Genomic DNA, 56,808 nt, shown 5'->3' with positions numbered 1-56,808 from the left:
TTGTACAAGAAACCATCGCCCCGAAAAGTGAATGTTAATTCATCCCCCGTTTCATTGACATGAACACTGGCTTCATGAATGGTTCGGACTTTATCTTCTACCGAACTTCCTGAGGCACAGAAAGAGGTAAAATCATGGGTGCCTAATAAATCAGGCAAAGCTTGTTGGATTTTTTCGAGATCAATGGGATACGGAAAATAACTAGCATAAAAACGTCGAAATGGACTTCGCGGTTTGCCAATATCCACTTTAAATTGATAGGTTTTTTCGATCACGTGATAACGTGCATGAAAGTCTTCTGAAACACGTTCCACGCTGCGCACAGCAATGTCTTCTGGTGTTTGTGTGTCTAACGCAAAGCGCATTTTTTCCAACGGACGTTCCTGCGGATAATCAAAGTGAATCACTTGGCCCATTGCATGAACCCCTGCATCTGTTCGTCCTGAACCAAAAACCGTCACGGAGCGTCCATTATTCATGCGTGCTAACGTTTTTTCTATTTCTTCTTGAACGGTACGCTCATTAGGCTGCTTTTGAAAGCCATGAAAATGAGTGCCATCATAGGCAATGATTGCTTTATAGCGGGGCATAATTTTTCTTCACCTTTTCTAAGTTCTTAATACAAATAAGCCAATGGTTAACAAGACAAAGCCAAACATTACTATTGTATCTCGTAGGTGCCAATGAAGAATGCGGTATTTTGTCCGTCCTTCGCCACCTTGATAACCTCTTGCTTCCATGGCAGTCGCCAAATCTTCCGCACGATTAAAACTACTTACGAAAAGCGGAATTAACAGTGGAACAATAGCTTTCATTTTTTGAAGTAAGTTTCCTTCACCAAAATCAACACCACGGGCACGTTGAGCATTCATAATCTTTTCCGTTTCATCCATTAATGTTGGGACAAAACGTAAGGCAATTGATAACATCAATGAAACTTCATGAACTGGAAATTTCACTACACGAAGTGGGCGTAGCAAATATTCAATCGCATCTGATAACTCTAATGGTGCCGTCGTTAAAGTTAATAACGTTGACATGAAAATAATTAAAACAAAACGACAGAAAATAAATAGCCCATTCGTCACACCAAACTGGGTAATGGAAATAATTCCCCACTGAAAGTACACTTCTCCCCCTTGTGTAAACAAGGTTTGAAGAGCCACAGTAAACAGAATTAGCCATAATAATGGCCGAACACCGCGGATAAAGAAGCGGGCACTGATTTTTGATAATGAAATAGCAAAAGCAGTAAAAGCTGCTATTAAAACATAACTCTGCCAATTATTTGCTAAAAAGATAATCCCAATAAAATAAAAACTAGCTAATAATTTTGCGCGCGGATCTAAACGATGGATAAAAGAATCACCTGGAATATAGCGCCCAAAAATCAATTTATTCATCATTTTGCCTCACCTGCTTCCTGCATTTTTTTCAGAAGCTGATCGGCTAATTGATCGGCCGTTAATGGTAATTGCTCAAAAGAAAAGCCTTTTGCCACTAATTTTTCAGCAAATTCGGCTGCAGTTGGCACGCCTAATTGTTTTTCTTTCAGCCATTGTGTCTCTTGAAACACTTCTTGTGGTGCTCCCGCTCGGACGATTTGTCCTTTTTCTAAAACAATCACATGATCTGCGTAATTAGCCACGTCATCCATCAAATGTGTCACTAAAACGATGGTCATATTATGTTCCTTATGCAGACGACTAAACATCTCCATCATTTCTTTACGACCCTTAGGATCCAAACCAGCAGTCGGTTCGTCTAATACTAAGACTTCTGGTTCCATCGCTAGCACACCAGCAATTGCGACACGGCGCATTTGACCACCTGATAACTCAAACGGAGAATGTTGTAAGTATTTTTCATCTAAGCCGACTAAATCAAGCATTTTCTTAGCTAATTTTTTCGCTTCTTCGTCTGAAACACCAAAGTTTTTCGGTCCGAAAGCGATGTCTCGCTCCACTGTTTCTTCAAACAATTGTGCTTCTGGAAATTGAAAAACGATCCCAACTTTTTTACGAATTGGTTTTAAATTCTTATTATCAGTTTCTGGCGTAATTACACGCTCTCCAATTGTCACTTGGCCTTTAGTTGGTTTCACCAAAGCATTCAAATGTTGTAATAACGTTGATTTGCCACTGCCAGTATGACCGACAATCGCTGTATAAGAGCCGTCTTGAATCGTTAAATTAATATCGAATAATGCCCGTTGCTCAAAAGGAGTATTGGGTTGGTAAGTAAAATCTACTTGTTTAAAACGGATGTCCATAACCAATCCACCATCCCTTCTTCTGTTAAATAATTCGTTGGCACAACAACGCCGCGCTCTTTCAAAGCTACTTTTAATTTTTCAGGAAACGGTAAATCCAAGCCCATTTCAACAAGCGCTTCTCCTGCAGAAAAAATCTTTTCTGGTGTTCCTTCGTTTGTCAATTGTCCTTGGCGCATCACTAAAATACGATTCGCATTAGCCGCTTCATCAATATCGTGGGTAATAGAAATAACTGTTAAATTGCTTTCCTCTTTAATCTTTTGAATGGTAGCAATTACTTCTGCACGACCTTCTGGATCTAACATACTTGTCGCTTCGTCTAAAATAATAATATCTGGTCGCAAAGCAACCACACCAGCGATAGCTACTCGTTGTTTTTGGCCGCCAGATAGCCGAGCAGGTTCTCGCTTGGCAAAATCTAACATACGAACCCGTTCTAATGCATCGTGAACACGTTCGACCATTTCATCACGCGGAATACCTTGATTTTCTAAACCAAAAGCCACATCGTCTTCGACTGTTGAACCGACAAATTGGTTATCTGGATTCTGAAAAACCATTCCTACCATACGCCGGATATCCCAGACGTTTGCTTCATTTAATTCTTTGCCGCCAACTTTGATAGTCCCAGCAGCTGGCAGTAACAGACCATTGATCGTTTTGGCTAACGTTGATTTACCAGAACCATTATGGCCAATAATAGCGACCCATTCGCCTTGTTGAATGGAAAAAGACACATCTTTTAAAGCGGGAGAAGCATCTTCTGGTTGATAATTAAATTGGATATTATTTAGTTCAATGATTGGTTGCATCGCGTACTCCCTCAATCTATTTATTCTTTCTAACACTACCAAAAAAGTAGCGTTTTTTCAATCATCTGTTCTGATTCTTTACACTATTTTTTATTATACCAAAAGAACGGTCATTATGGGAGCTCTTATCTGTCTTGACAGGTCTATTTTTCATAAAAATAACTTCTTGTTCTCATAAAACAAGAAGTTACTGATTTTCTTTTAAAAATGTGTCTTCAAATATTCAAACGCATATTGGGCATATAACTCAGCACCCATTGCCATCGCATCTTCATCAATATTAAAACGACCATGGTGATGTGCCCATTCCGTATCTTTCTCTGGATTACCACTTCCCACTAAGGCAAAACAACCAGAAGCATGTTCAGTATAATAACTGAAGTCTTCACCACCGGTTGTCGGCTCTTCTTGTCTTAAGGCCGCTTCACCAAAATTTTCCTTAATTAGTGTTTGGGCAAACAAGGCATCCTGCTCATCATTAATCACCGGCAACGTTCCATATTGATAATCTAACGAAGCCGTCCCACCGTAAATAGCGGCTGTTTGTTCCGCATAGCGTTGCAGCGCCTGTTCTACTCGATTACGCGTTGCTACACTAAAGCAACGAACCGTTCCTTCTAAACGTGCATTCTCAGCAATCACATTAAAACGGGTCCCCACATCCATCCGTCCAATCGTGACAACTACTGGATCTAAAGGATCTGTCTCCCGAGAAACAATCGTTTGCAGATTCATCACGAAAGAAGAAGCTATGACTGCCGCATCAATACAAGCGTTTGGCATGGCACCATGGCCACCACGGCCTTTAAAATCAACAGAAAAAATATCTGCGGATGCGAAACTTGAGCCCACTCGACACGAAGCGGTTCCTACAGGCATTTGTGACCAGATATGTAAGCCAAATACTTCATCAACACCGATCATTGCGCCTTGCGCAACCATTGCTTTAGCACCTTGCGCATTTTCTTCAGATGGTTGAAAAATTAACCTTACTGTTCCCTGAAGTTCTTCTTGGATTTCTTTTAATACTTTAGCTGCTGTTACCAACATCGCGGTATGGGAATCATGCCCACATGCATGCATCTTGCCAGCTTCTAAAGATTTATAAGCTAAATCTTCATTTAATTCCTGTACAGGTAAGGCATCCATATCCGCCCGCAGCGCAACCACTCGGCCTGGTTTGCCGCCCACAATTTCAGCAATTAAACCCGTCGGTTCTGTTTTGCGATAAGTAATTCCTAATTGATCAAGAACTGCCGCGACTTTTTCTGTCGTTCGAAATTCTTCAAATTGTAATTCTGGATGTTGGTGTAAATCCCGTCGAAAAGCAATCATTTCTTGTGCATGCTGCTTGACTAGTGCTTTGATTTTTTTCATACTTACGCCCCGTTTCTACAAACTTAATAAAATACTTGAAAAAATACCCGCTAAAATAACCGAAACAATGGTGACTGTTACGAAACCTGCCACTAACATCGGTGGCATTAAATGGCTCGTTAAAGCCGCCTGTTCTTGTTCATCTTCTGTCAATGATTGAATCACTTCATTAGTAATAATATAATCGGCTGGAAAGCCATATAAAGCTGTCAACGAAACAGCGAATGCCATCTCTTTACTCACACCTAATACACGACCAACAATTGCTGAAAAGATGTACATCCCGATAACACCAATCACAATAATCCCAATCATTGGTAAAAATAAATCCATCAACATTTCAGGTGTGGCTTGTTTTAAGCCATCAAAGACAAAAAGCATTAACCCTAAAATCGCAAAACCAAAGCTATTTGCTTTCTGCAATGGTTGCTTTTCTAAAAAGCCTAAAGACGTTGCAATCACGCCAAAACATAAACACAGCACAAAAGGACTAATCGTCACAAACGGTGCCGTCCACACAGAAACATAATAAGCGAGTGTGGCAACTAAGGCTAAACGTAAAATTCGTGAATAATCTGTATGATATCGTTTGGGTACTTTTTCAAATAGTTTAGGCACATCTGGTTCTGCTCCTGTTTCTTGCCCCTCTTGTTCATGAACCGGCTGCCATGTCCCTGCTCGATATTCTTGAAGCTTCCGCTTTCCTTCTTTTTTTAGAACAATTGAAGTTAAGGGATAACCTGCAAACCCTTGAATGACATAAATTAAAATTGCCAAAACTGAAAGTGAGGCTAAACCAGCTGATTGAGCCGCTTCTGACATTACTAATGAAGAAACTAAACCTCCTACTAACGGCGGGATTGCAACTAAAACTGTTTTTAAATCAAAAACAAAAGTCCCTACAGCTAACAACAAGGCAATAATGCCCAGAATGCCTGACAAAGCAATCACAATCGTTTTCCATTGATTAACCAATTCTTTAACAGAGAGCAGAGTGCCCATATTAGTAATCAACAGATACATTAATAAAGTGGCAACCACTGTAGGAATCCCTGCCACTTCCACAATATTTTGTGGAAAAATAGTCCAATAACCAAGAATAAATAAAACACCACAAACAAAAACAGATGGAATCCAAGCTTTTGTTTTGATAGAAACTACATCACCAATGTATAAAATAACCATCAGCAACGAAAAAGCAAACATTTGCGACATATAATTCCCCCTTCTACTAACTCAGATGTTTAATTATCTGAAAATTCCAATTAATAATCAGTATAACAAACCGGAAAAGCTTCTGCAATGCTTTTAAGAAACAAAAAAGCTTTGAGAAAACAGCGTTTTCCCAAAGCAAAAAAAAATCACCTTTATATGATGAGTGCTCCCCTGCTAAAGCCATCTTTAGCAGGGAAAGCAGAGCTAGACTCGGAGTCGCCTCCAACATCATAACACTCTAAAAGAAACATCTATAAAGTGATCGGTTTATTAATTATTTAACAAATTCGATAACTACCATTGGTGCTGCATCGCCGCGTCTTGGTTCTGTCTTCAAGATACGAGTGTAACCACCTTGGCGTTCCGCGAAACGAGGTCCTAAATCGTTAAATAGCTTTTGTAAAGCTGATTCAACAACGATAGACTCATCTTCTTCACGAACACTAGCAACTTCATTACGAACGAAAGTAGCTGCTTGACGACGTGCATGAAGATCTCCACGTTTACCTAAAGTAATCATTTTTTCTACAGTTGAACGTACTTCTTTCGCACGAGCTTCAGTAGTTACGATGCGTTCGTTGATGATTAAATCAGTTGTAATATCACGTAGCATAGCTTTACGTTGGCTTGATGTGCGTCCTAATTTACGGTAACTCACGTTGGGTTCCCTCCTTCGTTTCTGTTCTCACGAGCCACTGCTGTTAAGCAGGACTGGAAACTTCGTAAAAGTCTTAATCGTCCTTACGTAATCCTAATCCTAGATCATGCAATTTAAGTTTTACTTCTTCAAGAGATTTACGACCTAAATTACGTACTTTGATCATTTCTGGTTCAGATTTGTTTGTAAGTTCTTGTACAGTATTAATGCCTGCACGTTTTAAACAGTTATATGAACGAACTGATAAATCAAGTTCTTCAATCGTCATTTCTAGCATTTTCTCTTTTTGAGTTTCTTCTTTTTCCACCATGATTTCAGCGTTTTTCGCTTCGTCAGTAAGGTTTACAAAGATATCTAAATGCTCAGTCATGATTTTCGCAGCTAAACTTAGTGCTTCTTGAGGAATGATTGAACCATCTGTCCATATTTCCATTGTTAATTTGTCGAAATCATCACGACGACCAACACGTGTATTTTCTACTTGGTAGTTAACACGACGAATGGGTGTGTAGATGGAATCAACTGGAAGTACACCGATTGGCATATCTTCTTTTTTGTTTTCGTCTGCTTGAACATAGCCACGACCAGGTTTCACTGTTAAGCGAGCATGGAAAGTAGCTCCTTCAGCAACACTACAGATAACTAAATCTTTATTTAGGATCTCAACATCACTGTCCACGATAATATCGCCGGCAGTCACGGTAGCGGGTCCTGTAATATCGATCTCAAGGGTTTTCTCTTCTTCAGCATATAATTTCAATGCTAAGCCTTTAATATTCAAAATAATTTGTGTTACGTCTTCTCGTACACCTGGAATGGTTGAGAATTCGTGTAAAACACCATCGATTTGAATATTCGTAATTGCAGCTCCTGGTAAAGAAGACAATAAAATACGACGTAGAGAGTTACCTAAAGTAGTTCCGTAACCGCGTTCTAATGGTTCAACGACGAACTTACCATAATCTCTATTTTCATCAATTTTTTCGATTCTTGGTTTTTCAAATTCAATCATTCTTATCTATACCCCTTTCAAAACGAAAAGTGTCTTGTTCAATGACGTTCCTAATTCAAACTCAGAATGAGTGGCGCTCATTAAACACGACGGCGTTTTGGAGGGCGGCATCCATTATGAGGAACTGGAGTCACGTCACGAATTGCAGTCACTTCTAAACCTGTTGCTTGTAATGAACGAATTGCTGCTTCACGTCCAGAACCAGGTCCTTTAACTGTTACGTCTACAGTTTTAAGTCCATGTTCCATTGCCACTTTAGTTGCGGCTTCTGCAGCCATTTGAGCGGCAAAAGGAGTTGATTTTTTGCTTCCTTTAAAGCCTAATGATCCTGCTGATGACCATGCTAATGCATTACCATGTGTATCAGTAATCATTACGATTGTATTGTTGAATGTAGAATGGATATGTGCTACACCTGATTCTATATTCTTTTTGACACGGCGTTTACGACTAACTTTTTTTGCTGCCATGAAGTTCTAACCTCCTTCACTTAGGAATTATTTTTTCTTGCCTGCTACTGTTTTAGTAGGGCCTTTACGAGTACGTGCATTATTTTTCGTGTTTTGTCCACGAGTTGGTAATCCACGACGGTGACGGATTCCACGGTATGAACCGATTTCCATCAAGCGTTTGATGTTTAAGTTCACTTCACGACGAAGATCCCCTTCAACTTTTAACTTATCAATTTCCGCACGAATCGCATCTGTTTGTTCGTTTGTTAAATCACGTACACGAACATCTTCAGATACGCCAACGTTTGCTAAAACTTTTTTAGCTGTAGTGTTACCAATACCATAAATGTAAGTAAGAGAAACTACTACACGTTTGTCACGAGGGATGTCTACTCCTGCAATACGAGCCATTATTCGTTACACCTCCTAATTATCCTTGACGTTGTTTATGTTTTGGATTTGCTGGGCAAATAACCATAACACGTCCTTTACGGCGAATTACTTTACAATGTTCACACATTGGTTTTACTGATGGTCTTACTTTCATGATAATACCTCCTGTGGTTTTACGGAGTACAATTATTTAAAGCGATAAGTAATACGGCCACGCGTTAAATCATACGGTGATAATTCAACTGTTACTTTGTCACCAGGTAAGATACGGATGTAGTGCATACGGATTTTACCTGAAACAGTAGCAAGAACTTGGTGTCCATTTTCTAGTTCGACTTTAAACATTGCATTCGGCAAAGTTTCGACGACTGTACCTTCGACTTCAATCATATCTTCTTTTGCCACGCACAGTACCTCCTTGTACTTGTTTCGCGTTTTCACACGATAAAACGGCGGAAACTCCAGCTCCCACCTAGAAATTCTCAACTAACTTCGTTATTCATTTTGATGTCACAAAACTGTAGAAGTCGGACTGATATATTCTACCATATTTAGTTATGTTTTGGCAAGAGAAACTGAATACAACAACAGGGTTAAACTGCGGGCAATTGGAAATTAGTTTTCGTCAATGATTTTTTTCACATCAGAAAAAACAGTATCGATTTCGCGATTGCCATCGATTGTATGCATCAAGCCTTGTTCTTTATAGAAAGCTAAGATTGGTGCGCTACTTTCAATGTTGACTGCCAAACGATTTTTAACCGTTTCGGGCTTATCATCTTCTCTTTGGTAGAATTCATGTCCGCCACAGCGATCACAAGTGCCTTCAACTTTTGGCGGGTTGAATAATTTATGATACGTTGCGCCACATGTGCGACAGATGAATCGTCCAGCTAAACGCTCGATTAATACATCTTCTTCTACATGGATGTCAATGACAGCATCAATTTTTTTGTTTAATTCTTTAAGCATTGTATCTAATGCTTTTGCTTGATCCAGTGTACGTGGGAAACCATCTAATAGGAATCCTTTGTCTGTATCTGGTTCAGCAAGGCGTTCTTTAACAATTCCGTTTGTTACTTCGTCAGGAACCAGTTCACCTTTATCGATATAAGATTTCGCTTCTAGGCCCAAGGCAGTTTCATTTTTCATTGCTGCACGGAACATATCTCCAGTAGAAATATGTGGAATGCCATACGTATCAATGATTTTTTCTGCTTGGGTGCCTTTACCTGCTCCAGGTAATCCCATTAAAATGAGGTTCATATATTCTCCTCCTAATTTTAAAGACCGGCTTATGAAGCTAGCCATATGTGAGAATGGTGCTGAGGTAAAACCTCAACACTCGATTCTTACTTATTGATAAAGCCGACATATTGACGTTTCATCATTAATCCTTCTAATTGTTTCGTTGTTTCTAATGCAACCCCGATAACGATTAGTAAACTTGTTCCACCTAAACCGATTGATTGAGGTAAGTTCCAAACCATTTGCGCAATGATTGGAAGTAAAGCAACAAGTCCTAGGAAAATTGAGCCGACAACACTTAATCTCATTAACACGCCAGATACATATTCTTCTGTACCTTTACCTGGCCGCACGCTTGGAATGTAGCTTCCTTGTTTTTGTAAGTTTTCCGCTAATTTCTCAGGGTTTACTTGAACAAATGCATAGAAGAACGTAAACGCAACGATTAGGACAGTATAGATGATTGCCCCTGGAACTGTGTTATAACTGAAGATTTTTGTCATAATGTCATACCAATTTTCACCAGCGAATTTTGATGAGAAAGCTTGTAAAATGGCATTTGGTGTTGCAATTAACGAGCTGGCAAAGATAACTGGAATAACCCCAGCAGCATTTACTTTTAACGGTAAATAACTACTTGTTGGTGCACCAGAAACACGTTTTGTATATTGGATTGGAATCTTACGTTCTGCTTGTTGGAAGAACGTTACGACTGTAACAATCACCAAAATAGCAATAACTAAGATTGCAATGAAAATAACAGATTGCCAAATACGAGAAGACTCGATATTGACGAAGTAATCTTCATAGATTTCTTTGACTGCTCCTGGCAAACGAGAAATAATCCCGGCAAAGATAATCATTGAAACACCATTTCCGATTCCTTTTTCTGTAATTTGTTCACCCATCCAAGTCACAAACATCGTCCCAGCAGTTAAAATAACTGCAATCATCACAAAGGTACCTAAGGTTGGATTGTTGACAATCCCAGTTTGACTTAAGCTATTAAAACCAGCAGTGATCCCCATTGACTGAGCCACACCCAAGACAATCGTTAGATATCTTGTTGCTTGATTTAATTTCTTACGCCCAACTTCCCCTTGTTTTGACCATTCTACAAATCTAGGTACAATATCCATTTGCAATAGTTGAATAATAATAGAGGCTGTAATGTATGGCGAAACCCCCATCGAGAAGATAGAGAAGTTTTGCATGGCACTACCACTCACCATATTCAACATATTCAAAAAGGGTAAGCTACTTAAATCAGACAATCCCTTTGCATTCACCCCGGGCACAGTAATGTGCGCACCTAGGCGAAATACAAACAAGATTAAAACTGTAAATAAGATTTTTGATCTAATGTCTTTGACTTTAAAGGCGTTCTTTAATAGCTTGAACAATTAGATCACCTCGATTGAACCACCAGCAGCTTCGATAGCTTCTTGTGCTGATTTCGAGAATTTAGCTGCTTTCACAGTTAATTTTTTCGTTAACTCACCATCTGCAAGAACTTTGATTCCCGCTTTTTCGTTTTTAACGATTCCTGCTTCTTTTAGGACAACAGGAGTTACTTCTGTTCCATCTTCAAAACGGTTTAAAGTATCTAAGTTCACAACAGCGTAATCTTTACGATTAATGTTTGTAAACCCACGTTTTGGTAAACGACGGAATAATGGAGTTTGACCCCCTTCAAATCCTAAACGAACACCACCGCCTGAACGGGCTTTTTGCCCTTTTTGTCCACGGCCAGCTGTTTTACCATTACCAGATGAAGTACCACGTCCAACACGGTTACGTACTTGGCGTGAGCCCTCAGCAGGTTTTAATTCATGAAGTTTCATAGGTTTGGCACCTCCTTAAGCAATCTTCTATTACAAATCTATAAATCTTAAACTTCTTCTACGTCCACTAAATGTGAAATAGTGTTAACCATACCTTTGATTGCTTCATTGGCAGGTTTTGTAACAGTACTATTCACTTTACCTAAACCTAACGCTTTAACTGTAGCACGTTGGTTTTGAGGACGTCCGATAACACTGCGTTTTAAAGTAATTTTTAATTCAGCCATTATTTTTGTCCTCCTTAACCGATAATTTCTTCTACAGATTTACCGCGAAGTGCTGCCACTTCTTCGGCACGTTTTAATTGTTTTAGACCTTCAACAGTTGCGCGAACAACGTTAATAGGTGTGTTTGAACCTAGTGATTTAGATGTAATATCTGCTACACCAGCTAATTCCAATACGGCACGAACTGGTCCACCAGCAGCTACCCCAGAACCTTCTACTGCAGGTTTCATAAGGATACGGCCGCCACCGAATACGCCAATTACTTCGTGCGGGATAGTAGAACCAACCATAGGCACTTCAACTAAGTTTTTCTTCGCGTCTTCGATTGCTTTACGGATAGCTTCAGGTACTTCTTGTGCTTTACCAGTACCGAAACCAACGTGTCCGTTTTTGTCACCGACAACAACTAAAGCTGCGAAACGTAAACGACGTCCACCTTTAACAACTTTTGTTACACGGTTGATCGCTACAACGCGGTCTTCTAATTCCAAATGTTTTGGATCAATATAAACCATGAATGGTGTTCCTCCTTCTCCTAAAATTCTAGTCCATTTTCACGAGCAGCTTCAGCTAAAGCTTGCACGCGGCCATGGTAAAGGTATCCACCACGGTCGAAGACTACTTTTTTGATGCCTTTTTCAGCGGCACGTTCAGCAACTAGTTTACCAACAGCTGCAGCTGTTTCTGTTTTTGTTCCACCTGAAATTTCTTTATCCAAGGCAGAGGCACTTGCTAGCGTCACACCCGCTACGTCATCAATGACTTGCGCGTAGATGTTTTTGTTAGAACGGAAAATGTTCAAGCGTGGGCACTCAGCAGTACCAGAGATTTTGTTACGTACACGACGATGTCTCTTTTGACGTGTTTTGTTTTTATCTGGTTTTGTAATCACAATTTTCACCTCTTTGATTTAATGTTTACTACTAATATTTCAAGCAGTCAGCAGATTACGGAAAAGAGAAGCTGGCAGACAAGACAAAAGCATTTTATTGGAAAAATCCCATAAAATGACAGTTGCTTGTTGTTGACTTCTGTTTTCTACACAGCTGTTATTATTTACCAGTTTTACCTTCTTTACGGCGTACAAATTCACCAACATAGCGAATCCCTTTGCCTTTATAAGGTTCTGGAGGACGAACGCCACGGATGTTAGCAGCTAATTCACCAACAACTTCTTTGTTGATGCCTTTAACGATAACTTGTGTGTTCGCAGGTACTTCAAATGTTACGCCTTCTGGTGCTGTCATTTCGACAGGATGAGAATAACCAACGTTTAAAGTTAATTTGTTGCCTTGTACTTGGGCACGGTATCCGACCCCGATAAGTTCAAGTGCTTTTTGGAAACCTTCAGAAACACCAACAACCATGTTGTTGAAGTTTGCACGAGTTGTTCCGTGGATTGTTTTCATTTCTTTTGAATCGTTTGGACGAGTGAATGTCACTTCGTTTCCTTCGATGTTCATTTTGATATCAGAAGAAAATTCGCGTGTTAATTCACCTTTAGGTCCTTTAACTGTAATGTTGTTTCCGTCTTGCTTGATTTCAACACCAGCAGGAAGAACAACAACTTTATTACCAATACGGCTCACTTAGAGACACCTCCTTGTGTATTTTTTAGAATTACCATACGTAGGCGATTACTTCGCCGCCGATATTTTTCGCTCTAGCTTCTTTGTCAGTAATTACACCCTCTGATGTAGAGATGATTGCAATTCCTAGACCGTTTAATACTTTTGGTACTTCGTCAGCTTTTACGTATGCACGTAAACCTGGTTTAGAAATACGTTTTAAGTTTGTGATAACACGTTCTTCGTTTTTACCATATTTTAGGAAAACACGGATTACGCCTTGTTTGTCATCTTCGATGTATTCTACGTCGCGGATAAATCCTTCACGTTTCAGGATTTCTGCGATATCACGTTTGATTTTTGAAGCAGGTACTTCTAAAGTTTCATGTTTAACCATGTTCGCATTACGAATGCGAGTTAGAAAATCTGCAATTGGATCTGTCATGACCATTGAACTATTTACCTCCTTTATGCGAGTTTACTTGTTTACCAGCTAGCTTTCTTCACGCCGGGAATTTGACCTTTATAGGCAAGTTCGCGGAAGCAAATACGGCAAAGATGAAATTTACGATAAACTGAATGTGGACGTCCACAACGTTCACAACGAGTATAAGCTTGTGTTGAATGTTTAGCAGGACGTTTGTTTTTAGCAATCATTGATTTTTTAGCCACGTAGTTCGCCTCCTTATATTATTTTTGGAATGGCATACCTAATTGTGCCAACAATTCGCGAGACTCTTCGTCAGTGTTCGCTGTTGTAACAATTACGATGTCCATACCGCGTACTTTATCTACTAAATCATAATCAACTTCTGGGAAGATTAATTGTTCTTTAATACCTAAAGTATAGTTACCACGACCATCGAAAGCTTTTTTGCTGACACCGTGGAAGTCACGTACACGAGGTAAAGAAACTGTTACTAATTTATCTAAAAATTCGTACATTCTTTCGCCGCGTAGCGTTACTTTCGCACCGATTGGCATTCCTTCACGTAAACGGAATCCAGCGATAGATTTTTTAGCTTTTGTGATAAGTGGTTTTTGACCAGTGATTAATGCTAATTCTTCAACAGCTTTGTCTAAGTTTTTAGCATTTGATACTGCATCACCCACACCCATGTTGATAACGATTTTATCAACTTTAGGTGTTTGCATAACTGAGCTGTAATTAAATTTTTCCACCAATGATGGTGTTACTTCTTTAATATATTTTTCTTTCAGGCGGTTCATTCAGTAAGCCCTCCTTCCGCAATTTTTATTTATCTAAAACTTCACCTGTTTTTTTAGAAACGCGGACTTTTTTGCCGTCGACTTCTTTAAACGCAACTTTAGTAGCTTCTCCGTTTGAAGGATCAATCACCATTACATTAGAAACATGAATTGGCGCTTCCACTTCAAGGATTCCACCTTGTGGGGCTGCTTGGTTTGGTTTTTGGTGTTTTTTAACGACGTTGACACCTTCAACGATAACTTTATCTTGTTTAGGAAACGCTGCTAAGACAACGCCTTCTTTGTTTTTATCTTTACCAGTGATAACTTTTACTTTATCGCCTTTTTTAACAAACATTACTGTTTCGCACCTCCTTTAACGTGGGCTCGAGATTATAATACTTCTGGTGCTAGAGAAACGATCTTCATGAAGTTGTTTTCACGTAATTCACGTGCAACTGGTCCGAAGATACGTGTTCCGCGTGGGCTTTTATCGTCACGGATAATTACCGCAGCATTTTCATCAAATTTGATGTAAGAACCGTCAGCACGACGAGCGCCAGATTTTGTACGAACGATAACGGCTTTAACTACTTCACCTTTTTTAACAACCCCACCTGGCGTTGCTTGTTTGACAGTAGCAACAATAACGTCACCGATGTTAGCAGTTTTACGACCAGATCCGCCTAGGACTTTGATCGTTAAAATTTCACGTGCGCCAGAATTGTCAGCGACTCTTAAACGACTTTCTTGTTGGATCACGATGTGTATCCCCCTTTCAGATTTTGTGCTTCAATCTATTAGGAAATTCTCGTTTTATTAGATAATAACTGCTTCTTCGACTACCTCTAGTAAACGGAAACGTTTTGTAGCTGATAATGGACGAGTTTCCATGATTTTTACGATGTCTCCAACTTTCGCTGTGTTGTTTTCATCATGCGCTTTATATTTTTTAGAATATTTCATACGTTTGCCATAGATAGGGTGGTTTTTCTTTGTTTCAACGACAACTGTGATTGTTTTATCCATTTTGTCTGATACCACGCGACCTTGGTAAACTTTACGTTGATTTCTTTCTTCAGTCATACGCGTTTGGCCTCCTTCCACTATTAGTTAGCTTGTTCACGCAATACTGTTTTGATGCGTGCAATCGATTGACGTACTTCTTTAATACGTGCAGTGTTTTCTAATTGACCTGTTGCTAATTGGAATCTTAAGTTGAACAATTCTTCTTTTAATTGTTTTTCTTTATCTAGCATTTCGGCAGTGGTTAATTCTCTGATTTCTTTAACCTTCATTCGATTCACCACCCATTTCCTCACGTTTTACGATCTTAGTTTTTACCGGCAATTTGTGAGATGCAAGACGAAGAGCTTCACGAGCTACTTCTTCAGGAACGCCTGCGATTTCAAACATGATTTTACCACGTTTAACTGGTGATACCCAGCCTTCTGGTGCCCCTTTACCTTTACCCATACGTACGCCGATAGCTTTACTTGTGTAAGACTTGTGAGGGAAAATTTTAATCCATACTTTCCCGCCACGTTTCATGTAACGAGTCATTGCAATACGGGCTGCTTCGATTTGACGGTTAGTAATCCAGTGAGATTCAGTTGCTTGTAAACCCCATTCACCAAATGCTACTTCTTTTCCGCCTTTAGCTTCACCGCGCATTTTTCCGCGGAATTCACGACGGTGTTTTACACGTTTAGGTACTAACATGATTATTTCCCTCCTTTCTCAGTGTTTTTTTTCGTTGGAAGAATTTCTCCACGATAGATCCACACTTTAACTCCTAGTTTTCCGTAAGTAGTGTCCGCTTCTTCCCATGCGTAATCAATGTCCGCACGTAATGTGTGAAGTGGTACAGTTCCTTCAGAGTATCCTTCTGAACGAGCGATATCCGCACCGTTTAGACGACCTGATACTTGAGTTTTGATTCCTTTAGCGCCAGCACGCATTGCGCGTTGGATAGCTTGTTTTTGAGCACGACGGAAAGCAACACGGTTTTCTAATTGACGTGCAATTCCTTCGCCTACTAATTTTGCATCTAAATCTGGTTTTTTGATTTCAACGATGTTGATGTGAACTCGTTTGCCAGTTAATTTATTTAATTCTTTTCTTAGGTTTTCGACTTCAGATCCGCCTTTACCGATAACCATACCTGGTTTAGCTGTGTGAATTGAAATGTTAACACGGTTTGCAGCGCGTTCGATTTCAATTGTAGATACAGCAGCATCAGCAAGTTTTGTTGCGATAAATTTACGGATTCTTAAATCTTCGTGTAAGAATTCAGCATACTCTTTTTCAGCATACCATTTCGCATCCCAGTCGCGGATGATGCCTACACGCATTCCAATTGGATGTACTTTTTGACCCACTGATTGTCCCTCCTCTTAAATGTTTAAGCTCTGTTTTCATAAAGAAAACAGCCTATTTCATGAGACTTATTTCTCTGTTACAACTACTGTGATGTGACTAGTACGTTTGTTGATTGGTGAAGCTGAACCTTTTGCACGAGGACGGAAACGTTTCATTGTTGGTCCTTCGTTAACAAATGCTTCAGATACGACTAAGCTTTCAACGTCTAAGTCAAAGTTGTTTTCTGCGTTAGCAACTGCTGACATTAAAACTTTTTCAATGATTCCAGCAGACTTGTTCGGTGTGAATTTCAAGATTGAAATTGCATCCGCAACGCTTTTCCCTCTGATAAGATCGATTACTAAACGTGCTTTACGAGGTGAAGTGCGAACTGTTTTTGCAGTTGCTTTAGCTGATGTAATTTGTTCTGACATTTGCATATCCTCCCCTCAAAATTAGCGTTTAGTTTTTTTATCGTCAGCAACGTGGCCACGATAAGTTCTAGTTGGTGCAAATTCACCTAATTTATGTCCTACCATGTCTTCTTGAATGTAAACAGGGACATGTTTCCGTCCATCATATACAGCGATTGTGAAACCTACGAATGATGGAAAAATTGTAGAGCGGCGAGACCAAGTTTTAATTACTTTTTTCTTTTCGGCACCTTGTTGTGCTTCGACCTTTTTCATCAAATGATCATCGACGAAAGGTCCTTTTTTTAAACTACGACCCATGGTGAACCTCCTCTCAAAATGTACGACACATGGTCAAAAAAATTATTTAGTACGACGACGAACGATAAGTTTGTCTGATTTAGCTTTTTTATTACGTGTTTTGTATCCAATTGCTGGTTGACCCCATGGAGATACTGGCGCTTTACGTCCAATTGGTGTTTTACCTTCACCACCACCGTGTGGGTGATCGTTAGGGTTCATTACGCTACCACGAACAGTTGGGCGTTTACGCATCCAACGAGAGCGGCCAGCTTTACCAATGTTGATTAATTCGTGTTGTTCGTTACCAACTGAACCGATTGTTGCACGGCAAGTTGCTAAGATCATACGAACTTCGCCAGAGTTTAAGCGGATTAATACGTATTTGCCTTCTTTACCAAGTACTTGCGCGCTTGTTCCAGCTGAACGGATTAATTGTCCACCTTTACCAGGTTTCATTTCAATGTTGTGGATAACTGTACCAACTGGAATGTTTTCCAATGGTAATGCGTTACCTACTTTAATATCTGCTTCTGGACCAGATACTAGGCGCATGCCTACTTCTAATCCTTTTGGTGCTAAGATGTATGCCTTAACCCCGTCTTCGTAATGAACTAACGCGATGTTAGCAGAACGGTTTGGATCGTACTCGATCGTTTTAACAACCGCTGCGACGTTATCTTTATTACGTTTGAAGTCAATCACACGGTATTGACGTTTGTGACCGCCACCTTGGTGACGAACCGTAATGCGACCGTTGTTGTTACGACCGGCATTGTTTTTTAATGGCTGTAACAATGATTTTTCTGGTGTTGAAGTTGTGATTTCAGCGAAATCAGAACTTGTCATGTTACGACGGCCATTTGTGGTAGGTTTGTACTTTTTAATCGCCACGTCTTATTTCCCTCCTACGTTGATATTGTTCAGGACTGCTTATTCAGCAGCTTCGAATAATTGAATTTCTTTTGAATCTTCAGTTAATGTAACGATCGCTTTGCGACGTTTTTTTGTATAACCTGCATATTTACCCATGCGTTTGAATTTTGGACGCACGTTTAAGATGTTTACGTTTGCTACTTTAACATCGAATGCTGATTCAACAGCTTGTTTTACTAAAGTTTTGTTTGCGCGAGTGTCCACTTCGAAAGTATATTTCTTTTCGTCCATAGCTAACATGGATTTTTCAGTGATCACTGGGCGTTTGATTACGTCTAGTAATTCCATTATGCAAGCACCTCCTCAATTTGAGTAAGAGCTGTTTGTGTTGCCAAGACTTTGTTAGCTGACACAACATCTAACACACTAACGTTATCAGAAGTTACTACAGAAACGTTTGGTAAGTTACGAGCTGATAAAGCTGCAAAGTCGTTACCATTTTCTAAAACAACTAATACTTTAGTATCGATAGACAAGTTAGCAAGAACTTGTTTGAATTCTTTTGTTTTTGGTGCATCGAAGCTTAAACCTTCTACTGCTACCAAGTTATTTTCAGCAACTTTGTCTGATAATACAGATTTCATTGCTAAGCGACGAACTTTTTTAGGAAGTTTGTAGCTGTATGAACGCGGTGTTGGTCCAAAGACTACGCCACCTCCACGCCATTGTGGTGAACGGATTGAACCTTGACGAGCACGACCAGTTCCTTTTTGACGCCATGGTTTGCGGCCACCGCCACGAACAGCGCTACGGTTTTTAACTGCGTGTGTTCCTTGTCTTAATGAAGCACGTTGCATGATGATTGCATCATAGACAACACTTTCATTAGGTTCGATTCCGAAGATTTCTTCATTTAAAGTGATTTCACCGTTTTGAGTTCCATCTTGTTTGAATAATGCTACATTCGGCATTCCTTAGTTCCTCCTTTCCCTACACTTATTTAGCTTTCACAGCTGATTTGATTGTGATTAAAGATTTTTTCGCTCCAGGAATGTTTCCTTTGATTAAGATAACATTTCTTTCTACGTCCACTTTAACAACTTCAAGGTTTTGAATTGTTACGCGGTCGCCACCCATACGGCCGGCTAGTCGTTTATTTTTAAATACACGGTTAGGCGCTACTGGACCCATTGACCCAGGACGACGGTGATAACGAGAACCATGAGACATAGGTCCGCGGCTTTGGCCGTGACGTTTGATTGCCCCTTGGAATCCTTTACCTTTCGTAGTACCTGTAACATCAACAACGTCTCCTGCTTGGAAAACATCTACTTTGATTTCTTTACCTACTTCATATTCTCCTAGCTCAACATTCTTGAATTCTTTAATGAAGCGCTTAGGAGCCGTGTTTGCTTTTGCAACATGACCTTTCGCAGGTTTGTTTGATAAAACTTCACGTTTGTCTTGGTAACCAACTTGGATAGCTTCGTATCCGTCAGTTTCAACAGTTTTTACTTGTAAAACTACGTTTGGCGTAGCTTCAACTACTGTTACTGGAATTAATTCACCAGACTCAGTAAAGATTTGTGTCATTCCCACTTTTTTCCCTAAGATTCCTTTGGTCATGAGTACACCTCCATCTTAATTTTATAGTTTGATTTCAATATTAACACCAGACGGTAAGTCAAGCTTCATTAGAGCGTCAACTGTTTTTGGTGTTGGGTTCACAATGTCAATTAGACGTTTGTGAGTACGCATTTCGAATTGTTCGCGAGAATCTTTGTATTTATGAGTCGCACGAATAACTGTGTAAAGTGAGCGTTCTGTTGGTAATGGAATCGGACCTGATACGTCAGCTCCAGTTCTTTTTGCTGTTTCCACAATTTTATCCGCTGATTGATCTAAAATACGGTGTTCATACGCTTTTAAACGGATACGAATTTTTTGTTTTGCCATCTTGTTCCCTCCTTCGCCTATTTTAAAAGTAGACATAGCTCCACGAAAATTTATCCGGCATGCTCGTTCATGGCAAAGCGTCCGAGCGTGTCGCAACCTCTCGCTTCACAGCCGGCAAATCAAATCGTTGATCTACCAATGCTTTTTACACTCCTGTAAACAGCACCTTTTTGATTATACTATGAAAGGATAGTGTTAGCAAGGATTTTCTGCGTTTTTTTGAAAGAATTTTTTCTTGTTTTGAAAAGCATTTGTTTTGTTTTTCAATTCTTTTCATTCTATTTTTATAAAAAAAGAATTTGAGATTCCTTTTTTACCAGAATCTCAAATTCTCTCTTTTTTATTCTATTAACCAATCCGGCGCATTGGAATATCATTGTTATCTGGATGAACCAATAAATATTGAATAACATCAATATTGCTTGCTTGGAATGAGGCTGCACATGCTTGCAAATATAAGTCCCACATTCGATAGAAGCGCTCGCCTTTTTCGTCAACAATTTCTGTTTCTATATTATGGAAGTTTTTTGTCCAATGTTCCAACGTCAATTGATAATCTCTGCGCAAACTTTCCAAGTCAATCACTTGCAAGTCGTTTTCTGTCATATGGCCGACTAGCTCAGTGACACCAGGAATATAGCCACCTGGGAAAATATAACGATTAATCCAAGCATTTTTAGCCCCACCTTGTTGGCGACTGATCCCATGAATCAACGCCGTACCTTTAGGCGCTAAATTCCGCTGAACGACATCAAAATATTCATGTAGATTTTCCGCACCGACATGTTCAAACATCCCAACACTCGTAATATGGTCAAAAGACTCTCCTTTTAAATCACGATAATCCATCAATTTGACAGTCATTCGATCTTGTAGACCTTCTTTTTCTATAATATGGCGAATATGATGAAATTGCTCTTCACTTAATGTAATCCCAGTTGCTTTGGCTCCATATTCTTTCACCGCAGTTAAAATTAACGTGCCCCAGCCGCAGCCAATATCCAGTAAAGTGTCGCCCTCTTTGATAAACAATTTATCTAAAATATGATGAACTTTATTCACTTGCGCTTGTTCTAATGTATCTTCAGGCGTTTTAAAATAAGCACATGAATACGTCATTGTTTGGTCAAGCCATTTTTTGTAAAAATCATTTCCTAGATCGTAATGGCTGTGAATATCCTCTTGCGAACGTTTTTTTGAATGACTTTCTTTAGGAAGCCATTTAATAAATTTAGCATTGTGTAAAAAGCTATCCTTTTGGTTATACACATCATAAATCAGCGCTTGGATATCGCCTTCGATTTCAATTTTGCGATCCATGTAGGCTTCCCCTAAAGTTAACGAAGCGTTATTCAGTAAATCCTTCACAGGAATTTTTTCATTGAATACAATTTTAAAAACCGGATCCCCCGACCCTTGCCCATACTCTTTGACGGTACCATCCCAGTATGTGACTTGTGTCTTTTTTGAAAAAGACCATTTAAACAGTTGACTGTACGTTTCTTTTTCTAACATTGCATTCCCTCCATTAAATACCATTTGAAGCCAAAACAAAAAGAAGTCGCTTTCCGGTAGTTCGTCAAAACAAACACCACAGTCCGTTCTAAACTGAAGCACAGAAAAGTTATCACCCCTTCTATGTTCCGCTTCTTTTTTGCAATTACAGTTCTATTCTACTCCTCTTTTAAAAATTTGAACATTCTTTTAACGTAATACCTACTATTGTTATTCTTTATCACAAAAAAACTAGAGCCAGTCCTTGACAGACTCCTCTAGTTCTAAATATTATTCTTTCTTACGCATCCGTTGTTCCGCATGAGTGTATGCGCCATGCCATACGTGCCCCACATAAGGATTAACTTGAATACCGTGTTTAATCGCCGCCGCTACAAATTTTTTCGCTAAAGTTACTGCTTCTAACACCGAATAACCTTTCGCCAAGCCAGCTGTGATTGCCGCTGAAAAAGTACAACCTGCACCATGATTATAATCAGTAGGATATAATTCATTTTCCAAAAGATGCGCGGTGTGACCATCGTAAAATAAGTCCAGTGCTTTTTCCCCAGCTAAGCGATGTCCCCCTTTAACCACGACATGTTTGGCTCCCATTTGTACAATTCGTTTTGCCGCTTCTTCCATCTCCGCCACGGAAGAAATTTCGCCTAAACCAGATAAGATGCCCGCTTCAATTAAATTAGGCGTGGCAACTAATGCTAATGGCAGTAAATCGTTTTTTAGGCCTTCCACACTTTTGGGTTGCAGAATTTGTGCCGTTCCCTTACAAGCAATGACTGGGTCAATCACGACTTTTTGAATTTTCTCTTGTTTAATGTACTTACTAGCCATTTTAATATTTTGTTCATTGCCCATCATCCCTGTTTTCAAGGCCGCTACTGGGCCGCCTGCAAAAACCGAAATCAATTGTTTTTCTAAGAGCGTTTCTGGCAATTCAGTTACTTCATGTGACCAACCTGTTGTAGGATCCATCGTCACAATCGAGGTTAAACTTGAAAATCCAAAAACTCCATACTCTTCAAATGTTTTTAAATCTGCTTGAATTCCTGCCCCTCCAGTTGAATCGGAGCCTGCAATCGTCAATACTTTTTCCATTAAATCACCTAATCTTTTTCTCCAAGTATACGGAAGAAACAAGTCTGCTAAAACAGCCAATTGGCTTATTTTTTAGCCAGCCAATTTCTAAACAAAAAAAGACCAGAGAATAAATTCTCTGGTCTTACGTCCGAATACCCCAGTTTTTTACGCTGGTTAAAGCTATAGTTAAAAAGTTAATTATTTAACGATTTCAGTAACAACGCCTGAACCTACAGTACGTCCGCCTTCACGAATAGAGAAACGAGTTCCGTCTTCGATAGCGATTGGGTGAATTAATTCAACGTCCATAGCAACGTTATCACCAGGCATTACCATTTCAGTACCTTCTGGCAATTCTACAACACCAGTAACGTCTGTTGTACGGAAGTAGAATTGAGGACGGTAGTTAGTGAAGAATGGAGTGTGACGTCCGCCTTCTTCTTTTGATAATACGTATACTTCAGCTTTGAATTTTGTGTGTGGAGTGATTGTAGCTGGTTTAGCTAATACTTGTCCACGTTCGATATCTTCACGTGCTACACCACGTAATAAAGCACCGATGTTGTCGCCTGCTTCAGCGTAGTCTAATAATTTACGGAACATTTCAACACCTGTAACAGTTGTTTTAGATGTTTCGTCTTTAATACCAACGATTTCAACTTCGTCACCAACGCGAACTTCACCACGTTCAACACGGCCTGTAGCAACAGTACCACGTCCAGTGATTGAGAATACGTCTTCGACTGGCATCATGAATGGTTTGTCAGTATCACGTTCTGGAGTTGGGATATATTCGTCAACTGCAGCCATTAATTCTAAGATTTTTTCTTCATAAGACTCGTCGCCTTCTAAAGCTTTCAAAGCAGAACCTGCGATAACTGGAACATCATCGCCTGGGAAATCGTATTCTGATAATAAGTCACGAACTTCCATTTCTACTAATTCTAATAATTCTTCGTCATCAACCATATCCATTTTGTTTAAGAATACAACGATGTATGGTACACCAACGTTACGTGATAATAAGATATGTTCACGTGTTTGAGGCATAGGACCATCAGCAGCAGAAACTACTAAGATAGCTCCGTCCATTTGAGCAGCACCAGTGATCATGTTTTTAACGTAGTCCGCGTGTCCTGGGCAGTCAACGTGTGCATAGTGACGAGTTTCAGTTTCATATTCGATATGAGAAGTGTTGATTGTGATTCCACGTTCTTTTTCTTCTGGAGCGTTATCGATAGAATCGTAGCTTTGTGCTTCCCCGCCACCGTGTTTTGATAATACAGTAGCAATTGCAGCTGTTAATGTAGTTTTACCATGGTCAACGTGTCCGATAGTACCAATGTTAACATGGGATTTAGAACGGTCAAATTTTTCTTTTGCCATTTTGAATGTTCCTCCTAAAAATATAAATTTTATTGTTTGTTTTATATGTGATAGACGTTACTAAAAATCGTCTGATCATCATAAGCTATTTTACACGAAATCTTGAAAAAAGGATAGTTCTAAAAACAAACCTTTTATTCTCAAGGAAAATTATGCGTTGCCGCCGTTTTTCTTGATGATTTCTTCTTGAACAGACTTAGGTACGTCTTCATAGTGGTCAAATACCATCATAAATGTACCGCGTCCTTGTGTTGCTGAACGTAATGTTGTAGCATAACCAAACATTTCAGCTAAAGGTACCATCGCATTAACGATTTGAGAGTTACCGTGTGCTTCCATACCTTCAACACGTCCACGACGACTTGTTACGTGTCCCATGATATCACCTAAGTAATCTTCAGGAACAGTAATTGTAACTTTCATCATTGGTTCTAAAATAACTGGGTTTGCATTTTTAGCCGCAGCTTTCAATGCCATAGAAGCAGCTACACGGAAGGCCGTTTCATTTGAATCGACATCGTGGTATGAACCATCGTAAAGTTTTGCTTTGATATCAACTAATGGATAACCAGCAAGAACACCGTTGTTCATAGAGTCTTCTAACCCTTTTTCAACTGCTGGGATGTATTCACGAGGAACCACACCACCGACAATTGCGTTTTCAAACTCGAAGCCTTTACCTTCTTCATTTGGTGTAAATTCAACCCATACGTGACCGTATTGTCCTTTACCACCAGACTGACGAACGAATTTACCTTCTGCTTTAGTCGCAGCACGGAATGTTTCGCGGTAAGATACTTGAGGAGCACCTACGTTAGCTTCAACTTTGAATTCACGTTTCATACGGTCTACTAAAACGTCTAAGTGCAATTCACCCATACCAGAGATAACTGTTTCACCAGTTTCAACGTTTGTTTCAACGCGGAATGATGGATCTTCTTCAGCAAGTTTTTGTAGAGCCACGCCCATTTTATCTTGGTCAGCTTTTGATTTAGGTTCAACAGCGACTTGGATAACTGGATCAGGGAATTCAATAGATTCAAGAATAACTGGTGCATCTAATGCACATAATGTATCACCAGTTGTTGTGTCTTTTAGACCAACAGCAGCAGCGATATCACCAGAGTACACTTTGTCAATTTCTTGACGAGTGTTGGCGTGCATTTGTAGGATACGACCGATACGTTCTTTTTTGCCTTTTGAAGCGTTCAATACGTATGAACCACTTTCAAGGACACCAGAATAAACACGGAAGAAAGTTAAACGACCTACGAATGGGTCAGTCATAACTTTAAATGCTAATGAAGCGAAAGGTGCTTCGTCATCAGCTGGACGAGTTGTTTCTTCGTCTGTTTTAGTATCGATCCCTTTGATAGCATCGATATCTAATGGTGATGGTAAGTAATCAAGAACAGCGTCCAACATTAATTGAACCCCTTTATTCTTGAATGCTGAACCAGCTAATACAGGGAAGAACTCAACGTTGATTGTTGCTTGACGGATACCAGCGACTAATTCTTCTTCAGTGATTTCTTCACCTTCAAGATATTTCATCATTAAGTCTTCGTCAGTTTCAGCAACAGCTTCAACTAATTTTTCGCGCCATTCTTGCGCTTTTTCTAAATAATCTTCAGGAATATCAGTTTCTTGAATATCTGTTCCCAAATCATTTGTGTAGATTTCAGCTTTCATTTTAATCAAGTCAATGATTCCAGTGAAGTCTTCTTCAGCTCCGATTGGAATTTGAATTGGATGAGCGTTTGCTTGTAAACGATCATGTAATGATTCTACTGAATAGAAGAAGTCCGCACCGATTTTATCCATTTTGTTACAGAATACAATACGAGGAACTTTATATTCAGTCGCTTGACGCCAAACAGTTTCTGTTTGAGGTTCTACACCTGATTGAGAGTCAAGAACTGTTACCGCACCATCTAATACGCGTAGAGAACGTTGTACTTCAATTGTGAAGTCCACGTGTCCTGGAGTATCGATGATATTTACACGGTAGCCTTTCCACTGTGCAGTTGTCGCAGCGGATGTAATCGTGATACCACGTTCTTGTTCTTGTTCCATCCAGTCCATTTGTGAAGCACCTTCATGGGTTTCACCGATTTTATGGATTTTACCAGTGTAGTACAAGATACGCTCAGTTGTTGTTGTTTTACCAGCATCAACGTGGGCCATGATACCAATGTTACGAGTTTTTTCAAGTGAAAATTCTCTTGCCATTTTGTATGTTTACTCCTCTCTTTATTTAAATCGATTGTAAATTGACTTTCTGCTGCCACTTTACGCGACAGACAGAGAGGATCTTACCAACGATAATGAGCAAATGCGCGGTTTGCGTCTGCCATTTTGTGTGTGTCTTCGCGTTTTTTAACAGAAGCGCCAGTGTTGTTAGCAGCATCCATGATTTCTTTCGCTAGACGTTCTTCCATTGTGTGTTCACCACGTAGACGTGCGTAGTTAACTACCCAACGTAAACCTAAAGTTGTACGACGTTCTGGACGAACTTCAACTGGTACTTGGTAGTTAGAACCCCCAACACGACGTGCTTTAACTTCAAGAACAGGCATAACGTTTTTCATTGCTTGTTCAAAAACTTCCAATGGATCGTTACCTGTAGATTCTTTGATGATATCAAATGAATTATAGATAATGTTAGCAGCAATCCCGCGTTTACCGTCAACCATTACACGGTTGATTAAGCGAGTTACTAATTTTGAGTTATAAATTGGATCTGGTAAAACATCACGTTTTGCAACAGGACCTTTACGAGGCATCCGTAACTCCTCCTTCCGAAATATGATTTTTCAAGTTGTTATTGTCTTATTATAATTAAGCTTTAGGACGTTTTGTACCGTATTTAGAGCGGCTTTGTTTACGGTCGTTAACACCGGCAGTATCAAGCGCACCACGAACGATATGGTAACGTACCCCTGGTAAGTCTTTTACACGTCCACCACGTAATAATACCACGCTGTGTTCTTGTAAGTTGTGACCGATACCTGGGATATAAGCTGTAACTTCGATTAAGTTTGACAAACGAACACGGGCATATTTACGTAAAGCTGAGTTCGGTTTTTTAGGTGTCATCGTACCCACACGTGTACAAACTCCACGTTTTTGCGGAGAGTTAACGTTTGTTTGAGTTTTCTTAAAACTGTTATATCCTTTGTTTAAGGCTGGTGAATCAGATTTTTCTACTTTAGATTTACGAGGTTTACGTACTAATTGGTTAATTGTAGGCATTCCTTGTTCTCCTCCTTCCTTACTTCGCTTCTAGTTCCACACATCCAGGTGGTTCTTTTTTCGCGATAAAAAATAATGCAATCTCTGCACTCTTTATCAAATATGCTTTGATAGACAGTCAGCACGTCCCTATAAGGAACCTGTAGATAAAGCACCTTTGTTAGGATACCACGATAAGTATCAACTGTCAACCCTCTTCTTTCGCCTTTCGAAAAAAAACTTTTCCTTCTATTTAAACGTACTTTTCCTTTAAAAATTTTTATGACTTTTTCAAAAACTTTCTATCTTTTTTAGTTAAATAACGGTACAATATCTTTGACTATTGAAGGGGGCGGAAAACAGCGATGAATCTGAAACAAATGGTAGGAATCGAAGCTGCAAAATATGTAGAAGACGGCATGATTGTCGGTTTGGGTACTGGCTCAACAGCAAAATTTATGGTAGACGAAATTGGTCGTCGCGTAAAAGAAGAAGGATTGTCAATCGTAGGGGTTACTACTTCAAAAGAAACAGAGAAACAAGCCTTGGCCTTGGGCATTCCTTTAAAAAGTATTGATGAGGTTCCGTATGTAGATCTTACGATTGATGGCGCCGATGAAATCAGCGCTGATTTTCAAGGAATCAAAGGCGGTGGCGCTGCCTTACTTTTTGAAAAAATTGTGGCCACTTATTCAAAGAAATGTATTTGGATTGTGGATAAATCAAAAATGGTGGACGATTTAGGGGCTTTCCCACTTCCAGTTGAGGTTGTTCCTTATGGCAGCCGCCAACTAGTGCATTTATTTGAAGAAAAAGGCTATCACCCAACACTTCGTTTAAACGCTGCTGGCGAAACATTGATAACAGATGGAGGCCACCATATCATCGATTTACATTTAGAAAAAATTACAGATCCAGAAGCTTTAGGTTCTTATTTAGACAACTTGGTTGGCGTCGTTGAACACGGCTTATTTTTAAATATGGTTTCTATGGTAATCGTCGGTTATGAAGATGGACCGAAAACCTTACATGTTCCCGCACGTTAAGAATGTGTGAAAAAAGATTATTTATATAGGAAGGATAATATATGAAACGAATTGGTTATGCACGCACAACTATTATTGAAGACGATTTAAAAAATCAACTAACCACTCTCCAATCGTTTGGTTGTGATGATATTTTCCAAGAGACATTTGATCCTCAAGCGGAGATCAGTGTCTTAGACGAAGTCGAAAAACTTCTTTCTGCTGGGGATACACTTATTGTTTGTAAATTGCACCATTTAGGTAAAACAACCCGCCAATTAACAGACTTTATGAAAATGTTAAAGGAAAAACAAGTTGATTTTGTCAGCATTTCAGAAGGAATTGATACTCACCTTCCAACAGGTGAAGCCTATTTCCAATTAATGGAGAGCTTATCTGCGATGGAATGTGCACTAATTAAAGAACGAACACTCGTTGGGCTCCACAAAGCTCGTGAAAACGGAAAAGTAGGTGGACGTCCAAAAATCGATGGACGCACCGTCCGCAAAATCCGTGCATTATATTACGAAAACAAAGAAACCATCCAGTTTATTTCTAATAAATGCGGCGTTTCGGTGGGCACTTGTTATAAGTACATCAATTTACCTGAGACAGATGTCGAACGGCTGTATTCCTAAGAATAAAAAAGAAGTCCTTCATATGGGGCTTCTTTTTTGATTCGATTTCACTCTAATTTTTCAGCAACTTTCACGTTTTTTTACTATTTTCCATTGGAAATCTTGCGCAAAACGGTGTACAATAAACGTGGAAATCTTATTTTCAGAAAACTAAACTCAAAGGAGAGCTTATACATGCCAAAATTAGTTTTTTCTCGTCATGGACTTAGCGAATGGAATGCCTTAAACCAATTTACTGGATGGGCTGACGTAGATTTAGCACCTGAAGGTGTTGAAGAAGCAAAAGAAGGCGGCCGTAAAATTAAAGAAGCAGGCATCGAATTCGACGTTGCTTATACTTCTGTTTTAACTCGTGCCATCAAAACTTGTAACTATTTACTAGAATACTCAGATCAATTATGGGTACCTCAAATCAAATCTTGGCGCTTAAACGAACGTCACTATGGTAAATTACAAGGACTAAACAAAAAAGAAACTGCTGAAAAATACGGAGACGAACAAGTCCACATCTGGCGTCGTTCTTACGATACTCTTCCTCCATTAATGGAAGCAACAGATGAAGGTTCTGCAGCAAACGACCGTCGTTATGCAATGTTAGACCAACGCGATATTCCTGGTGGCGAAAACTTGAAAGTTACTTTGGAACGTGCATTACCATTTTGGCAAGATGAAATTGCGCCAGCTTTAAAAGACAACAAAACTGTCTTAGTAGCGGCTCATGGTAATTCATTACGTGCTTTAGCTAAACACATCGAAGGCATTTCTGATGAAGATATTATGGATCTTGAAATCCCAACAGGTAAACCATTAGTTTATGAATTAAACGATGATTTAACTGTGAAAGAAAAATACTACTTATAAGAACCTGTTTCTTATTAACAAAAGCGGTTTGCCAAGGCAAACCGCTTTTTTATGGATTAAATAAATTGACTTTCGGTTAAACAATCTTTATAAATCGCTACTATGTCCGCTACATCCAATGGTACATAAGCCTTTTCGGCAATTGCACTATGGGCCACAGCTTGTTGTGCCATTTCTTCAAATTTATCTGCTTCGATGCCAACTTCTGGTAATGTCATTGGAATGCCACAAGCCACAAAGTAATCATACAATGCTTGAATACCTTTTTTCGCTGCTACTTCCTCCTCTTGTTCGACTATTCCCCAAACATTTCGAGCAAACTGTGCAAACTTGCCTACGGTTTGTTCAGACAAAACGTAATTCATCCAACGAGGCGTTAAAATTGCTAAGCCAATCCCATGCGTAATGTCATAAAACGCACTTAATTCATGTTCCATTGGGTGACAAGACCAAACACCTTGTTTGCCGCGCCCTGTTAACCCATTTAAGGCTAAACTACTTGCCCACATTAAATTAGCACGTGCATCATAATCTTCTGGATTTTCTAAAGCAATAGGACAATTTTTGATAACCGTTCGCATTAAGCCTTCTGACACAAAATCTTGGACGTCCGTGCCTGTCGAAATACTAAAATAGTTTTCAATCAAATGACTGAAAATATCCGCTGAGCCAGCTGCTGTTTGATTTTGAGGAACCGTAAAAGTATTCGTTGGATCCAAGAACGAAACTTTTGGAATCATATTCGGACCACCAAAGCCTAATTTTTGATTGGTTTCTAAGTTAGAAATGACAGCACCTGCGTTCATTTCACTACCTGTTGCTGCTAAAGTCAAGATGGTCACGATTGGTAAAGCAGGACCAGTATACCCTTTTCTGGCTGCAATAACTGTCCAGATATCTTCTTCCGAATAAAAGCCCGCAGCAATTGCTTTGGAACAATCAATGGTTGAACCACCGCCAACTGCTAAAATAACATCGACTTGGTTTTCTTTACACAACTCAATTCCTTTTCTAACGGTTTCAATGCGCGGGTTTGGTTCGACACCGCTCAACTCAATCAGTGTATGCCCGTTTTTTTGGGCCAAATCAGTAATTTGTTGGTACAAGCCATTACGTTTGATACTACCGCCACCATAAACAAGTAAGACATTTTTGCCAAATTGATCTAACACAGCAGGTAATTCGTCTAAACGATCTTTCCCAAAACGGATGTCTGTTGGTACATAAAAATTAAAGTTTTCCATTCTTTCATCCTCCATTCAATGCTCTTACGCATTTATCATACTATTTTTTTAAAAATCCGCCAATAAAAAAGCCGAGCAAATGACAGTTGCTTTCACAACGATCGCTTGACCCAGCTTTTGATTCTTTTTTATAACGAATCGCTTGTTTTGATTAACAAACAAAGAAAATAAGGCGCACCGATGATCGCAACAATAATCCCTGCAGGCATTTCTCCATTGCCAGGCAATAGCCGACCAATCGTATCACTAACCAATAAAAGTAAACTCCCAAACAACGCCGCCAACGGCAATACCTGTTTTTGTTGCGTAAAACCACATTTGCGAGCAATATGTGGCGCAAGTAAACCTAAAAAATTAATTCCCCCTGTAACGGAAATCGCTGATGCCGCCAACATCACCGCTAACAGCAACGAAACGATTCGTTCTTTTTTCACAGCAATACCTACAGAAATAGCTGTTTCGTCCCCCAATTGTAAAATATCCAACAGACGATGACGCTTCATCGCAAAAAAGAACCCGATGACTAACCAAGGCAACAAAGCGCCCACAAAGAACCAATTACTGCCCCAGATACTGCCTGCTTGCCACATTGTAACAAAACGGTACTTTTCAGTGTCAATTTTTGATGTAATTAATAAGGTGAGTGCTGAAATACCCGTACTCAAAATGACACCCGCTAAGACCATTCGAACTGGCGTCAATCCTAAACGATGATGATACGCAATTACCAAAATCCCAACAGCCGCTAGCAAGCCGCCAACTAAGGCCACGAGCGGAAGTGCAAACGTCGTGATACTTGTCGTTTCAATAAAACTAATAAACAAAATCACTGCCAAACCCGCACCCGCATTAATGCCTAAAATCCCAGTATCTGCTAACGGATTCCGAGTAATCCCTTGAAGAATAGCGCCGCTTAAGCCTAAAGCTGCGCCCGCTAGGACCGCAAGCACAATCCGTGGTAACCGAAAATCCCAAACTAACAGTTGTTTGGCCTGACTTCCCTGTCCCAAAAGAAGGGCTTTTAAATCCATGAAGGAAACAGATAATTCCCCTTGCGTTAAACTGATACAAGCAGTTAGGATAATCCCAACTATTAAGATAGCCACCCAACGGGACACTTTTTTCTGTGTCATCCTAGTTGCCCTCCTTTACGAAATAAATAAAGAAAGAATGGGATGCCAATTAAGGCCGTGATAATCCCAAATGGTGTTTCAAAAGGCGGATTCACCATTCGAGCGATTAAATCTGCCACCAAAACGAGGAGCGCACCGCCTAACGCCGAGAACGGAATCAAGCGACGGTAATTTTCTCCAGAAACTGTTCGCATCACATGAGGCACCACCAAACCAACAAAACTGACCGAGCCAACTAGCGCCACAGACAATCCTGATAAAAGCAAAATCGTTATACTGGCAAACAACCGAATACGCTGCGGATTTCGCCCCAAACCAATTGTTGCATCATCGCCAAACCGTAAAATAGTCACCGACGGACTAATCAGAATTGCTAATGCAAATGCGCCCAGAAAGATCGGGACGACTATTTTTAATTGTGCCCAAGAAATAACGCTGACACCGCCAAGAAACCAAAACGTTAACTCTTGACTCAAATTGAACTGAATGGCTAAGAATTGACTAAATGATAAAAAAAGGGCACTAATACCAGCTCCCACTAAGGTCAGACGCATGGGGCTTGCTCCTCGAATTGAATGATTAGAAAGATAATAAATCAGTGCCACACTCACGCCAGCACCAAGAAAAGAAACAACTAAAAGCCACCAATAACTTGCCTGAGGGAGGAAAGCAAAAACAAGCGCTAAGCCCAAGCCAGCCCCAGCATTGATACCCAGCAAGCCAGAATCTGCCAATGGGTTTTGCGTAATCCCTTGCGCTAACGCCCCACTCACCGCTAAACTTGCTCCCACAAAAGCGGCCCCTAAAATCCGCGGCAACCGAACCGTTTGGATGACTTGATGCGCTTGATTGGTCGCATCGAAGTGCGTAAATGATTCAATAATCGTTTGAATCGAAACCGACGTCGCACCAAACATCAATGACAGAAGCATTGTACCAATTAGCAAAAAAAGACAGACAAGTAACACTTGCCATTGGTGTCTATAAAATCCGCTTATGCCTTTCATCCATCCAGCTCCATTTCCATCAACTCATAAGAAAGCACTAGTGGCCGCTGTGTCTGACTATGATAACTAATTTCTGCTTGAATAGCGAAAACATCTGCTAAGCCAGTAACAGTAATCACTTCTTGCGGTGTTCCCTCATTGATAATCTTTCCCTCTTTCATCGCAATCACGCGATCAGAAAAACGAGAAGCTAAATTAATATCATGAATCGTCATCACGATAGTTTTCTGATGTTCTTGATTAATTCGTTTTAACACATTTAAAATTTCTAGCTGATGCGCTGGATCCAAATAGGTGGTCGGTTCATCTAAAATTAAAATATCTGTATCCTGCACTAGCGCCATAGCAATCCAAACCCGTTGGCGTTGCCCACCTGATAAAATTGCCACAGACTCTCTAGCTAACTCAGTTAAGCCTGTTAATTCTAATGCCCATTGTATGTACTCTTGATCTTCTGTGGTGACACTTTTCCAGCCCGATTGATAAGGATATCGCCCGAAAGAGACGAGGTCAAAAACAGATAAATCGATTGTATTTTCTGGCGTTTGTGATAAGATCGCTAGTTCTTGTGCTACTTCTTTTGAAGAAAAATGTTGAAGTTCTTGGTTCTTAATGAACACCTTGCCTTTCTCAGCTGGCAAAATACGCGCAAGTGTTTTTAACAAGGTCGATTTGCCACAACCATTTGGTCCAATAATACTTGTAATAGTTCCCGCTTCAAATGAACAGTTCAGCGCTTCACTAATCACTTGACGACCATATCCTGTAGTTAAGTCCTCTGCCTCTAAATAATTCATAACCATTCCTCTTTAATTTTTCTGTCGTTATTTTACATTTATTGAGAATCGTTCTCACTCATTGTTCCTTGATTATAAAAGACCCTTCCTTAAAAAGCAATGTTTCTTCCAATCAAAAAAACGAATTATCTAAAAAATGCAACTTATTTGCTCAAAAAAGCAAGCGATGATTGACAAACGGTCGTTTTTAACTGATAATGAGAATCGTTATCAACTAAAAATAAAGGAGTTACACAATGAAACTTTTAAAAAAGACGGTCCTAATTGGTACAACCCTTCTTCTTGGTTCATTCTTACTCGCAGCTTGTGGTAATACGAATAAAGAAGCCAACAACGCTGACAAAACACATGAAGTAACAGATACCTTAGGCAATAAAGTAACCGTCCCCGCGAAACCCAAACGGATTATTGCGAGTTATTTAGAAGATTATCTAGTTGCATTAGGAGAAAAACCAGTGGCACAATGGACAGTTGGACAAGGTAGCATTCAAGATTATTTAGCGAAAGAATTGAAAGATGTCCCCACTATTTCCTATGACTTGCCATATGAAGCGGTTCTAAAATTTGAACCTGACTTATTATTAATCAGTTCATCTGCTCTAGTTGAAGGCGGTAAATACAAAGAATACAGTAAAATTGCGCCAACTTATGTAGTCAAAAACGGCGAAAATGTCACTTGGCGTGATCAATTGGAAGATATTGCCACTGTTTTAGATAAAAAAGAACAAGCGAAAAAAGTGTTAGAAGATTATGATACCTTAACCAAAGGCGTCCAAGAAGACCTTGGCAAAAAAGATGCTGGCAAATCTGCGGCAGTCTTATGGGTAACCAACAACCAAGTCTTTATGGTTAGCGATAATCGCTCAAGCGGAACCGTGCTCTATCAAGACTTAGGCCTCCAAGTTCCAAAATTAGTGGAAGAAATTTCTAAAAACGCTACTGCGGATTGGAATCAAGTTTCTTTAGAAAAATTAGCTGAGCTTGACGCAGACCACATTTTCCTTGTAAACAGTGATGAATCAGCACCTCTTTTCCAAGAAGCAATTTGGAAGAACTTACCTGCTGTGAAAAATAACCAAGTTCATACCTATGATAAAAAAAGTAGTTGGTTATACAACGGACCTATTGCGAATACCCAAATTGTTGAAGATGTAAAAAAAGCGCTCTTAAATTAAAAAAAATGCTTGGATGATTGTTTTCATCCAAGCATTTTTTTAATTAGCAATTGCTGTTTCTAAACCAACTTCAATCATTTCATTAAACGTCGTTTGGCGTTCTTCTGCCGTTGTTTCTTCGCCTGTCACCAAGCTATCACTCACCGTCATAATCGCCAATGCTTCTACATCAAATTTTGCTGCTAAATAATATAACATTGCCGCTTCCATTTCAATCGCTAATACCCCGTATCGACCTAAACGAAAGACATCATCTAAGCTATCTTTGTAAAAAACATCATCTGACAATACGTTACCAACATGGGTAGTAAAGCCTTTTGCTTTAGCAATTTCGTAAGATTTGAGTAAAAGATCAAAGCTCGCAATTTGTGGAAAATCATATTTAGGAAAATCATTGCGAATCGCGGAAGAAGGTGTCGCTGCTGCTTGTGCGATAACTAATTCACGAACGTTGACTTTTTCTGAAATAGAACCACACGTACCAACACGAATTAACTTCTTCACATTGTAAGAGTTAATTAACTCATGGGCATAAATACCTGCTGAAGGCATACCCATCCCTGTTCCTTGGACCGAAACATGCTGTCCCTTATACGTTCCTGTGTAACCTAACATCCCACGAACTTGATTATAGCAGACAGGATTCTCTAAAAAAGTTTCCGCAATATATTTTGCTCGGAGGGGATCCCCTGGTAGTAAAATTTTATCGGCAATTTCACCTGGTTTTGCTTCGATATGCACACTCATTCTGGTTTACTCCTTTTTTTATAAAGCTGCTAGTGTTGCTTTCACTAACTCTTTGAATTGTCCTTTAACGCGTTCAGTTGTTTCAACTACTTCTGCATGATTTAAGCTACTTTGCATACCAGCTGCTAAATTCGTAATACAAGAGATGCCTAGTACTTTCATGCCACTATGCACAGCTACAATGACCTCCGAAACAGTTGACATGCCAACTGCATCCGCACCCATCGTCCGTGACATCCGAATTTCTGCAGGCGTTTCATATGTCGGGCCAGAAAAGCCCATATACACGCCTTCTTTTAAATCAATATTTTGTTCCGCAGCCACTTTTTTTGCCACTTCCCGATATTCTTGCGTATAAGCATGACTCATATCTGGAAAACGCGGCCCGATTTCTTCATCATTTTCACCAATTAACGGATTATCGCCTGTAAAATTAATGTGGTCATTGATTAACATCAAATTCCCCGGTGTATATGTTTCATTTACGCCACCAGCTGCGTTGGTTACAATCATTGAATGAATGCCTAAAGCAGCCATCACACGAACAGGATAAGTGACCGTTTGCATCGAATGTCCTTCATAATAATGAAAACGTCCTTGCATCGCCAAAACTTTTTTTCCAGAAAGCGTTCCGTAAACTAATTGTCCAGCATGTCCAACGACTGTTGAAACAGAAAAATGGGGAATTTCAGAGAAAGGAATAGCAATCGCATCGGTTATTTCATTAGCTAATTCACCTAACCCTGAACCTAAGATTAGACCGAAGTCTGCTTGTTGCACCCCTTTTTCTTTCAAAAACTCAGTTGTTTCGTTTAAATGATTCGTTAACGTTGTCATGTGTTGCCTCCTCGAATTATTGTAATTGATTTAAAAAGCTTTGACCGTTTTCCGTTGCAGGAACTTCAAAGTTTTCAGCAATCGTTGCTGAAATATCTGAATAAAATCCTTGTGGCAAGCTGCCTTGTTTTGTCATTTTTTTACTATAAGCCAATAAAGGCACATATTCACGTGTGTGGTCTGTTCCTGGGAAAGTTGGGTCATTCCCGTGATCTGCTGTAATTAAAAGCAAATCATCTTCGGCCATAGCTGCCATAATCTCTGGCAAACGACCATCAAAATCTTCGATGGCTTTTGCATAGCCCTTCACATCACGACGGTGGCCATACAGCGCATCGAAATCCACTAAGTTAGTAAAACTTAAACCTGTGAAATCTTTGTTCATGACCGTTAATAATTGATCCACCCCATCCATATTGCTCTTCGTGCGGATAGCTTCAGTAATTCCTTGTCCATTAAAGATGTCGTTAATTTTCCCAACAGCGATCACATCATTGCCGTTTTCTTTCAACGAATCTAAAACAGTATGGCCAAAAGGATCTAGAGCATAGTCATGACGGTTACTGGTTCGAGTGAAATTACCTGGTTCACCAACATACGGGCGAGCGATAATCCGACCAATCATATAAGGTTCGTCTTTCGTAATGTCACGAACATATTGACAAATTTTATACAATTCTTCTAATGGAATAATGTCTTCATGCGCCGCAATTTGTAAAACAGGATCTGCTGAAGTATAAACGATTAGATCCCCTGTTTTCATTTGATGTTCGCCATAATCATCAATGACTGCTGTCCCGCTATATGGTTTGTTACAAACAACTTTTCGCCCAGAAAAATCTTCAATTTGTTTCAGCAATTCTTCAGGAAAGCCGTTTGGGAATACCCGAAAAGGTTTTTTGATGTTCAAGCCCATAATTTCCCAGTGACCGGTCATAGTATCTTTTCCAACAGAAATTTCTTCTAATTTGGTGGCATAGCCATCGTGGTCTGCCACTGCTTTGACACCTGTTAAAGGAGCAATAGTTCCCAATCCAAGTTTTTCTAAATGAGGAATGGTTAGTCCCGCTTCTTTGGCAATATGACCCAGTGTATCACTGCCGACATCTCCAAATTTTTCAGCATCTGGTGCTTCACCAATACCGACTGAATCTAGTACGATTAAATGAACACGTTTAAACACACTTGCTTCCTCCTCTAAGGTCGTAAATACGTCAAGAATGACAATTATTTTACGCTAGCCTTTTAAATAGTCTCGAGAATCAAACAGAATAATCTATTTATTCTCAGCTCTTCAATTATACCATGAATCCGCTATTATTGCCTGAAAGAGCATTAAAATTTTCACTGATTCCTTCGATTTTAGCAGGGCTTAAAAACTGAAAGAAAAAAAGTCTCCCACCGTAATTAGGAAACTTTTTTATTGTTTTTTTCGAATAGCCTGCTCTTTAAAAAGAACACGACTCTTTATACAATCAAAACTTTTAACACTCCAAGCGGTCTCCCTCTTTTGGCACATTTAAATACCAGATAACCGCTTCTGATAAAATCACACCAATGCCAATGGGCGGATAAAAATAAATACCGATATATCCGATTGCGAAAAGACAAAGATGAATGATTTTTGTTGCCTTACTATAAGATTTCGATTTTCTTAACTTAGCTGCACCCTGTGGATCTTTCACTGCATTGTCCTCATAAATGATCCTTGTTAGCAAGAAGTAAGCAAAATCCCAAACCGTATACACAACAAGATAAAAATAAACGGGTGCCCGCATCCACCAAAATTCACTCACCCAAGCAGTTGCTACCGGAATGAAGGCCATGGAGAATAACCAAAAATTATTTGCCCAAAACGCTTTTTTAGAAAACCAATGAGTTACGGATATTATGTAATGATGATTGTACCATGCGATACAGATAAAAATAAAACTGACAATAAACGATAAAAAATATGGGATATTTTCTATCAAACCTGCCAAAACACCCACTTGAGGAGTCTTAATTTCTAAAATCATGATGGTCATGATGATGGCAATGACTGCATCACTAAATGCTTCTACACGTGTTTTATTCATTGAACGTCCTCCACTTTTCCTATTCTGACTACAAACAAAAGTATAGCAGAAAAACCAACGATTTTTGAAAAAAAGCTGCTAGACCTGTTGGTTTTTTTCAAAATTTCGACACTTCCTTCGAATTGTAAAAAACAGCCAAAGGAAAAAAGTTAAGTCTCCTTTATCAACTCGCTTTTTTGCAGTGAAGCAGTGCCTAATGCCGCTTGTGTTCAACTGATTATCCTAAGAAAAGAAATGGCCCCCGTCGCTTTGACGGAGGGCCCATTTCTTTTCTTATTTCGTTTTGACGTAATTTTTCCCGTTCGCTTTTGGTCCCGATGATTTTCCGAAGAACACAACTAGGACTAAAATGGTCAATACGTATGGTGCTGCTTGTAGATAAACTTTTGGAATTTCTGAAATAATTGGTAAGTTTTCCCCAGCAATACTTAAGTTTTGTGCAAAGCCAAAGAATAAGGCTGCGCCCATTGCCCCAAGTGGATTCCATTTACCAAAGATCATTGCGGCCATTGAAATAAACCCTTGTCCTGCAATTGTGGTAATCCCAAAACGACCCGCAATACTTTGAGCAAAGACAGCTCCGCCCATACCGCCTAAGAAGCCGGATAGCAAGACGCCAGAATAACGCATTAAATAGACATTGATTCCCAATGTATCTGCCGCTTGTGGATGTTCTCCCACAGAACGTAACCGTAAGCCAAAACGTGTTTTATAAATGACAAACCAAGCTAAAATCGCAATCAAAATTGCTACGAAAGCTGGCAAAGAGGTTTTTGCAAAGAATAGTTCACCAATCACTGGAATTTTTGACAATCCTGGGAAAGAAAAATAGCCAAATGATTGTGTAATCATATCTGTTTGTCCTTTTTGATAAATAACTTTTACTAGGAAAACCCCTAGCGCCGGTGCCATCAAGTTAATGACAGTACCACTGATAATATGATCTGCTCGTAAGTTAATGGTTGCAACGGCATGTAAGAGAGAAAAGACAATCCCGACAACGCCTCCTACTAAACAAGCAATCCATGGTGTCGCCGCGCCAAATGTATCAGCAAACGTCAAGTTAAAAACGACCGAACTGAAAGCGCCCATTACCATAATACCTTCCAAGCCAACGTTAACCACACCACTTCGTTCTGAGAACGTTCCGCCTAATGCTGTCAAGATGAGCGGAGTTGCATACACTAATGTTTGCGTGATGATTGAGGAAATTGTTGCTAAATCCATTAGATGTCTCCCCCCTCTTGATTGTTTTTGTCTGGCGCCGCTTCAATTGTTTCTACAATCGCTACTTCTTTTTTACTACCAGACGCTTTTGCTAACAAGAAACGAATTAAATAACTAATTCCCACAAAGAAAATAATTGCTGCAATAACAACATCAACTAATTCGGTTGGTACACCAGCTATCAACGGCATTCCTTGTCCACCAAGTTTTAACATTCCAAACAGTAATGCGGAAAGTAAAATCCCGATTGAGCTACCTGCTCCTAATAGAGACACGGCCATACCATCGAACCCAATGCTCAACGATGTGTTTTGAATAAAGAAGTTTTGGAAAGTCCCCAATCCTTGGACCGCACCACCTAAACCAGCCAGCGTTCCTGAAATCATCATGGATAAAATAATCGTTCGCTTGCTGCTCATTCCAGCATATTCAGAAGCAAATGGGTTTAACCCCACCGACCGAATTTCAAAACCAAGCGTTGTTTTTTTCATCAAGAACCATACAAGAATAAGGAAAATGAAGGCCAAGAAAATGCCGATGTTCAAACGAGAGCCATCACTGATATTTGTTAAAAACGGTGAGCGTAATGATGCATTCGCACCAATCATTTTGGTGATCCCTTTGTTCGCCATAATACTTGGTTTCATGACATTATTAGCAATATGATTTCCTGTGTACAATAAAATATAATTCAACATAATCGTAACAATAACTTCACTCGTCCCAAAATAGGCACGCAAGAAACCTGGAATGGCTGCTGCTAAAGCTCCTGCAACCGCGCCAACAATAATCGCCACCGGCAACGCAATCATCCGGGGTGCATCAGGCATGGATAAAGCGACCCAAATACTAGCCACCCAACCACATAAGGCTTGTCCAGAAAGCCCGATATTAAAGAATCCAGCCGAATTTGCCACCGAGAATCCTAAAGCGGTAAAAATCAACGGTGCTGCGGTGACAAAAATCTCACCAATACTTTTCTTTCCTTGGAAAGCTGTTTCAAACATCGCTTGATACCCAGCCACTGGGTCATAGCCAAAGATAACCATAATAATTGCCCCTAAGAGGAAACCCATAATAACAGATAACACAGGGACTAAAATATTTCTTATTTTTTCAGAACGATTATTCAACAGTTTCACCTGCCTCTACTTTTGATAACTCAGCACGGGCTTCTTCCAATGAGTAGCCAGCCATTAACAAGCCCAATTCATTTTCTGTCGTTTCTTTCGGATCAACAATTCCGACGATTTCCCCCGCATGAATAACAGCGATACGATCAGAAACATTTAAAATTTCATCTAATTCAAAACTTACTAATAAAACAGCTTTATTTTTATCTCTTTGTTCAATTAGTCGACGATGAATGTATTCAATAGCTCCGACATCTAAACCGCGTGTTGGTTGAGAAACAATCAACAAATCTGGATCGCGGTCAACTTCTCGGGCAATAATCGCTTTTTGCTGATTCCCACCTGAAAGCGCCCGAGCTGGTACTAATTCATTAGGAGTCCGTACATCATATTCTTCAATTAATTCACGGGCGTGTTTGTTAATCATTCGATAGTTTAAAATACCTGTTGAACTGTATGGTTTTTGGTAATACGTTTGTAGGCCAATATTTTCAGCCAATGTCATCTCTAATACTAAGCCATATTTATGTCGGTCTTCAGGAACGTGGGCGACACCCATTTCCGTAATTTCCCGAGGTTTGCGATTAGTAATCTCTTTTTCATTCAAATGAATGGACCCGTTTTCGACTTTGGTTAATCCTGCTAAGGCTTGGATTAATTCTGTTTGTCCATTGCCATCAATCCCCGCAATTCCAACAACTTCCCCTGCTCGGACATCTAAGCTAAGATTTTTCACTGCATCTAAGCCGCGGCTTTCTTTCACTACTAAATCTTTAATTGATAAAATTGTTTCTTTCGGTTGCGCTGGTTTTTTCTCTGTTTTGAAGGAAACAGAACGACCCACCATCATATCGGCTAACTGTTGCGAAGAAACATCTTTCACATTGACGGTGCCAATACTTTGCCCCCGGCGAATGACCGTACAACGGTCTGCTACTTTTTTAATTTCATCTAACTTATGTGTAATTAAAATGATCGATTTGCCTTCATCGGTTAGTTCTTTCAAAATAATCATTAATTCATCAATTTCTTGTGGCGTTAATACTGCGGTTGGTTCGTCAAAAATTAAAACGTTCGCACCACGATATAAGGTCTTTAAAATTTCAACCCGTTGTTGCATACCTACAGAAATATCGCGAATATAGGCATTGGGATTTACATCCAACCCGTATTGCTTAGACACTTCTTCAATCTCTTTTTTCGCTTTTTTCCGGTCTAAAATACCGCCATGGGTAGGTTCGCTACCTAAGATAATATTTTCAGTCACAGTAAAGGCTTCAACTAACATAAAATGCTGATGGACCATTCCGATTCCTAAACGATTGGCTGCAGTAGGACTTGTAATGTTGACTTTTTCGCCATTCATATAAATCTCACCTGAGGTCGGTTCCAATAGCCCTGATAAGATATTCATCAAGGTCGACTTGCCTGCACCATTTTCACCTAGCAGTGCGTGGATTTCACCAGGTTTTACTTGTAAATCAATTTGGTCGTTGGCTTTGAACGTCCCAAATTCTTTGGTGATTTTACGCATCTCAATTACGTTTTCTTCTTGAGACAAGGTCTATTCACTTCCTAACAAAATTATATTGGCAATACTTTAGAGGGTAATTTTGACCCTTAACTAAGTAGTTGAAGAACCTCAACTATTTAGTTAAAAATCCAAACATCATAAAGGGTTTCCTTGGCAGCCGTCGCTGCCAAGGACCACTTTATTTTTAGAAGGAACAATAATGAGCCCTTCTTTTTTCATTTAGGAGCTTAAATTATTCTGGTTTTTCTGGGACTTTTACGTCACCTGAGATTACTTTATCTTTTGCTGTTTTAACAGCTTCTTTTGTTTTGTCGTTTAAATAGCCGTCTGTTAAGTCAACGCCACCATCTTTTAATCCATAAACTAAATGTTCGCCACCAGGGAATTTGTCTTCTAACGCACGGTTGGCAATATCTTGAACCGCTGTGCCGACACCTTTAAGTGTTGAAGTTAACGTGAAGTTGTCTTCTTTGCCGTCTTTTGTTTTGTACTTGCCATCAGCATCTTGATCACGGTCAACACCGATTACCCAAACTTTGTCGCCAGAACCTGATTCATTCAAGTCTTTTGCTTCTTGGAAGACCCCTTGTCCAGTCGCACCAGAAGCATGGAAGATGATATCAACGCCGTTTTGGTACATTGCAGCAGCTAAAGCTTTCCCTTTGGCAGGATCAGCAAATGAAGCCGCATATTTTGTATCAACAGTAATTTCTTTACCTAATTCTTTCGCAGCATCAGCCACACCTTTTTCAAAACCAGCTTGGAAACGGTCAATTACGACCCCTTCTTCACCACCAACAAAACCGACTTTGTTCGTTTTTGTTTCGTTTGCAGCAGCAACACCGGCTAAGTAAGCTGCTTCATTATCTCTAAATGTTGCAGAAACGACATTCTTTTTGCCATCGATTTGATCATCGATTAAAACAAAGTTTGTATCAGGGTTGGCATCTGCTGCAGAAGAAATTGCATCTTTTAGCAAGTAGCCAATACCAAAGATTGTGTTGAATTTACTTGATACCGCTTGGTCAATATTTGTTGTATAGTCAGCTGCATCATTCGATTGAATATATGCATACCCTTTTGAACCTTCTGGTAAATCATGTTCTTTACCCCAAGCTTGCAATCCTTCCCAAGAAGATTGGTTGAACGACTTGTCATCCACGCCGCCTGTATCTGTAATGATTACAGCACTATGCGCTGCATCCCCTTTGCCACCGCCGCTTTCAGCGGTTTTTCCTTTGCCACCACCACATGCTGCAAGTGAAACTGATAAACCTAATGCAATCAAACTAAAACCGAATAATTTTGCTTTTTTCATTTCTGTAAAGCCTCCTAAAAATAGTTTAATGTATTTAAACAACTAAGTTGTTTCTAAGGTTGGTCTGGGACTTTTACGTCACCAGAGATGATTTGTTCTTTGGCTTCTTTAACTGCCGTTTTGGCTTGATCGCTTAGGGCTTCTGTTGTTAAATCAACACCGCCATCTTTCAATCCATAAGTTAAATGTTCGCCGCCAGGGAATTTATCTTCTAATGCAAGATCAGAGATTTTTTTCACAGCAATATTTACACCTTTAATGGTTGAAGCTAACGTTAAGTTATCATCCTTGCCATCTTTGGTTGTATATTTACCGTCTTCGTTTTGGTCACGGTCAACACCAATCACCCAAACTTTATCTTTTGAACCTGTTTCATTTAGCGCTTTGGCTTCTTGGAAGATTCCTTGTCCTGTAGTCGCCGCTGCGTGATAAATAATGTCGGCACCTGCTTGATACATAGAAGAAGCTAAGGCCCGTCCTTTTGAAGCGTCTGCAAATGTCCCTGCATAAGTAGACGTAATTTGAATATCTTTGCCTAATTTTTTGCTAGCGTCTGCTACACCTTTTTCAAAACCAGCTTGGAAACGGCCAATAACAGGTCCTTCAACCCCGCCGATAAATCCTACTTTGTTGGTTTTCGTAGTGTTAGCTGCTGCCACACCTGCTAAATACGCAGATTCATTATCTCTAAATGTTGCAGAAGCGACGTTGTTTTTCCCATTAACTGTATCGTCGATTAGAACGAAATTCGTTTCTGGGTTGGCGTCCGCTGCATCTACTACTGCATTTTTTAGTAAATAGCCAATGCCAAAAATCGTTTTAAATTGACTTGAAATGGCTTGGTCAATGTTTGATGTATAATCAGATGCTTCATTTGATTGAATATACGCATACCCTTGAGGTCCTTCTGGAAGTTTGTGCTCTTTGCCCCACTCTTGCATTCCTTCCCACGCAGATTGGTTAAAAGATTTGTCATCAATGCCGGCTGTATCTGTGACCATTACGACACTATGTTGTGGATCACCTTTTGTGTTGGCGTTCTTTTTGCTATTGCCGCCACATGCAGCTAACCCAATGGTTAAGGCAACTGCTGCCAATCCTAGACCTAAAAATTTTGCTTGTTTCACTTTCCGAAAAGCCCCCTACTATTTTATCTATTATTTCATTCGCATTTATGCTATTGAAATCTACTTTGAGCCCAACGAAACCTTATGTCCTTTTTTTAAAAATCTTTATCTGTAAATGAATAGGGCAATAATGCCTCAACTGTCATTGTTTTAGTCGCGCCATCTTTACCAACTAGCGTGACCGGCATTTGTGGATCAAAGAATTCAGCCATTACTTGACGACAAGCGCCACATGGAGAAATGGGTGCCTCTGTATTACCTGCTACAACTAAATGTTGGAAGGTCCGTTCATCTTCTGAAATGGCTTTAAAAATCGCCGTTCTTTCTGCACAATTTGTTAAACCAAAGGAGGCATTTTCAATGTTGACTCCTTGATACATTTTCCCGTCTGCAGTCACTAAGCAAGCGCCCACAGGAAAGTTAGAATACGGTACATAGGCGTGTGCCAATGCTTCTACGGCACAATCAAGCCATTCTTGTTTTACTGTCATCTTTTTCGCCACACCTTCGTTTAATTTAAAATACGAATTAATACCCTTCGCCAGTTGTGCCAGAAACAATTGCTACACCCGTACTTGCACCGATGCGCGTTGCCCCAGCTTCAATCATTGCTAACGCTTCTTCTGCATTATGCACGCCACCAGAAGCCTTAACGCCCATGTCAGGACCAACTGTCTCACGCATTAAACGAATGTCTGCTACTTTAGCGCCGCCTGTTGAGAAGCCAGTAGATGTTTTAACGAAATCGGCACCTGCTTCTTTGGCTAATTCACAAGCTTTAACTTTTTCTTCGTCTGTTAATAATGCTGTTTCAATAATCACTTTGACTAACGCTTTTCCTTTGGCTGCATCTACTACGCCTTGAATGTCTTGACGTACGTGATCGTATTGTTGTGATTTTAATGCACCAATATTAATCACCATATCCACTTCATTCGCACCATTTTTAATCGCATCAGCTGCTTCGTATGCTTTAACTTCTGGTGTATTTGCCCCCAAAGGAAAGCCAATAACAGTACACACAGCGACGTCGGTATCTGCTAATTGCTCGCTAGCAAAAGCGACCCAACAAGGATTGATACATACAGAGAAAAAGTTGTACTCCTTAGCTTCGTCAATAATTTTTTGGACAGCGGCTTCTGTCGCTTCTGGTTTCAAAATAGTGTGGTCAATCATGCGGTTTAATTCCATGATGAGAATTCCTCTTTTCTTTTTGTTTTATTCCGTAATAATATCGTGAATCAAAATAGGCTCTTCGCCGGTTGGTCCAATTTCAATGTTTTTATAAAGCAATTGTTCGACTTCTGTCACGTCTTCACGATTGGCATAAATGGTTAGTAATGATTCGCCTTTTTCAACTGGGCTCCCTACTTTTTTGTGAAGTTTCAAGCCAACTGCAAAATCAATCGTATCTTCTTTCGTAGCCCGACCAGCGCCCAGCAACATTGCGGCAACGCCAATTTCATTGGCAACGATTTTTTGTACCACGCCTGTTTCTTTGGCAGGTAAATCAAATTGATAAGTCGCGGTTAATAATTTTTCTGGCTGGTCAACAACGGAACTGTCGCCGTCTTGATTTTCAATCATTTCTTTAAATTTCGCGAGCGCTCGACCGCTTGTTAAAGCTTCTTCTAATAAAGCCCGTGCTTCGTCTAACGTCTCGGCTTTTTTAGCTAAAACGACCATCTGACTTCCTAAGACATAGCACATCTCCACTAAATCTTCTGGCCCATTTCCTTGCAAGGTCTCGATTGCTTCAACGATTTCTAAACTATTTCCGATGGCCTCCCCTAAAGGTTGTGACATGTCTGAAATTACTGCCATCGTTTGGCGATTTGCCAGTTTCCCAATGCGAACCATTGTTTCCGCTAATCGACGAGCACTTGCTAGGTCTTTCATAAAGGCCCCTTCACCAGTAGTCACGTCTAAGACAATCGCATCTGCCCCTGCGGCAATTTTTTTACTCATAATGGAACTTGCAATTAATGGAATTGAGTCAACAGTGGCGGTCACATCACGTAACGCATAAAGTTTTTTGTCTGCTGGTGCTAGATCACCTGACTGACCAATCACTGCCACTTTTGTATCGTTCACCAATTGAATAAAACGTTCTTCTGTCAATTCAACTTTAAAACCAGGAATCGCTTCTAATTTATCCAACGTACCGCCCGTGTAGCCTAAGCCACGACCAGACATTTTTGCTACATTGACCCCGACACTAGCAACTAATGGCGCTAAAATAAGCGTCGTAGTGTCGCCTACGCCACCTGTAGAATGCTTGTCGACTTTGATTCCTTCTATAGAAGAAAGATCCACAATTTCGCCTGAATGGACCATTGCTAACGTCATTTGTGTAATTTCTTCGTCTGTCATATCTTGGTAAAAAACAGCCATTAAAAAGGCACTTACCTGATAATCTGGAATTGAACCATCTGTGTATCCGTTGATAATAAATTGAATTTCTTCGCTTGTTAGTTGATGCCCGTCACGTTTTTTTTCAATAATGTCTACCATTCTCATGAATTCGTTCCCTCCGATTTCCCGATAATGTATTATACAACAAAATCGTTCAGCTTTAAACCATTTAGTAAACCAGTTTACTATTATTTTTTTCTTGTGAAAACGCAAACAACACGAACATTCTATTTCTAAGCTGTTTTTTAAATCGGTTTTGTGCTTTTTCTAGCAATAAACGTCGCATCAAAAACTTTATTGGGAACTTTCCCTGTTGGATCTGCAATAGCTTCCACCAAAAATTTTGCTGCATAATAGCCAATATCAAAACTCGGCTGATAGACGGTTGTTAAACTCGGCACCAAATATTCGGAAATTTCCAAGCCATCAAAACCAACCACCGAAATATCGTCAGGAATTTTCTTGCCCGCTTCTTCAATGGCTTGATAAGCTCCCATCGCCATTTCATCATTACCACAAAAAATTGCTGTGATTTCTTCATTTTTCAAAACTTCTTTCGCCGCAGCATAGCCGCCATGCAAGTTCAATTCCCCAGCACAAACATAATGCGGACGAAAAGGTAAATTGTTGTCCTGTAACGCATGCTGATACGCCGTCACTCGTTCCGTCAAACGATAATAGCCGGCACTTTCACGCAACATGCCAATATGCTGATGCCCTTGTTGAATCAAATGATGGACCGCTTGATAAGCACCTTCGTACTCTTTAACGATTAATCGTCCACTATCTCGTGGATTAATCCCACGATCGACAAGAATGACAGGAATCGGATGTTCTCGTCGGTCTTTTAAAATATGATTTTCTGGCAAAACATTCGGCGTGGCAAAAATAATGCCATCCACCGACCGATGAATCAACTCGCTAACATATTGCATCGCTTGCTCGGAATCATGCTTTGAATTGCATAACAAAATCATGTAGCCTAACGAATTTAAATATGTTTCCACACCTTCAATCACTTTTGAGAAAAAGAAATCCGTCACATCTGGCACAATCATACCAATGGTTTTGGAATGACGGTTGATTACATTCGAAGCAAAGTAATCTGGTTTGTAATGATTTTCAGCGACTACCGCCAACACCTTGTTGCGGGTTTTTTCACTGAAACGACTCCCTTTATTATTCAGAATTTGTGAGACGGTTGTGACAGAAACACCAGCCATATCAGCAATTTCTTTAATCGTTAGTTTCATCGCGCCCCTCCCAACGTCTCCTTTTGCATTGACAGACATTTGTAGACGTGTTACAGTCTTCAAAATACTTATCGAATCTTTTACATTTTAACAAAAAAAAGACAAAAGAAATAGACTAAAAAGATTAAAAAACAAAAGAAAATGGAGGCTATTTTTTTCATGGAAGAATCCCGTGTCCGTCAATTACCAAAAATCGAGCTGCACTGTCACTTAGATGGGTCGATTCGACCAACAACTTTACGCACCATTGCTGAAAAACAAAACATTCCATTACCCCAAGACGAACAAGCCTTGAAAGAGTTAGTGGTTGCCCCTGAAAAATGCACCGATTTGAATGATTATTTAACTCGGTTTGACTTTGTGCTAACCTGTCTACAAACGGCCGAAGCTTTGCAAGCAGCGGCGTATGACGTGATTAGCCAAGCTGCCGAAGATGGCGTGGCTTACATAGAGGTGCGTTTTGCGCCTTCGCAACATACAGAAAAAGGCTTACGGTTACCTGAAATCGTGACTGCTGTTTTAACTGGCTTAAAACAAGGCGAAGAAGATTTTGGTGTAAAAAGCAATGCACTGTTATGCGGCATGCGGCATGACCAACAACAAGCCATAGAAAAAATCGTTCACTTAGCGCATGATTTCAGAGAGACAGGCGTTGTCGGCTTTGATTTAGCTGGCAATGAAGTCGATTTTCCTCCATACACATTTGAAGACGTATTAGCTTTAGCCAACCAATTGTCAATTCCATTAACACTCCACGCTGGGGAATGCGGCTGTGGCAAAAATGTCGCTGATGCTGTCACTTTAGGTGCTACTCGGATTGGTCACGGTATTGCTTTGAAAGATACACCCGAATACTTGGCGCTCTTAAAAGAAAAAAAGGTTCTTTTAGAAATGTGTCCAACTAGCAACTTCCAAACAGGCACCGTCAAAACATTGGCTGAATACCCTTTTCAACAATTTATAGAGGCTGGCTTAGCCGTCTGCGTCAATACCGATAATCGCACTGTTTCAGATACTACGTTAACGAAAGAATTCATGAAATTGGCCACTTGGTATCAATTAAGTTATGACGAAATGAAGCAACTCACTAAAAATGCGCTTGCAGGTGCTTTTTTATCGCCAGACGAAAAAAAACTGTTGAACCAAAAAATTGATCAAGCGTATCTATTCTAAAAAAGAACCGCCACTAAAGTGGCGGTTCTTTTTTACTCTGCTTCTTTAACACTTCGTAAAATATAATAGCCTTTGTCTTTTGTCACAATTTCAACATTGCCAAATACTTCAGCCATTTTCTTTTCTGCACTAGGTGCACCTTGTTTCTTTTGAATAACTACCGTTAGTGTACCACCAACTTTCAATAACGGAAAAGCCCCTGTTAAAATGCCATGGACAACTTTTTTGCCTGCACGAATGGGCGGATTGCTAACAATCGCCGCGTAGGTCGTTTCGTTTAAGGTTTCATACACATTGGAAGAATGGATATCCACAGTAGTAATTTGGTTACGTTGGGCGTTCATTTGAGCTAGCCCAACTGCCCGTTGGTTGACATCCACCATTTCCACCAGTCGACCAGTCGCCGCTGCTAAGGACAACCCAATTGGTCCATAGCCACAACCAACATCTAACAAACGGCCTGCTGGTAAATTTTCCCATTCAAAGGCATCAATCAACACACGAGAACCATAATCCACTGTTCCTCTTGAGAAGACCCCGCTATCGGTCGTAAACTGAAAGGTCCGACCACGTAATGGAAAAGACCAGCTTTCTAAATCATGTGCTAATTCTGGATTTTCTGTATAATAATGATTCGCCATTTTGTTCTTCCTATCTATGCTTGTTTTGGTTTTAGTCTACCTTTTATTTCTCGAACAATCAAGGCACCTAATAATTCATAGCCCACTTGTGAAAAATGCAAACCATCTGCTTGTAAAAATTCATCCGTTCCAGGATAAACAGTCATCGCTTTATACAAATCAATAACTGGCAAGTTATGTGCCGCTCCGACTTCTTGTGCAACCTTGACCAATTCCTTGATACGCGTTTGTGGCCGTTCTGGACGTCTGCCACTATCCGCATATGGTGGCGTAATTAAAATTACCTTTTCTGAACCAATTTCGTGAATCATTGTTTCAAGGTTTTCTCTAAACGTGGCTACTGTTAAATTTCGATCCAGTGACGCATCATTGGCGCCAAAGAAAATCACCACTTCATCAGGTTTCTCAATTAGTACTTCTTTATTTAATCGTTTTAAACCATCCTCTGTTGTATCGCCAGGCATTCCAGCATTAATAACAGCCACTTCTTCTAGACCCATCGCAGCAATATCCCGTTTCACTAAGTCAACAAGAACAGGTGAGACGGCTTCGTCTAAATAACCAGCAGTAATGCTATCACCAAATAATACAATTTTTCTCATGGCTTTTCCCCTCTTTTCTAACAGTTTTCTCTTTTCATGATACCATTTTCATCATAAATTGGCGAAGAAGGGAATTCTTTTGTAAAATCCTGTGTTTCCCTTGTGAAATTATGGTAAAATGTACAAAGATTGAACAGGGTTTGGTGGAGGAACAATGGACGATAAAATGAATTACTACCCAATTTCCAGAGAAGAATGGCATGGGTTTTATCATGACGGCAAAGCACCGTTAACCGAAGCAGAATTGGATAACATTAAAAGTGTGAACGACCAAATTTCACTAAAAGATGTACAAGAAATTTATGTACCCTTAACGCATCTTATTCATTTATACATGAAAGAATTTGAATCGCTAACACTTAGCAAAGGATTATTCCTACATGAATATGTCTCTGTACCACCATTCATCATTGGAATTGCCGGCAGTGTCGCCGTTGGTAAAAGCACCACCGCTCGTCTTTTGCAAAGAATTCTGGCCCGAACGTTTAAACGAAGAAACGTTCAACTCATTACAACGGATGGATTTTTGTATCCCAATAAAGTGTTAGAAGAACAAGGAATTATGGACCGAAAAGGGTTTCCTGAAAGTTATGACATGGAGAAGCTAATTAATTTCTTAAACGAAGTCAAAAGCGGCAAAGACGAAATTAAAGCACCCGTCTATTCTCACAGTGTCTACGATGTTATCGAAGGCGAATATGAGTTGATTCAACAACCAGATATTCTGATTGTTGAAGGCATTAACACCTTACAGTTACCCGCCAATCAACAAATTTATGTGAGTGATTTTTTTGATTTTTCTATTTTTGTGGATGCCGATCCAGCCTTAATTGAAAAATGGTACCTAGAACGTTTTGGGGCCTTATTAGATACGGCTTTCTTAGATCCTAATAATTATTATTACCAATATGCAATTGGCAAACGAGAAGATGCTTTCGCCATGGCACGGAATGTTTGGAAAACCGTGAACTTACCGAACTTGGAGGAATATATCTTGCCAACGCGCGGACGTGCGGACATTATTTTGCATAAAACGGAAAATCATTTGATTGACCAAATCTATCTACGTAAATATTAAGGGTTGACGAGCTAAGAAATATCCTGTATCTTTTGTAGAAATATCCTTGAAAATTTTCAGCAGAATGCATGACTTTCAAGGAGTAAAATGTTTTAATAAGTATAGCTAGACAAAGAAGAGTACGGAACAAAAGTGAACCACTTTTTAACCGCCTGATTCTCGGCTGTTTAAAAATAGCCCCTGCGGAATTAAGCCAAAATTTTCTAAAAATCGTAAAACAATTTTTGAAAATCCTTTCTTAATTCTTGGTGCTGACCACTTTTTAACCGCCTTTTCTTTAGATAAATTTAAATGGATAAGGGGTAATAGACGTGACTAACGTTGCCGATTTGACATCTGTCGAAAAAATTATTGTTTTAGACTTTGGTAGTCAGTTTAACCAATTGATTACTCGTCGTATTCGTGAATTTGGCGTATTCTCTGAGTTATTAAGCCACCGAACTACGGCAGAAGAAATTCGCAAAATCGCGCCTAAAGGAATCATCTTCTCAGGTGGACCAAACAGCGTGTATGACAAAGATGCTTTTAGCATTGATCCAGAAATTTATGAGTTAGGAATTCCCATTCTTGGCATCTGCTACGGTATGCAATTAATGACTCATAACTTAGGCGGAAAAGTAGAACCTGCCGCAAACCGTGAATACGGAAAAGCAGAATTAGAAATCCTTGGTGATGCGACATTATTCCAAGGAACACCTGCGAAACAAACCGTTTGGATGAGCCACGGTGATTTAGTAACAGAAATCGCTCCTGGATTCGAAAAAGTTGGGACAAGCAACGATTGTCCAATCGCTTCTATCGAAGATGCCAACCGCAAATTCTACGGCGTACAATTTCATCCAGAGGTTCGTCATTCAGAATATGGTAACGACTTATTGCGTCACTTTGCTTTTGATGTGTGTGGCTGTACTGGTGACTGGAGCATGGAAAACTTCATCGATATGGAAGTCGCTAAAATCCGTGAACAAGTAGGCGATAAAAAAGTCTTACTTGGTTTATCAGGTGGCGTTGACTCAAGTGTTGTCGGCGTGCTTTTACAAAAAGCCATTGGCGACCAATTAACTTGTATCTTCGTTGACCATGGATTATTACGTAAAGGTGAAGCAGAACAAGTAATGGAAAGTTTAGGCGGTAAATTTGGCTTAAACATTATTAAAGTAGATGCAAAAGAACGCTTCTTAAGCAAATTAGCAGGCGTTTCTGACCCTGAACAAAAACGTAAAATCATCGGTAACGAATTTGTGTATGTTTTTGATGACGAAGCAACTAAACTTGCTGGGGAAGAAGGCGTTTCATTCCTAGCACAAGGAACTCTTTACACAGACGTCATCGAATCTGGTACAGAAACTGCGCAAACAATTAAATCACATCACAACGTTGGTGGTCTTCCTGAAGACATGCAATTTGAATTAATTGAACCTTTAAATACATTATTCAAAGACGAAGTTCGTGCCTTAGGAACTGAACTTGGCATGCCTGATGCAATCGTTTGGCGCCAACCATTCCCAGGACCAGGATTAGGTATTCGTGTGCTTGGTGAAATTACAGAAGATAAATTACAAATCGTTCGTGATTCAGATGCTATCCTACGTGAAGAAATCGCAGCAGCTGGCTTAGATCGTGACATTTGGCAGTACTTTACTGTCTTACCTGGCATCCGCTCAGTAGGCGTTATGGGCGATGGCCGTACCTACGATTACACAGTCGGTATCCGTGCTGTGACTTCTATCGACGGCATGACCGCTGACTTTGCCCGTATCCCTTGGGATGTTTTACAAAAAATCTCTGTGCGCATCGTGAACGAAGTTGCACATGTAAACCGTATCGTGTACGATATTACTTCAAAACCACCTGCAACTGTGGAGTGGGAATAACACCCAACCCGCTAGAAAACCTATTTTATAGGTTTTCTAGCGGGTTTTCTTTTGCGTTATCACACTTTTATCACACTTTATTTTTTTACTCCTTTAGTGAATTGATTGGTAACCTCCGATGCCATATTTTGTTTAGTAAACTCCACATTAACTATTTCCCTTCAATTCATTAACTATTTCAGATTCAGAGTAATAAAATCTATTGTCTCCTTACCATTTTCAAATATTGAATAAGCTGATGCTTCCATTCTCCCTCTTCTTGCATCTTTTTATTTCAATCCATCATATATTCTTAATTGCCTTACTAGCAAATTAATTTTTTTCCATTATTATAATTCCCTTTCTCCAAAATTAGGCTTTTTTAAATTAAAAATGATCGTTTTAAAATACCCCTAAAACAATTAAAAACTCTAATTAACACAACTGTCATCTATAAGTCATGCACAACAAACCCTAAATTTTTAGTCGCTTCCATATTCATATTAAATTACTAAGTCTGATCAACTATATAAAAAAGCAATAACTGATAACGCAATAGCTAACAATCACTGCTTTTTGAACTTGTTTACTGTGCAAACAAAGAATATTTAAACTCAGTATTCTCAATACATTTCAACAGAAACTACTATACAAAGCCATAACTATTTTTATATCTATTATAAATTAAACTACGCTCTAAATTTGTTACAATACACTCTCTTATCATAACGTTTTGAATATTCTAAATAATAAAAAAGCTTCTTATTTTTATATTTCAAAAACCCTGCTAACTGATTGTAATACTACTTCATCTTCTTCATGAGTAGTTAAAATAATTCCCTTACCTTCTGATATCTTAATATCTATAATCTTATATAACATTTTTTTTCTTTTCTTATCTATAAAAGCAAATGGTTCATCTAAAATATACCATTCCCTTTCTAAAGACATCAAAATAAGAGCATACAGGAATTTTTTTTCCCCTCCTGAAAGCATACCCCATTGTTTTTTTAGCAACTTATCAACATCTTCACGCTTTAAAATTTTATCGCTTAACTGATAAAAAGATTGAATACTTTTCTTTCCGTCTAAACCATAACTAAATTTTAAAAAATCCATTCCTGACAAACGATCAGAAAAATATATGTTTTGATTAATATATATGATACTTTCATTCCCCTTAATTACATTTCTTTTTACCTTTTTTATTCCTGAAATGTAATCTAATAATAAGGTTTTTCCGTTACCATTATCTCCAAGAAATAGGTTGTACTCTTTTAAAATATTCATATTTATTTTCTTATCTACATAAGGAATATTTAAATCTTTTATTTCAATCATAGCGTTACCTTCTTTCATTTGAAATTGGTTCAAATTTTACTATCGAATACATACTAATAAGAACTAAAAATATAGAAATTGTAACATATTTTAAAACATCCTCATTCTTATGATCAATCAAAACATTAGATAAAATTGATAGCGGGTTATATTTATTTAACTCTATATTCGTATTTAACAATATAAATAAACCAAAAATTAGCATTGTAAATATTGAATTTATAGTATTTGCATGCACTTTTTTTACTAGAGTTAAATTGTAACTAACAAACGCAACTGGTAAACATGCTATAATAGTAATAAAACTATATAAAAAAAGACGAAAAAACGATAGTGGTAGTAAAATGATCACAATTAAATTAAGTAAGTTTACACTGATAAAGCTGAACATAATTTGCGTCAATAGATTGCCTAAAAAAAATGCCCAAGGTGAATTATTTATTGAAAATATTGTTTTTAAACTTCCGTATTCTTTCAACTGTAATGCATAAACTCCCACTCCATAAACATAGGAACAAACAATAATATATACCCACCAATATGCCAATTCCCACTCATTTGTTACATTTCTATAATTCATAAAAAAAGTAATTACAGGCAAGGCAATTGACCACAGTAAAGGGATCTTATCTTTTAATAACATTTTAATATTAAACACCGCATATGATTTAACTGGAATAAACATTTTCACTCCTCCTTATGGAAATGGTAACAGTTCTGAAAAATCTTTTCTTTTTAATTTTAGTATATTCTCTACATTTAATATTATTTCTTGTGAAAAATTTCTTGGTGCCATATTAGGAAACCACTTTGGATCAAACACCTTCACTACTTTCACATTCTCAGCATGATTATTTTCAAACATTGCAATATATGGTGACATATTAAGAGAATTGCTTGTACTTTTGATAATAATTGTATGACTAACTTTTTCTATTTCCTCTTCATTATCCACAGTTATAAGTTCACTACCTTCTAGATATGCATATAACTCTTTAACTTCTTCTGGTCTCAACCTGTCAAAATAGTCATGGTAAATATCTTTATTGTCAATTACTACTTCAGATCTTTGACTAACCTGTCCTTCTTTATATTTTGAATATGATGTAGCAAAATATTGTAATATTTCTTTTTGTGATTTTATTACTGCTTTTCTCGCTGAT

General features: G+C 39.3%; 71 protein-coding genes (2 of these 71 only partly in view). 7 read left to right on the top strand and 64 right to left on the bottom strand.

What is annotated here, in order from left to right:
- From truA to rpsL, 42 genes are all read right to left on the bottom strand, one after another.
- A protein-coding gene (gene truA, locus IGL23_RS01220) for a tRNA pseudouridine(38-40) synthase TruA (RefSeq protein WP_002370657.1) crosses the window boundary here: on the bottom strand, positions 1-590 show its 5' portion. It extends 160 nt beyond the left edge of the window; 590 of the gene's 750 nt are visible here — the first part of the coding sequence; the start codon lies at positions 588-590; the stop codon falls past the left edge of the window.
- An 18-nt stretch (positions 591-608) separates the two neighbouring features.
- Entirely contained in the window at positions 609-1,406 is a 798-nt protein-coding gene (locus tag IGL23_RS01215; protein ID WP_002373841.1) for an energy-coupling factor transporter transmembrane component T family protein, read from the bottom strand.
- Positions 1,403-2,272, bottom strand: a complete 870-nt coding sequence (locus tag IGL23_RS01210; protein ID WP_002381364.1) for an energy-coupling factor ABC transporter ATP-binding protein — start codon at positions 2,270-2,272, stop codon at positions 1,403-1,405. Before IGL23_RS01210 ends, IGL23_RS01215 begins: the two co-directional genes overlap by 4 nt.
- Entirely contained in the window at positions 2,248-3,087 is an 840-nt protein-coding gene (locus IGL23_RS01205; protein WP_002359354.1) for an energy-coupling factor ABC transporter ATP-binding protein, read from the bottom strand. Before IGL23_RS01205 ends, IGL23_RS01210 begins: the two co-directional genes overlap by 25 nt.
- A 201-nt stretch (positions 3,088-3,288) precedes the next feature.
- Positions 3,289-4,464: a M20 family metallopeptidase gene (locus IGL23_RS01200; RefSeq protein WP_033594625.1), complete on the bottom strand. Its 1,176-nt coding sequence runs from the start codon at positions 4,462-4,464 to the stop codon at positions 3,289-3,291.
- 15 nt (positions 4,465-4,479) lie between these two features.
- Entirely contained in the window at positions 4,480-5,679 is a 1,200-nt protein-coding gene (locus IGL23_RS01195) for a DUF819 family protein (protein WP_002356229.1), read from the bottom strand.
- Positions 5,680-5,695: 16 nt separating this feature from the next.
- The gene (locus tag IGL23_RS01190) at positions 5,696-5,908 is read right to left on the bottom strand and encodes a hypothetical protein (RefSeq protein ID WP_002387511.1); all 213 of its coding nucleotides are present in this window, start codon (positions 5,906-5,908) and stop codon (positions 5,696-5,698) included.
- Between the two features lie 45 nt (positions 5,909-5,953).
- Positions 5,954-6,337, bottom strand: coding sequence for a 50S ribosomal protein L17 (gene rplQ, locus IGL23_RS01185; protein WP_002356228.1), 384 nt, complete (start codon positions 6,335-6,337; stop codon positions 5,954-5,956).
- Positions 6,338-6,410: 73 nt separating this feature from the next.
- Positions 6,411-7,349, bottom strand: a complete 939-nt coding sequence (locus IGL23_RS01180) for a DNA-directed RNA polymerase subunit alpha (protein ID WP_033594623.1) — start codon at positions 7,347-7,349, stop codon at positions 6,411-6,413.
- A gap of 80 nt (positions 7,350-7,429) precedes the next feature.
- On the bottom strand, positions 7,430-7,819 hold the full coding sequence (gene rpsK, locus IGL23_RS01175) for a 30S ribosomal protein S11 (protein WP_002356226.1): 390 nt from the start codon (positions 7,817-7,819) through the stop codon (positions 7,430-7,432).
- Positions 7,820-7,846: 27 nt separating this feature from the next.
- Positions 7,847-8,212 carry a 30S ribosomal protein S13 gene (gene rpsM, locus IGL23_RS01170; protein WP_002356225.1) on the bottom strand — a complete coding sequence of 122 codons (366 nt, stop codon included), beginning with the start codon at positions 8,210-8,212 and terminating at the stop codon, positions 7,847-7,849.
- A 19-nt stretch (positions 8,213-8,231) separates the two neighbouring features.
- Positions 8,232-8,348, bottom strand: coding sequence for a 50S ribosomal protein L36 (gene rpmJ / locus IGL23_RS01165; RefSeq protein WP_002288710.1), 117 nt, complete (start codon positions 8,346-8,348; stop codon positions 8,232-8,234).
- Positions 8,349-8,380: 32 nt separating this feature from the next.
- Positions 8,381-8,599: a translation initiation factor IF-1 gene (infA, locus tag IGL23_RS01160; protein ID WP_002356224.1), complete on the bottom strand. Its 219-nt coding sequence runs from the start codon at positions 8,597-8,599 to the stop codon at positions 8,381-8,383.
- A 210-nt stretch (positions 8,600-8,809) separates the two neighbouring features.
- Positions 8,810-9,460 carry an adenylate kinase gene (locus IGL23_RS01155; protein WP_002356223.1) on the bottom strand — a complete coding sequence of 217 codons (651 nt, stop codon included), beginning with the start codon at positions 9,458-9,460 and terminating at the stop codon, positions 8,810-8,812.
- Positions 9,461-9,546: 86 nt separating this feature from the next.
- Positions 9,547-10,845 (bottom strand): preprotein translocase subunit SecY, encoded by a 1,299-nt coding sequence (secY, locus tag IGL23_RS01150; protein ID WP_002359350.1) that lies wholly within the window; start codon positions 10,843-10,845, stop codon positions 9,547-9,549.
- Positions 10,846-11,286, bottom strand: coding sequence for a 50S ribosomal protein L15 (gene rplO, locus IGL23_RS01145; RefSeq protein WP_002356221.1), 441 nt, complete (start codon positions 11,284-11,286; stop codon positions 10,846-10,848).
- A gap of 47 nt (positions 11,287-11,333) precedes the next feature.
- Positions 11,334-11,513: a 50S ribosomal protein L30 gene (rpmD, locus tag IGL23_RS01140; RefSeq protein ID WP_002356220.1), complete on the bottom strand. Its 180-nt coding sequence runs from the start codon at positions 11,511-11,513 to the stop codon at positions 11,334-11,336.
- Between the two features lie 14 nt (positions 11,514-11,527).
- A complete protein-coding gene (rpsE, locus tag IGL23_RS01135; protein ID WP_002356219.1) occupies positions 11,528-12,028 on the bottom strand; it encodes a 30S ribosomal protein S5 in 501 nt (166 codons plus the stop codon).
- A 20-nt stretch (positions 12,029-12,048) separates the two neighbouring features.
- The gene (rplR, locus tag IGL23_RS01130; RefSeq protein ID WP_002356218.1) at positions 12,049-12,405 is read right to left on the bottom strand and encodes a 50S ribosomal protein L18; all 357 of its coding nucleotides are present in this window, start codon (positions 12,403-12,405) and stop codon (positions 12,049-12,051) included.
- 160 nt (positions 12,406-12,565) lie between these two features.
- Positions 12,566-13,102: a 50S ribosomal protein L6 gene (gene rplF, locus IGL23_RS01125; RefSeq protein WP_002356217.1), complete on the bottom strand. Its 537-nt coding sequence runs from the start codon at positions 13,100-13,102 to the stop codon at positions 12,566-12,568.
- Between the two features lie 31 nt (positions 13,103-13,133).
- Entirely contained in the window at positions 13,134-13,532 is a 399-nt protein-coding gene (gene rpsH / locus IGL23_RS01120; protein ID WP_002356215.1) for a 30S ribosomal protein S8, read from the bottom strand.
- 35 nt (positions 13,533-13,567) lie between these two features.
- Positions 13,568-13,753, bottom strand: coding sequence for a type Z 30S ribosomal protein S14 (locus IGL23_RS01115; protein WP_002356214.1), 186 nt, complete (start codon positions 13,751-13,753; stop codon positions 13,568-13,570).
- An 18-nt stretch (positions 13,754-13,771) separates the two neighbouring features.
- Positions 13,772-14,311: a 50S ribosomal protein L5 gene (gene rplE, locus IGL23_RS01110; RefSeq protein WP_002356213.1), complete on the bottom strand. Its 540-nt coding sequence runs from the start codon at positions 14,309-14,311 to the stop codon at positions 13,772-13,774.
- Positions 14,312-14,336: 25 nt separating this feature from the next.
- Entirely contained in the window at positions 14,337-14,648 is a 312-nt protein-coding gene (rplX, locus tag IGL23_RS01105) for a 50S ribosomal protein L24 (RefSeq protein WP_002356212.1), read from the bottom strand.
- Positions 14,649-14,683: 35 nt separating this feature from the next.
- Positions 14,684-15,052 (bottom strand): 50S ribosomal protein L14, encoded by a 369-nt coding sequence (rplN, locus tag IGL23_RS01100; RefSeq protein ID WP_002356211.1) that lies wholly within the window; start codon positions 15,050-15,052, stop codon positions 14,684-14,686.
- Between the two features lie 57 nt (positions 15,053-15,109).
- Positions 15,110-15,376 carry a 30S ribosomal protein S17 gene (rpsQ, locus tag IGL23_RS01095; RefSeq protein WP_002359348.1) on the bottom strand — a complete coding sequence of 89 codons (267 nt, stop codon included), beginning with the start codon at positions 15,374-15,376 and terminating at the stop codon, positions 15,110-15,112.
- A 23-nt stretch (positions 15,377-15,399) separates the two neighbouring features.
- Positions 15,400-15,588: a 50S ribosomal protein L29 gene (gene rpmC, locus IGL23_RS01090; RefSeq protein WP_002383858.1), complete on the bottom strand. Its 189-nt coding sequence runs from the start codon at positions 15,586-15,588 to the stop codon at positions 15,400-15,402.
- Entirely contained in the window at positions 15,578-16,012 is a 435-nt protein-coding gene (rplP, locus tag IGL23_RS01085; RefSeq protein ID WP_002356208.1) for a 50S ribosomal protein L16, read from the bottom strand. Before rplP ends, rpmC begins: the two co-directional genes overlap by 11 nt.
- A gap of 2 nt (positions 16,013-16,014) precedes the next feature.
- Positions 16,015-16,671 carry a 30S ribosomal protein S3 gene (gene rpsC / locus IGL23_RS01080; protein ID WP_002356207.1) on the bottom strand — a complete coding sequence of 219 codons (657 nt, stop codon included), beginning with the start codon at positions 16,669-16,671 and terminating at the stop codon, positions 16,015-16,017.
- 66 nt (positions 16,672-16,737) lie between these two features.
- Entirely contained in the window at positions 16,738-17,085 is a 348-nt protein-coding gene (gene rplV, locus IGL23_RS01075; RefSeq protein WP_002356206.1) for a 50S ribosomal protein L22, read from the bottom strand.
- 21 nt (positions 17,086-17,106) lie between these two features.
- Positions 17,107-17,385 carry a 30S ribosomal protein S19 gene (rpsS, locus tag IGL23_RS01070; protein ID WP_002356205.1) on the bottom strand — a complete coding sequence of 93 codons (279 nt, stop codon included), beginning with the start codon at positions 17,383-17,385 and terminating at the stop codon, positions 17,107-17,109.
- Positions 17,386-17,427: 42 nt separating this feature from the next.
- Positions 17,428-18,258, bottom strand: a complete 831-nt coding sequence (rplB, locus tag IGL23_RS01065) for a 50S ribosomal protein L2 (RefSeq protein ID WP_002356204.1) — start codon at positions 18,256-18,258, stop codon at positions 17,428-17,430.
- 39 nt (positions 18,259-18,297) lie between these two features.
- Positions 18,298-18,588 (bottom strand): 50S ribosomal protein L23, encoded by a 291-nt coding sequence (locus IGL23_RS01060; protein WP_002356203.1) that lies wholly within the window; start codon positions 18,586-18,588, stop codon positions 18,298-18,300.
- Positions 18,588-19,211 carry a 50S ribosomal protein L4 gene (gene rplD, locus IGL23_RS01055; RefSeq protein WP_002356200.1) on the bottom strand — a complete coding sequence of 208 codons (624 nt, stop codon included), beginning with the start codon at positions 19,209-19,211 and terminating at the stop codon, positions 18,588-18,590. Before rplD ends, IGL23_RS01060 begins: the two co-directional genes overlap by 1 nt.
- Positions 19,212-19,236: 25 nt before the next feature.
- Complete coding sequence (gene rplC, locus IGL23_RS01050) at positions 19,237-19,866, bottom strand: 50S ribosomal protein L3 (RefSeq protein WP_002356199.1); 630 nt, start codon at positions 19,864-19,866, stop codon at positions 19,237-19,239.
- Between the two features lie 21 nt (positions 19,867-19,887).
- On the bottom strand, positions 19,888-20,196 hold the full coding sequence (gene rpsJ, locus IGL23_RS01045) for a 30S ribosomal protein S10 (protein ID WP_002389727.1): 309 nt from the start codon (positions 20,194-20,196) through the stop codon (positions 19,888-19,890).
- Positions 20,197-20,544: 348 nt separating this feature from the next.
- Positions 20,545-21,711 (bottom strand): SAM-dependent methyltransferase, encoded by a 1,167-nt coding sequence (locus IGL23_RS01040; protein ID WP_002389616.1) that lies wholly within the window; start codon positions 21,709-21,711, stop codon positions 20,545-20,547.
- A gap of 270 nt (positions 21,712-21,981) precedes the next feature.
- The gene (thiD, locus tag IGL23_RS01035; protein WP_002368563.1) at positions 21,982-22,806 is read right to left on the bottom strand and encodes a bifunctional hydroxymethylpyrimidine kinase/phosphomethylpyrimidine kinase; all 825 of its coding nucleotides are present in this window, start codon (positions 22,804-22,806) and stop codon (positions 21,982-21,984) included.
- A gap of 180 nt (positions 22,807-22,986) precedes the next feature.
- Positions 22,987-24,174 (bottom strand): elongation factor Tu, encoded by a 1,188-nt coding sequence (gene tuf, locus IGL23_RS01030; protein ID WP_002356194.1) that lies wholly within the window; start codon positions 24,172-24,174, stop codon positions 22,987-22,989.
- Positions 24,175-24,324: 150 nt separating this feature from the next.
- Entirely contained in the window at positions 24,325-26,406 is a 2,082-nt protein-coding gene (fusA, locus tag IGL23_RS01025) for an elongation factor G (protein WP_002356192.1), read from the bottom strand.
- Between the two features lie 83 nt (positions 26,407-26,489).
- Positions 26,490-26,960 (bottom strand): 30S ribosomal protein S7, encoded by a 471-nt coding sequence (rpsG, locus tag IGL23_RS01020; protein ID WP_002356191.1) that lies wholly within the window; start codon positions 26,958-26,960, stop codon positions 26,490-26,492.
- Between the two features lie 55 nt (positions 26,961-27,015).
- Positions 27,016-27,429 carry a 30S ribosomal protein S12 gene (gene rpsL / locus IGL23_RS01015; protein ID WP_002356190.1) on the bottom strand — a complete coding sequence of 138 codons (414 nt, stop codon included), beginning with the start codon at positions 27,427-27,429 and terminating at the stop codon, positions 27,016-27,018.
- A gap of 344 nt (positions 27,430-27,773) precedes the next feature.
- Between rpsL and rpiA the strand changes: the two genes are divergently transcribed.
- The 3 genes from rpiA (at position 27,774) to gpmA (ending at position 29,932) form a co-directional block, all read left to right on the top strand.
- The gene (rpiA, locus tag IGL23_RS01010) at positions 27,774-28,454 is read left to right on the top strand and encodes a ribose-5-phosphate isomerase RpiA (protein ID WP_002363468.1); all 681 of its coding nucleotides are present in this window, start codon (positions 27,774-27,776) and stop codon (positions 28,452-28,454) included.
- Positions 28,455-28,495: 41 nt separating this feature from the next.
- Positions 28,496-29,071: a recombinase family protein gene (locus tag IGL23_RS01005; protein ID WP_002356188.1), complete on the top strand. Its 576-nt coding sequence runs from the start codon at positions 28,496-28,498 to the stop codon at positions 29,069-29,071.
- Between the two features lie 174 nt (positions 29,072-29,245).
- Positions 29,246-29,932 (top strand): 2,3-diphosphoglycerate-dependent phosphoglycerate mutase, encoded by a 687-nt coding sequence (gene gpmA, locus IGL23_RS01000; RefSeq protein WP_002359343.1) that lies wholly within the window; start codon positions 29,246-29,248, stop codon positions 29,930-29,932.
- A 56-nt stretch (positions 29,933-29,988) separates the two neighbouring features.
- On the opposite strand, the gene IGL23_RS00995 is transcribed toward gpmA, so the two are convergent.
- From IGL23_RS00995 to IGL23_RS00980, 4 genes are all read right to left on the bottom strand, one after another.
- Positions 29,989-31,191 carry an iron-containing alcohol dehydrogenase gene (locus IGL23_RS00995; protein ID WP_002386357.1) on the bottom strand — a complete coding sequence of 401 codons (1,203 nt, stop codon included), beginning with the start codon at positions 31,189-31,191 and terminating at the stop codon, positions 29,989-29,991.
- Positions 31,192-31,304: 113 nt separating this feature from the next.
- Entirely contained in the window at positions 31,305-32,309 is a 1,005-nt protein-coding gene (locus IGL23_RS00990; protein ID WP_033594621.1) for a FecCD family ABC transporter permease, read from the bottom strand.
- Positions 32,306-33,316: a FecCD family ABC transporter permease gene (locus IGL23_RS00985; RefSeq protein WP_002368567.1), complete on the bottom strand. Its 1,011-nt coding sequence runs from the start codon at positions 33,314-33,316 to the stop codon at positions 32,306-32,308. Before IGL23_RS00985 ends, IGL23_RS00990 begins: the two co-directional genes overlap by 4 nt.
- Positions 33,313-34,119, bottom strand: coding sequence for an ABC transporter ATP-binding protein (locus IGL23_RS00980; RefSeq protein ID WP_002356183.1), 807 nt, complete (start codon positions 34,117-34,119; stop codon positions 33,313-33,315). The genes IGL23_RS00985 and IGL23_RS00980 overlap by 4 nt, the downstream gene beginning before the upstream one ends.
- A gap of 230 nt (positions 34,120-34,349) precedes the next feature.
- Here IGL23_RS00980 and IGL23_RS00975 point away from each other — a divergent pair, with 230 nt between their 5' ends.
- Positions 34,350-35,288 carry an iron-hydroxamate ABC transporter substrate-binding protein gene (locus tag IGL23_RS00975; RefSeq protein ID WP_002361532.1) on the top strand — a complete coding sequence of 313 codons (939 nt, stop codon included), beginning with the start codon at positions 34,350-34,352 and terminating at the stop codon, positions 35,286-35,288.
- A 39-nt stretch (positions 35,289-35,327) separates the two neighbouring features.
- On the opposite strand, the gene deoD is transcribed toward IGL23_RS00975, so the two are convergent.
- The 13 genes from deoD to IGL23_RS00910 all read right to left on the bottom strand — a co-directional run bounded on the left by deoD (position 35,328) and on the right by IGL23_RS00910 (position 48,957).
- Positions 35,328-36,035, bottom strand: a complete 708-nt coding sequence (gene deoD, locus IGL23_RS00970) for a purine-nucleoside phosphorylase (protein ID WP_002396136.1) — start codon at positions 36,033-36,035, stop codon at positions 35,328-35,330.
- Between the two features lie 18 nt (positions 36,036-36,053).
- Positions 36,054-36,872, bottom strand: a complete 819-nt coding sequence (locus tag IGL23_RS00965) for a purine-nucleoside phosphorylase (RefSeq protein WP_002356180.1) — start codon at positions 36,870-36,872, stop codon at positions 36,054-36,056.
- Between the two features lie 16 nt (positions 36,873-36,888).
- On the bottom strand, positions 36,889-38,055 hold the full coding sequence (gene deoB / locus IGL23_RS00960) for a phosphopentomutase (RefSeq protein ID WP_002356179.1): 1,167 nt from the start codon (positions 38,053-38,055) through the stop codon (positions 36,889-36,891).
- A 301-nt stretch (positions 38,056-38,356) separates the two neighbouring features.
- Positions 38,357-38,950 (bottom strand): TMEM175 family protein, encoded by a 594-nt coding sequence (locus tag IGL23_RS00955; RefSeq protein WP_033594619.1) that lies wholly within the window; start codon positions 38,948-38,950, stop codon positions 38,357-38,359.
- A gap of 273 nt (positions 38,951-39,223) precedes the next feature.
- Entirely contained in the window at positions 39,224-40,177 is a 954-nt protein-coding gene (locus tag IGL23_RS00950) for an ABC transporter permease (RefSeq protein ID WP_002356172.1), read from the bottom strand.
- Positions 40,177-41,310 carry an ABC transporter permease gene (locus IGL23_RS00945; RefSeq protein WP_010710976.1) on the bottom strand — a complete coding sequence of 378 codons (1,134 nt, stop codon included), beginning with the start codon at positions 41,308-41,310 and terminating at the stop codon, positions 40,177-40,179. Before IGL23_RS00945 ends, IGL23_RS00950 begins: the two co-directional genes overlap by 1 nt.
- On the bottom strand, positions 41,303-42,871 hold the full coding sequence (locus tag IGL23_RS00940; RefSeq protein ID WP_002381361.1) for an ABC transporter ATP-binding protein: 1,569 nt from the start codon (positions 42,869-42,871) through the stop codon (positions 41,303-41,305). Before IGL23_RS00940 ends, IGL23_RS00945 begins: the two co-directional genes overlap by 8 nt.
- A gap of 205 nt (positions 42,872-43,076) precedes the next feature.
- The gene (locus IGL23_RS00935; protein WP_002356169.1) at positions 43,077-44,162 is read right to left on the bottom strand and encodes a BMP family lipoprotein; all 1,086 of its coding nucleotides are present in this window, start codon (positions 44,160-44,162) and stop codon (positions 43,077-43,079) included.
- A gap of 53 nt (positions 44,163-44,215) precedes the next feature.
- Positions 44,216-45,289 (bottom strand): BMP family lipoprotein, encoded by a 1,074-nt coding sequence (locus tag IGL23_RS00930; protein WP_430619666.1) that lies wholly within the window; start codon positions 45,287-45,289, stop codon positions 44,216-44,218.
- Between the two features lie 95 nt (positions 45,290-45,384).
- Positions 45,385-45,849, bottom strand: a complete 465-nt coding sequence (locus IGL23_RS00925) for a cytidine deaminase (protein ID WP_002387503.1) — start codon at positions 45,847-45,849, stop codon at positions 45,385-45,387.
- Positions 45,818-46,480: a deoxyribose-phosphate aldolase gene (gene deoC, locus IGL23_RS00920; RefSeq protein WP_033594617.1), complete on the bottom strand. Its 663-nt coding sequence runs from the start codon at positions 46,478-46,480 to the stop codon at positions 45,818-45,820. Before deoC ends, IGL23_RS00925 begins: the two co-directional genes overlap by 32 nt.
- Positions 46,481-46,507: 27 nt before the next feature.
- Positions 46,508-47,809, bottom strand: a complete 1,302-nt coding sequence (locus IGL23_RS00915) for a pyrimidine-nucleoside phosphorylase (protein ID WP_033594615.1) — start codon at positions 47,807-47,809, stop codon at positions 46,508-46,510.
- A gap of 140 nt (positions 47,810-47,949) precedes the next feature.
- Entirely contained in the window at positions 47,950-48,957 is a 1,008-nt protein-coding gene (locus IGL23_RS00910) for a substrate-binding domain-containing protein (protein ID WP_002356164.1), read from the bottom strand.
- A 141-nt stretch (positions 48,958-49,098) separates the two neighbouring features.
- Here IGL23_RS00910 and add point away from each other — a divergent pair, with 141 nt between their 5' ends.
- The gene (add, locus tag IGL23_RS00905; RefSeq protein WP_033594613.1) at positions 49,099-50,130 is read left to right on the top strand and encodes an adenosine deaminase; all 1,032 of its coding nucleotides are present in this window, start codon (positions 49,099-49,101) and stop codon (positions 50,128-50,130) included.
- A 32-nt stretch (positions 50,131-50,162) separates the two neighbouring features.
- On the opposite strand, the gene IGL23_RS00900 is transcribed toward add, so the two are convergent.
- Together IGL23_RS00900 and IGL23_RS00895 are read right to left on the bottom strand one after the other, a co-directional pair.
- Entirely contained in the window at positions 50,163-50,771 is a 609-nt protein-coding gene (locus IGL23_RS00900) for a class I SAM-dependent methyltransferase (RefSeq protein ID WP_002356162.1), read from the bottom strand.
- Positions 50,772-50,785: 14 nt separating this feature from the next.
- Positions 50,786-51,373 (bottom strand): SGNH/GDSL hydrolase family protein, encoded by a 588-nt coding sequence (locus tag IGL23_RS00895; RefSeq protein ID WP_033594611.1) that lies wholly within the window; start codon positions 51,371-51,373, stop codon positions 50,786-50,788.
- Between the two features lie 154 nt (positions 51,374-51,527).
- Between IGL23_RS00895 and coaA the strand changes: the two genes are divergently transcribed.
- Entirely contained in the window at positions 51,528-52,451 is a 924-nt protein-coding gene (gene coaA, locus IGL23_RS00890) for a type I pantothenate kinase (protein ID WP_002356160.1), read from the top strand.
- A gap of 311 nt (positions 52,452-52,762) precedes the next feature.
- The gene (gene guaA, locus IGL23_RS00885; RefSeq protein WP_002356158.1) at positions 52,763-54,325 is read left to right on the top strand and encodes a glutamine-hydrolyzing GMP synthase; all 1,563 of its coding nucleotides are present in this window, start codon (positions 52,763-52,765) and stop codon (positions 54,323-54,325) included.
- Positions 54,326-55,072: 747 nt separating this feature from the next.
- Here the strand turns inward: guaA and IGL23_RS00880 are convergent.
- The 3 genes in view from IGL23_RS00880 to IGL23_RS00870 are tightly spaced (at most 12 nt apart) and all read right to left on the bottom strand, a layout consistent with a single transcriptional unit that may run on beyond the window.
- Positions 55,073-55,663: an ATP-binding cassette domain-containing protein gene (locus tag IGL23_RS00880; RefSeq protein WP_002405758.1), complete on the bottom strand. Its 591-nt coding sequence runs from the start codon at positions 55,661-55,663 to the stop codon at positions 55,073-55,075.
- Entirely contained in the window at positions 55,650-56,330 is a 681-nt protein-coding gene (locus IGL23_RS00875) for a hypothetical protein (RefSeq protein ID WP_033594609.1), read from the bottom strand. Before IGL23_RS00875 ends, IGL23_RS00880 begins: the two co-directional genes overlap by 14 nt.
- 12 nt (positions 56,331-56,342) lie before the next feature.
- Positions 56,343-56,808: the final stretch of a YcaO-like family protein gene (locus tag IGL23_RS00870; RefSeq protein WP_010774390.1), read on the bottom strand. 578 nt of this gene lie beyond the right edge of the window; the window shows 466 of its 1,044 coding nt (coding positions 579-1,044); the start codon falls outside the window, past its right edge; it ends in the stop codon at positions 56,343-56,345.

The sequence above is a fragment of the Enterococcus sp. MSG3299 genome, from assembly GCF_050555765.1.
In the GTDB taxonomy this organism is placed as follows: Bacteria; Bacillota; Bacilli; order Lactobacillales; family Enterococcaceae; genus Enterococcus; species Enterococcus faecalis.
The sequence above is the reverse complement of the archived record's forward strand: the minus strand, read 5'-3'. Positions and strand labels throughout refer to the sequence as shown.

Coding starts and splice junctions, on each gene's coding strand:
- IGL23_RS01215 (WP_002373841.1), bottom strand. CDS start 1,406: ATGATGAATAAATTGATTTTTGGGCGCTATATTCCAGGTGATTCTTTT.
- IGL23_RS01210 (WP_002381364.1), bottom strand. CDS start 2,272: ATGGACATCCGTTTTAAACAAGTAGATTTTACTTACCAACCCAATACT.
- IGL23_RS01205 (WP_002359354.1), bottom strand. CDS start 3,087: ATGCAACCAATCATTGAACTAAATAATATCCAATTTAATTATCAACCA.
- IGL23_RS01200 (WP_033594625.1), bottom strand. CDS start 4,464: ATGAAAAAAATCAAAGCACTAGTCAAGCAGCATGCACAAGAAATGATT.
- IGL23_RS01195 (WP_002356229.1), bottom strand. CDS start 5,679: ATGTCGCAAATGTTTGCTTTTTCGTTGCTGATGGTTATTTTATACATT.
- IGL23_RS01190 (WP_002387511.1), bottom strand. CDS start 5,908: ATGTTGGAGGCGACTCCGAGTCTAGCTCTGCTTTCCCTGCTAAAGATG.
- IGL23_RS01180 (WP_033594623.1), bottom strand. CDS start 7,349: ATGATTGAATTTGAAAAACCAAGAATCGAAAAAATTGATGAAAATAGA.
- rpsK (WP_002356226.1), bottom strand. CDS start 7,819: ATGGCAGCAAAAAAAGTTAGTCGTAAACGCCGTGTCAAAAAGAATATA.
- rpsM (WP_002356225.1), bottom strand. CDS start 8,212: ATGGCTCGTATTGCAGGAGTAGACATCCCTCGTGACAAACGTGTAGTA.
- rpmJ (WP_002288710.1), bottom strand. CDS start 8,348: ATGAAAGTAAGACCATCAGTAAAACCAATGTGTGAACATTGTAAAGTA.
- IGL23_RS01155 (WP_002356223.1), bottom strand. CDS start 9,460: ATGAACCTCATTTTAATGGGATTACCTGGAGCAGGTAAAGGCACCCAA.
- rplO (WP_002356221.1), bottom strand. CDS start 11,286: ATGAAACTTCATGAATTAAAACCTGCTGAGGGCTCACGCCAAGTACGT.
- rpmD (WP_002356220.1), bottom strand. CDS start 11,513: ATGGCTGAATTAAAAATTACTTTAAAACGCAGTGTTATCGGACGTCCT.
- rpsE (WP_002356219.1), bottom strand. CDS start 12,028: ATGGTTTATATTGATCCAAAACATTTGGAATTAGAAGACCGCGTTGTA.
- rpsH (WP_002356215.1), bottom strand. CDS start 13,532: ATGGTCATGACAGATCCAATTGCAGATTTTCTAACTCGCATTCGTAAT.
- rplE (WP_002356213.1), bottom strand. CDS start 14,311: ATGAACCGCCTGAAAGAAAAATATATTAAAGAAGTAACACCATCATTG.
- rplX (WP_002356212.1), bottom strand. CDS start 14,648: ATGTTTGTTAAAAAAGGCGATAAAGTAAAAGTTATCACTGGTAAAGAT.
- rpsQ (WP_002359348.1), bottom strand. CDS start 15,376: ATGACTGAAGAAAGAAATCAACGTAAAGTTTACCAAGGTCGCGTGGTA.
- rpmC (WP_002383858.1), bottom strand. CDS start 15,588: ATGAAGGTTAAAGAAATCAGAGAATTAACCACTGCCGAAATGCTAGAT.
- rplP (WP_002356208.1), bottom strand. CDS start 16,012: ATGTTAGTACCTAAACGTGTAAAACACCGTCGTGAATTCCGCGGAAAA.
- rplV (WP_002356206.1), bottom strand. CDS start 17,085: ATGTCAGAACAAATTACATCAGCTAAAGCAACTGCAAAAACAGTTCGC.
- rpsS (WP_002356205.1), bottom strand. CDS start 17,385: ATGGGTCGTAGTTTAAAAAAAGGACCTTTCGTCGATGATCATTTGATG.
- IGL23_RS01060 (WP_002356203.1), bottom strand. CDS start 18,588: ATGGAATTACTAGACGTAATCAAACGCCCAGTGATCACTGAAAAATCC.
- rplD (WP_002356200.1), bottom strand. CDS start 19,211: ATGCCGAATGTAGCATTATTCAAACAAGATGGAACTCAAAACGGTGAA.
- rplC (WP_002356199.1), bottom strand. CDS start 19,866: ATGACCAAAGGAATCTTAGGGAAAAAAGTGGGAATGACACAAATCTTT.
- rpsJ (WP_002389727.1), bottom strand. CDS start 20,196: ATGGCAAAACAAAAAATTCGTATCCGTTTAAAAGCGTATGAACACCGT.
- IGL23_RS01040 (WP_002389616.1), bottom strand. CDS start 21,711: ATGTTAGAAAAAGAAACGTACAGTCAACTGTTTAAATGGTCTTTTTCA.
- thiD (WP_002368563.1), bottom strand. CDS start 22,806: ATGGAAAAAGTATTGACGATTGCAGGCTCCGATTCAACTGGAGGGGCA.
- tuf (WP_002356194.1), bottom strand. CDS start 24,174: ATGGCAAAAGAAAAATTTGACCGTTCTAAATCCCATGTTAACATTGGT.
- fusA (WP_002356192.1), bottom strand. CDS start 26,406: ATGGCAAGAGAATTTTCACTTGAAAAAACTCGTAACATTGGTATCATG.
- rpsG (WP_002356191.1), bottom strand. CDS start 26,960: ATGCCTCGTAAAGGTCCTGTTGCAAAACGTGATGTTTTACCAGATCCA.
- rpsL (WP_002356190.1), bottom strand. CDS start 27,429: ATGCCTACAATTAACCAATTAGTACGTAAACCTCGTAAATCTAAAGTA.
- rpiA (WP_002363468.1), top strand. CDS start 27,774: ATGAATCTGAAACAAATGGTAGGAATCGAAGCTGCAAAATATGTAGAA.
- IGL23_RS01005 (WP_002356188.1), top strand. CDS start 28,496: ATGAAACGAATTGGTTATGCACGCACAACTATTATTGAAGACGATTTA.
- gpmA (WP_002359343.1), top strand. CDS start 29,246: ATGCCAAAATTAGTTTTTTCTCGTCATGGACTTAGCGAATGGAATGCC.
- IGL23_RS00995 (WP_002386357.1), bottom strand. CDS start 31,191: ATGGAGGATGAAAGAATGGAAAACTTTAATTTTTATGTACCAACAGAC.
- IGL23_RS00990 (WP_033594621.1), bottom strand. CDS start 32,309: ATGACACAGAAAAAAGTGTCCCGTTGGGTGGCTATCTTAATAGTTGGG.
- IGL23_RS00985 (WP_002368567.1), bottom strand. CDS start 33,316: ATGAAAGGCATAAGCGGATTTTATAGACACCAATGGCAAGTGTTACTT.
- IGL23_RS00980 (WP_002356183.1), bottom strand. CDS start 34,119: ATGGTTATGAATTATTTAGAGGCAGAGGACTTAACTACAGGATATGGT.
- IGL23_RS00975 (WP_002361532.1), top strand. CDS start 34,350: ATGAAACTTTTAAAAAAGACGGTCCTAATTGGTACAACCCTTCTTCTT.
- deoD (WP_002396136.1), bottom strand. CDS start 36,035: ATGAGTGTGCATATCGAAGCAAAACCAGGTGAAATTGCCGATAAAATT.
- IGL23_RS00965 (WP_002356180.1), bottom strand. CDS start 36,872: ATGACAACGTTAACGAATCATTTAAACGAAACAACTGAGTTTTTGAAA.
- IGL23_RS00955 (WP_033594619.1), bottom strand. CDS start 38,950: ATGAATAAAACACGTGTAGAAGCATTTAGTGATGCAGTCATTGCCATC.
- IGL23_RS00950 (WP_002356172.1), bottom strand. CDS start 40,177: ATGGATTTAGCAACAATTTCCTCAATCATCACGCAAACATTAGTGTAT.
- IGL23_RS00935 (WP_002356169.1), bottom strand. CDS start 44,162: ATGAAAAAAGCAAAATTATTCGGTTTTAGTTTGATTGCATTAGGTTTA.
- deoC (WP_033594617.1), bottom strand. CDS start 46,480: ATGGAATTAAACCGCATGATTGACCACACTATTTTGAAACCAGAAGCG.
- IGL23_RS00915 (WP_033594615.1), bottom strand. CDS start 47,809: ATGAGAATGGTAGACATTATTGAAAAAAAACGTGACGGGCATCAACTA.
- IGL23_RS00910 (WP_002356164.1), bottom strand. CDS start 48,957: ATGAAACTAACGATTAAAGAAATTGCTGATATGGCTGGTGTTTCTGTC.
- add (WP_033594613.1), top strand. CDS start 49,099: ATGGAGGCTATTTTTTTCATGGAAGAATCCCGTGTCCGTCAATTACCA.
- IGL23_RS00900 (WP_002356162.1), bottom strand. CDS start 50,771: ATGGCGAATCATTATTATACAGAAAATCCAGAATTAGCACATGATTTA.
- IGL23_RS00895 (WP_033594611.1), bottom strand. CDS start 51,373: ATGAGAAAAATTGTATTATTTGGTGATAGCATTACTGCTGGTTATTTA.
- coaA (WP_002356160.1), top strand. CDS start 51,528: ATGGACGATAAAATGAATTACTACCCAATTTCCAGAGAAGAATGGCAT.
- IGL23_RS00880 (WP_002405758.1), bottom strand. CDS start 55,663: ATGAAAGAAGGTAACGCTATGATTGAAATAAAAGATTTAAATATTCCT.
- IGL23_RS00875 (WP_033594609.1), bottom strand. CDS start 56,330: ATGTTTATTCCAGTTAAATCATATGCGGTGTTTAATATTAAAATGTTA.